General features: G+C 70.5%; 42 protein-coding genes and 7 pseudogenes (1 of these 49 running past the window's edge). 26 read left to right on the top strand and 23 right to left on the bottom strand.

Annotation, left to right across the window (positions count from 1 at the left end; translation table 11 throughout):
• Positions 1-147 (top strand): annotated as a pseudogene (locus tag ACTWQR_RS26155) (CBS domain-containing protein); the annotation flags it as partial.
• A 115-nt stretch (positions 148-262) separates the two neighbouring features.
• Here the strand turns inward: ACTWQR_RS26155 and ACTWQR_RS26160 are convergent.
• Complete coding sequence (locus tag ACTWQR_RS26160) at positions 263-850, bottom strand: Rv1733c family protein (protein WP_443229614.1); 588 nt, start codon at positions 848-850, stop codon at positions 263-265.
• 473 nt (positions 851-1,323) lie between these two features.
• Between ACTWQR_RS26160 and ACTWQR_RS26165 the strand changes: the two genes are divergently transcribed.
• Positions 1,324-2,319: an Acg family FMN-binding oxidoreductase gene (locus tag ACTWQR_RS26165; protein WP_443229615.1), complete on the top strand. Its 996-nt coding sequence runs from the start codon at positions 1,324-1,326 to the stop codon at positions 2,317-2,319.
• 72 nt (positions 2,320-2,391) lie between these two features.
• A pseudogene (locus ACTWQR_RS26170) lies at positions 2,392-2,562 on the top strand (polyphosphate kinase 2); the annotation flags it as partial.
• A gap of 17 nt (positions 2,563-2,579) precedes the next feature.
• Here the strand turns inward: ACTWQR_RS26170 and ACTWQR_RS26175 are convergent.
• From ACTWQR_RS26175 to ACTWQR_RS26185, 3 genes are all read right to left on the bottom strand, one after another.
• On the bottom strand, positions 2,580-3,512 hold the full coding sequence (locus ACTWQR_RS26175; protein ID WP_443229616.1) for a universal stress protein: 933 nt from the start codon (positions 3,510-3,512) through the stop codon (positions 2,580-2,582).
• 26 nt (positions 3,513-3,538) lie between these two features.
• Positions 3,539-4,444: a universal stress protein gene (locus ACTWQR_RS26180; RefSeq protein WP_443229617.1), complete on the bottom strand. Its 906-nt coding sequence runs from the start codon at positions 4,442-4,444 to the stop codon at positions 3,539-3,541.
• Positions 4,445-4,718: 274 nt separating this feature from the next.
• Positions 4,719-5,717 (bottom strand): Acg family FMN-binding oxidoreductase, encoded by a 999-nt coding sequence (locus tag ACTWQR_RS26185; protein ID WP_443229618.1) that lies wholly within the window; start codon positions 5,715-5,717, stop codon positions 4,719-4,721.
• A gap of 292 nt (positions 5,718-6,009) precedes the next feature.
• Between ACTWQR_RS26185 and ACTWQR_RS26190 the strand changes: the two genes are divergently transcribed.
• The 3 genes from ACTWQR_RS26190 to ACTWQR_RS26200 all read left to right on the top strand — a co-directional run bounded on the left by ACTWQR_RS26190 (position 6,010) and on the right by ACTWQR_RS26200 (position 10,570).
• Complete coding sequence (locus ACTWQR_RS26190; RefSeq protein ID WP_443229619.1) at positions 6,010-6,441, top strand: PPOX class F420-dependent oxidoreductase; 432 nt, start codon at positions 6,010-6,012, stop codon at positions 6,439-6,441.
• Positions 6,442-6,916: 475 nt separating this feature from the next.
• Positions 6,917-8,656 (top strand): sensor histidine kinase, encoded by a 1,740-nt coding sequence (locus ACTWQR_RS26195; RefSeq protein WP_443229620.1) that lies wholly within the window; start codon positions 6,917-6,919, stop codon positions 8,654-8,656.
• Positions 8,657-9,166: 510 nt separating this feature from the next.
• Positions 9,167-10,570 carry an anion permease gene (locus tag ACTWQR_RS26200; protein WP_443229621.1) on the top strand — a complete coding sequence of 468 codons (1,404 nt, stop codon included), beginning with the start codon at positions 9,167-9,169 and terminating at the stop codon, positions 10,568-10,570.
• Between the two features lie 262 nt (positions 10,571-10,832).
• On the opposite strand, the gene ACTWQR_RS26205 is transcribed toward ACTWQR_RS26200, so the two are convergent.
• Positions 10,833-11,858: a 2-hydroxyacid dehydrogenase gene (locus ACTWQR_RS26205; protein ID WP_443229622.1), complete on the bottom strand. Its 1,026-nt coding sequence runs from the start codon at positions 11,856-11,858 to the stop codon at positions 10,833-10,835.
• A 579-nt stretch (positions 11,859-12,437) separates the two neighbouring features.
• On the bottom strand, positions 12,438-12,878 hold the full coding sequence (locus ACTWQR_RS26210) for a pyridoxamine 5'-phosphate oxidase family protein (RefSeq protein ID WP_443229623.1): 441 nt from the start codon (positions 12,876-12,878) through the stop codon (positions 12,438-12,440).
• Positions 12,879-13,166: 288 nt separating this feature from the next.
• Between ACTWQR_RS26210 and ACTWQR_RS26215 the strand changes: the two genes are divergently transcribed.
• Together ACTWQR_RS26215 and ACTWQR_RS26220 are read left to right on the top strand one after the other, a co-directional pair.
• Entirely contained in the window at positions 13,167-13,484 is a 318-nt protein-coding gene (locus ACTWQR_RS26215; RefSeq protein ID WP_443229625.1) for an STAS domain-containing protein, read from the top strand.
• A 94-nt stretch (positions 13,485-13,578) separates the two neighbouring features.
• Positions 13,579-15,150 carry an oleate hydratase gene (locus ACTWQR_RS26220; protein WP_443229627.1) on the top strand — a complete coding sequence of 524 codons (1,572 nt, stop codon included), beginning with the start codon at positions 13,579-13,581 and terminating at the stop codon, positions 15,148-15,150.
• Between the two features lie 317 nt (positions 15,151-15,467).
• On the opposite strand, the gene ACTWQR_RS26225 is transcribed toward ACTWQR_RS26220, so the two are convergent.
• Genes ACTWQR_RS26225 through ACTWQR_RS26245 form a run of 5 tightly spaced genes read right to left on the bottom strand, consistent with a single transcriptional unit; the run spans position 15,468 to position 19,764 of the window.
• Positions 15,468-16,646, bottom strand: coding sequence for a PAS domain-containing sensor histidine kinase (locus ACTWQR_RS26225; RefSeq protein ID WP_443229628.1), 1,179 nt, complete (start codon positions 16,644-16,646; stop codon positions 15,468-15,470).
• A gap of 38 nt (positions 16,647-16,684) precedes the next feature.
• Positions 16,685-17,710: a SpoIIE family protein phosphatase gene (locus ACTWQR_RS26230; protein WP_443229629.1), complete on the bottom strand. Its 1,026-nt coding sequence runs from the start codon at positions 17,708-17,710 to the stop codon at positions 16,685-16,687.
• A 22-nt stretch (positions 17,711-17,732) separates the two neighbouring features.
• Positions 17,733-18,146: an anti-sigma regulatory factor gene (locus ACTWQR_RS26235; protein ID WP_443229630.1), complete on the bottom strand. Its 414-nt coding sequence runs from the start codon at positions 18,144-18,146 to the stop codon at positions 17,733-17,735.
• 14 nt (positions 18,147-18,160) lie between these two features.
• Positions 18,161-18,547: an STAS domain-containing protein gene (locus ACTWQR_RS26240; protein ID WP_443229631.1), complete on the bottom strand. Its 387-nt coding sequence runs from the start codon at positions 18,545-18,547 to the stop codon at positions 18,161-18,163.
• Positions 18,544-19,764: a PAS domain S-box protein gene (locus ACTWQR_RS26245; protein WP_443229632.1), complete on the bottom strand. Its 1,221-nt coding sequence runs from the start codon at positions 19,762-19,764 to the stop codon at positions 18,544-18,546. The genes ACTWQR_RS26240 and ACTWQR_RS26245 overlap by 4 nt, the downstream gene beginning before the upstream one ends.
• A gap of 878 nt (positions 19,765-20,642) precedes the next feature.
• On the opposite strand from ACTWQR_RS26245, the gene ACTWQR_RS26250 reads away from it, so the two are divergent.
• The 6 genes and pseudogenes from ACTWQR_RS26250 to ACTWQR_RS26275 all read left to right on the top strand — a co-directional run.
• On the top strand, positions 20,643-22,235 hold the full coding sequence (locus ACTWQR_RS26250) for a TIGR02677 family protein (protein ID WP_443229633.1): 1,593 nt from the start codon (positions 20,643-20,645) through the stop codon (positions 22,233-22,235).
• Entirely contained in the window at positions 22,232-23,461 is a 1,230-nt protein-coding gene (locus tag ACTWQR_RS26255; RefSeq protein ID WP_443229634.1) for a TIGR02678 family protein, read from the top strand. The genes ACTWQR_RS26250 and ACTWQR_RS26255 overlap by 4 nt, the downstream gene beginning before the upstream one ends.
• A gap of 5 nt (positions 23,462-23,466) precedes the next feature.
• A complete protein-coding gene (locus ACTWQR_RS26260) occupies positions 23,467-27,621 on the top strand; it encodes a TIGR02680 family protein (RefSeq protein ID WP_443229635.1) in 4,155 nt (1,384 codons plus the stop codon).
• Positions 27,618-28,871, top strand: a complete 1,254-nt coding sequence (locus tag ACTWQR_RS26265; RefSeq protein WP_443229636.1) for a TIGR02679 family protein — start codon at positions 27,618-27,620, stop codon at positions 28,869-28,871. Before ACTWQR_RS26260 ends, ACTWQR_RS26265 begins: the two co-directional genes overlap by 4 nt.
• Positions 28,872-29,140: 269 nt before the next feature.
• Entirely contained in the window at positions 29,141-30,412 is a 1,272-nt protein-coding gene (locus ACTWQR_RS26270) for an aldehyde dehydrogenase family protein (protein WP_443229637.1), read from the top strand.
• Positions 30,413-30,521: 109 nt separating this feature from the next.
• Positions 30,522-30,864, top strand: a pseudogene (locus ACTWQR_RS26275) (dihydrofolate reductase family protein); the annotation flags it as partial.
• Positions 30,865-30,952: 88 nt separating this feature from the next.
• Here the strand turns inward: ACTWQR_RS26275 and ACTWQR_RS26280 are convergent.
• The 3 genes and pseudogenes from ACTWQR_RS26280 to ACTWQR_RS26290 form a co-directional block, all read right to left on the bottom strand.
• Complete coding sequence (locus ACTWQR_RS26280) at positions 30,953-32,455, bottom strand: carotenoid oxygenase family protein (RefSeq protein WP_443229638.1); 1,503 nt, start codon at positions 32,453-32,455, stop codon at positions 30,953-30,955.
• 67 nt (positions 32,456-32,522) lie between these two features.
• Positions 32,523-32,788 (bottom strand): annotated as a pseudogene (locus tag ACTWQR_RS26285) (LysR family transcriptional regulator); the annotation flags it as partial.
• A 314-nt stretch (positions 32,789-33,102) separates the two neighbouring features.
• Positions 33,103-34,407: an MFS transporter gene (locus ACTWQR_RS26290; protein ID WP_443229639.1), complete on the bottom strand. Its 1,305-nt coding sequence runs from the start codon at positions 34,405-34,407 to the stop codon at positions 33,103-33,105.
• Between the two features lie 211 nt (positions 34,408-34,618).
• Here ACTWQR_RS26290 and ACTWQR_RS26295 point away from each other — a divergent pair, with 211 nt between their 5' ends.
• Positions 34,619-35,617, top strand: a complete 999-nt coding sequence (locus tag ACTWQR_RS26295) for a LacI family DNA-binding transcriptional regulator (RefSeq protein ID WP_443229640.1) — start codon at positions 34,619-34,621, stop codon at positions 35,615-35,617.
• Positions 35,618-36,264: 647 nt separating this feature from the next.
• On the opposite strand, the gene ACTWQR_RS26300 is transcribed toward ACTWQR_RS26295, so the two are convergent.
• The 5 genes from ACTWQR_RS26300 to ACTWQR_RS26320 form a co-directional block, all read right to left on the bottom strand.
• A complete protein-coding gene (locus tag ACTWQR_RS26300; protein ID WP_443229641.1) occupies positions 36,265-37,101 on the bottom strand; it encodes an ABC transporter ATP-binding protein in 837 nt (278 codons plus the stop codon).
• Entirely contained in the window at positions 37,098-38,858 is a 1,761-nt protein-coding gene (locus ACTWQR_RS26305; RefSeq protein WP_443229642.1) for a dipeptide/oligopeptide/nickel ABC transporter permease/ATP-binding protein, read from the bottom strand. Before ACTWQR_RS26305 ends, ACTWQR_RS26300 begins: the two co-directional genes overlap by 4 nt.
• A complete protein-coding gene (locus tag ACTWQR_RS26310; RefSeq protein ID WP_443229643.1) occupies positions 38,855-39,796 on the bottom strand; it encodes an ABC transporter permease in 942 nt (313 codons plus the stop codon). Before ACTWQR_RS26310 ends, ACTWQR_RS26305 begins: the two co-directional genes overlap by 4 nt.
• A gap of 9 nt (positions 39,797-39,805) precedes the next feature.
• Positions 39,806-41,362 (bottom strand): ABC transporter substrate-binding protein, encoded by a 1,557-nt coding sequence (locus ACTWQR_RS26315; protein WP_443229644.1) that lies wholly within the window; start codon positions 41,360-41,362, stop codon positions 39,806-39,808.
• A gap of 347 nt (positions 41,363-41,709) precedes the next feature.
• Positions 41,710-42,717: a LacI family DNA-binding transcriptional regulator gene (locus ACTWQR_RS26320; protein WP_443229645.1), complete on the bottom strand. Its 1,008-nt coding sequence runs from the start codon at positions 42,715-42,717 to the stop codon at positions 41,710-41,712.
• A gap of 239 nt (positions 42,718-42,956) precedes the next feature.
• Here ACTWQR_RS26320 and ACTWQR_RS26325 point away from each other — a divergent pair, with 239 nt between their 5' ends.
• The 3 genes from ACTWQR_RS26325 to ACTWQR_RS26335 all read left to right on the top strand — a co-directional run bounded on the left by ACTWQR_RS26325 (position 42,957) and on the right by ACTWQR_RS26335 (position 47,684).
• Positions 42,957-43,733, top strand: coding sequence for an alpha/beta hydrolase (locus tag ACTWQR_RS26325; protein ID WP_443229646.1), 777 nt, complete (start codon positions 42,957-42,959; stop codon positions 43,731-43,733).
• Positions 43,730-46,366 carry a family 78 glycoside hydrolase catalytic domain gene (locus ACTWQR_RS26330; RefSeq protein WP_443229647.1) on the top strand — a complete coding sequence of 879 codons (2,637 nt, stop codon included), beginning with the start codon at positions 43,730-43,732 and terminating at the stop codon, positions 46,364-46,366. Before ACTWQR_RS26325 ends, ACTWQR_RS26330 begins: the two co-directional genes overlap by 4 nt.
• Before the next feature lie 406 nt (positions 46,367-46,772).
• Positions 46,773-47,684 (top strand): NAD-dependent protein deacetylase, encoded by a 912-nt coding sequence (locus tag ACTWQR_RS26335; protein WP_443229648.1) that lies wholly within the window; start codon positions 46,773-46,775, stop codon positions 47,682-47,684.
• 30 nt (positions 47,685-47,714) lie between these two features.
• Here ACTWQR_RS26335 and ACTWQR_RS26340 read toward each other — a convergent pair whose 3' ends face one another.
• Entirely contained in the window at positions 47,715-48,128 is a 414-nt protein-coding gene (locus ACTWQR_RS26340) for a hypothetical protein (protein ID WP_443229649.1), read from the bottom strand.
• A 73-nt stretch (positions 48,129-48,201) separates the two neighbouring features.
• Between ACTWQR_RS26340 and ACTWQR_RS26345 the strand changes: the two are divergent.
• The 3 genes and pseudogenes from ACTWQR_RS26345 to ACTWQR_RS26355 all read left to right on the top strand — a co-directional run.
• Positions 48,202-48,700 (top strand): annotated as a pseudogene (locus ACTWQR_RS26345) (hypothetical protein); the annotation flags it as partial.
• Between the two features lie 31 nt (positions 48,701-48,731).
• Complete coding sequence (locus ACTWQR_RS26350) at positions 48,732-49,289, top strand: GtrA family protein (RefSeq protein ID WP_443229650.1); 558 nt, start codon at positions 48,732-48,734, stop codon at positions 49,287-49,289.
• 571 nt (positions 49,290-49,860) lie between these two features.
• A pseudogene (locus ACTWQR_RS26355) lies at positions 49,861-50,040 on the top strand (transposase); the annotation flags it as partial.
• Between the two features lie 40 nt (positions 50,041-50,080).
• On the opposite strand, the gene ACTWQR_RS26360 reads toward ACTWQR_RS26355, so the two are convergent.
• From ACTWQR_RS26360 to ACTWQR_RS26370, 3 genes and pseudogenes are all read right to left on the bottom strand, one after another.
• Positions 50,081-51,094, bottom strand: a complete 1,014-nt coding sequence (locus tag ACTWQR_RS26360) for an amidohydrolase family protein (protein ID WP_443229651.1) — start codon at positions 51,092-51,094, stop codon at positions 50,081-50,083.
• A gap of 409 nt (positions 51,095-51,503) precedes the next feature.
• Positions 51,504-51,986: pseudogene (locus ACTWQR_RS26365) on the bottom strand (XdhC family protein); the annotation flags it as partial.
• A 31-nt stretch (positions 51,987-52,017) separates the two neighbouring features.
• Complete coding sequence (locus ACTWQR_RS26370; RefSeq protein WP_443229652.1) at positions 52,018-52,659, bottom strand: TetR/AcrR family transcriptional regulator; 642 nt, start codon at positions 52,657-52,659, stop codon at positions 52,018-52,020.
• A gap of 151 nt (positions 52,660-52,810) precedes the next feature.
• On the opposite strand from ACTWQR_RS26370, the gene ACTWQR_RS26375 reads away from it, so the two are divergent.
• The 5 genes from ACTWQR_RS26375 to ACTWQR_RS26395 form a co-directional block, all read left to right on the top strand.
• Complete coding sequence (locus tag ACTWQR_RS26375; RefSeq protein ID WP_443229653.1) at positions 52,811-53,722, top strand: SDR family oxidoreductase; 912 nt, start codon at positions 52,811-52,813, stop codon at positions 53,720-53,722.
• Between the two features lie 4 nt (positions 53,723-53,726).
• Positions 53,727-54,863, top strand: coding sequence for a hypothetical protein (locus ACTWQR_RS26380; RefSeq protein ID WP_443229654.1), 1,137 nt, complete (start codon positions 53,727-53,729; stop codon positions 54,861-54,863).
• Positions 54,860-55,798, top strand: coding sequence for an alpha/beta fold hydrolase (locus ACTWQR_RS26385; RefSeq protein WP_443229655.1), 939 nt, complete (start codon positions 54,860-54,862; stop codon positions 55,796-55,798). Before ACTWQR_RS26380 ends, ACTWQR_RS26385 begins: the two co-directional genes overlap by 4 nt.
• An 85-nt stretch (positions 55,799-55,883) precedes the next feature.
• On the top strand, positions 55,884-56,795 hold the full coding sequence (locus tag ACTWQR_RS26390; protein ID WP_443229656.1) for a metal-dependent hydrolase: 912 nt from the start codon (positions 55,884-55,886) through the stop codon (positions 56,793-56,795).
• 32 nt (positions 56,796-56,827) lie between these two features.
• Positions 56,828-57,671 carry the 5' portion of a PDR/VanB family oxidoreductase gene (locus tag ACTWQR_RS26395; RefSeq protein ID WP_443229657.1) on the top strand. The gene runs 260 nt beyond the window's last position, so the window shows 844 of its 1,104 coding nt (coding positions 1-844); its start codon is at positions 56,828-56,830; the stop codon falls past the right edge of the window.

The raw sequence follows: 57,671 nt of genomic DNA on the forward strand, positions 1-57,671 counted from the left end.
CGTATCCGGGACACCTCCCTGGTCCCCGTGGCAGCACGGCTGATCCGGGCCGTCGAGGGGGTCGTGGACGTGGAGTTCGACCTCGCCGAACACGCCCGTACCTCCCAGTCGCCCACAACCCCGTCAGGCCACCGCAAGAGCGAGTGAACGAGCCTCAGGAGTCGCCTCCAAGGACAACCAGAGCCACGGCGGGAGAAGGCCGAACCCGAGCCGGCACGTGAGACGGGCCGCAGGAACGCGGGATGCGCACCTGCGGCCGGCCTCAGCCGGTCTTGCGCCCCCACTGCGGCCCGATCCGGTCCCATTCCTCGCCCCACAGGCCGGTGGCCCGGCGCTCGATCCGCAGACGGACCACGCGCCCGCCCGCGAGGATCACCAGACCGCCTGCCAAGGCGCCCCCCGTGCCGGTCAGAACCACGCGCGCCGCTGCCTCCGCGGGGCCGATCGGTGCGGACACCAGCTCCTGGTGTCCGTCCGTCCACACCGACACCGCGGTGCCGACCTTGGCGCCGCCCTTCACGCTCGCGTTGTCGGTGCGGACGGTTCCGTCACCGTCGGTCCAGCGCACCTTCGCCCGCACGTGGTCGTACTTCGTGCCGGTGCTCAGGTCGCGCACACCGGACGGCGCCGTCTCCAGGAGTACGGCGGTGACCTGTCGGCGCTCCGCCTGGTCCTGTGCTGTTCCGGTCTCCATGGCGTGTGCGGAGACGGCCCCGGCAGCAGCACCGCCGACCGTCGCCAGCGCCCAGGCCGCCAGGATGACCCGTGCCTCTACCGCGTCGCTGTGCCGCCGCAGCGGGTTGCGCCGCCACCGCCACCCCAGGACCTTCGTGCGCCTGGCTTTCCGCATCGGTCACACCTCCTCACCGGAACAACGGAGTTGAGTACTGCCAAGGACTGCGAAAAAGGTCTCACCGACGCGATCGCGACGGGAGGTACCACCAGTCCACGAGGGGAGGGCCGGTCAGGGCGCATTCCAGGCGCCCAGTAGGGCCGGTCGGCCCTGGTGCGGCCGGTTGGGACGGGCGGTTCGTCGTCACGGACTGCCTGTCGGTCCGTCACGCAGCGGGGACGAGAAGTCGACGTGACCGAGGCACGCCCCTTCACGGAGCAGAGTCCGAATCCGTAGCGGGTGCGGGCCGCCGTCCTCGCCGCCCACCGCGAACGGCCCGGGTCAGGTGATCCCGCGAAATGAAGTCGGGCCGTTCGGAACCGGATAGGGCCGTACGGCCCCTCCTGCGGCCACTGGCGTGGGCGCCACGCTGGTATCCGCTCACGACAAGCCCCGCCGCCCCGTCGGCGTAGGGCGGGGAGGAGTTCCCGATGCGTACTGCGGTGCTCACTGTCCCGACTCTGGAGGACCTGGTCTCCGCGGCCGTGGCCGCCCCCTCGATCCACAACACACAGCCCTGGCGGTTCCGGCTGGACCCGGACACCGTCACGCTGGAGATCCGTGCCGTGGCGGACCGCGGGCTGCGCCACATCGATCCGACCGGGCGCGCGCTGCACCTCTCCGTGGGCTGCGCGGTGCTCAACCTCCGGGTGGCGGTGGCTCACTTCGGCAGGGAGCCGGTGACCCGGCTGCTGCCCCGGCCCGACGAGCCGGACCTGCTCGCGACCGTGCGGTTCGGCGGCACCACCGCTTCCTCCTCCACACCGCACCTGTACGACGCGCTGTGGCATCGGCACAGCAGCCGCTTCCCGTACTCAGAGCGACCGCTGCCCACTGCCGTCCTGGCCGAGCTCGCCGAGGCCGCACACTCAGAGGGCGCCCTGTTGAGTCGTCCCGGGCCGACCGAGACCGACCGCCTGCTGCAACTCACCCGCGAGGCTGAGCATCGCAACACGGCCGACCCCGACCGGGCCGCGGAGAGCCGCCGCTGGGTGCACGACCCCAACGACGCGGCCCTCGGTATGCCGCCCGGGACGCTGGGCACACAGGACTTCCGGGACCGGATCCCCATGCGGGACTTCGGCGCCCACCGGCACCCGGCCGTACTGGCCGCCCGCCCCTTCGAGACGCGGCCGACCCTCATGGTGCTCTCCACGGGGCACGATCGACGGGCCGACTGGCTGCGCGCCGGCCAGGCGCTCGAACGCGTCCTGCTGGTGGCCACCGCGCACGGCGTACGGGCATCCCTGCTGCATCAGGCATTGGAGTGGCACGACCTGCGCGACCAACTCGCACAGGCCCCTGACGACCGGCGCGCTAACGCCCAGATGGTGCTCCGCCTCGGGTACGGGCCGAAGGGACCGCAGTCCCCACGCAGGACAGCGGAACAGACACTGGCCAAGGCCCCACTGTCAGTCACCCGCTGAGCGCGTCGGCACACACCTCACCCCAGCCATCCCAGCCGACGCGGCAGCCCCGCCCGCGACCATAAGAGATACGACAAGCGCCGGGCCCGGCTGAACATGATCGCCCACCTGCTGGGCTCCGTCCCGTACGACGAGGTGCCGCCGCCGGTCCTGGAGCTGCCGCCCCGGCAGCCGTCGACGGGCTACCAGCGCCGCCGCGCGATCTGCGGACCTACCGTCCCCGATCACGCGGCGAGCCTCTGAGTAACCGGTCGCCGGTCTCACACCGGTTCGGGTACGACAGCGACCGGGCAGGCGGAGTGGTGCAGGACCGTATGGGCGACGCGGCCGAGCTGGAGCCCGAGGTGGCCCTCGCGTCGGCGGGCGCCGACAACGAGCAGGTCGGCCTCGTGCGAGGCGTCCAGGAGCACCTTGGGGGCGTGGCCCTCGACGGTGCGTCGGCGCACTTCCACATCCTCGGGAGCGTCGCGCAGCGCCGTCTCCAGCGTCTCGGCGGCCTGTTCCTCGTGCAGGCGGGCGGGCTCGTCGGCCGGCAGAGGGTGGTCGGTGGTCTCGTCTGCGGGGCACCGCCAGGCACGTACGGCCTCCAGGGGCACCCCGCGCCGCCGCGCCTCCTCGACGGCAAACCGCACGGCCGCCGACGGCTCCGCGTGCTCGCCGACGCCCACAACAACGCGTCCGCGGACCGCGGGCGTCACCTGGTTGTCGTGGCTGGCGCGCAGCACGATCACCGGGCACTGGGCGTGGGCGGCCACGGTGAGGCTCACCGAGCCGAGCAACATTTCGGCGATGCCGCTGCGACCGCGGGTGCCCAGGACCACGGCGCCGGCGTGCCGGCCTTCCCTCGCCAGTGCGTACTCCGGCTCCTCCGGCAGCACGTCGGCGGACACCTTCAGGCCGGGGTGGCGGGCCTGCGCACGGCGGACCGCGCCCCCGGTGATGTCCTCGGCTCGCACCTGCTCGGACGGCCGGCCGAGATCCTTCGCGAGCGCGGCGCCCCCGATGGGGGTCCCCCCGCTCGAGTGCAGCCGAGAGTGGGGGAGCTCCCACAACGAGGCGTACACCACCCGCAGCGGGACCCCGCGCAGCGCTGCCTCGTCGGCCGCCCAGTCGACGGCGCGCAGGCTCGGCTCGGAACCGTCGACGCCCACCACCAGGGCCTCGCCGAAGGCTCGTACAACCGCTGTCTTCATGGTTGTTCCTCCTCGGGAGTGGTGTGTCAGTCGTGCGCGATGACGGCAACGGGGGCGGTGGAATGGTGCAGCACGGCGTGCGTGACGGGGCCGATGTGCGCGCCGAGCGGGCTGCGGCGGATGTGCCGGCCCACGACCACCAGGGAGGCCTCACGGGAAGCATCGACGAGGTGGCCCGCGGGATTGCCCGCGCGGGAGTCCTCGACGACCTTGACGGCCGGGTACTTCTCCTTCCAGCGGTGCAGCACCTCGGCCAGCGTGGCAGCGTCCTGCTTGCCCAGCACGGCGTTGAGCTCGGGGTCGGCGGGCACGCCGTACGCGAAGTACGGCGGCAGGTTCCAGGCGTGGACGACCCGCAGGGGTGTGACACGGCGGGCGGCCGCTTCGAAAGCGAAGTTGAGCAGCGTGTCGTCGGAGCCGTCGGTGTCGAGCCCAAGGACGACGGGCCCCGGCAGGGCCGCAGCGGACGGGATTGCGGACGGATCCATCGCATGTCCGTCCGTGGCCTGTTCCCCCGCCTGTACAAGAACCACCGGCTGCTCGGCGTGCGCCACGACGGCCTGGCCCACGGAGCCGAGGAGGAATCCTCCGATGCCGCTCATCCCCCGGGAGCCGAGGACCAGCGGCTCGGCGTCCTTCGCCGCCTCGGTCAGCACCTCGGCGGGCCGGCCCGGGATCTGCTCCACGGTCACGTTCAGCCCGGGGTGACGCAGACGCAGCTCTTCGGCCGCCTCGCGCGGGATCCGCTCGCTCCAGTGCTGCTGCGTTTCAACACCGACGAGCGGCGCCAGCGCCATGGGCGCGGGGACCGCCTCCCAGACGTGGACCAGTTTCAGCGGAAGGAAGCGCCGCTTCGCCTCTCGGGCCGCCCACTCGGCGGCGGCACGGCTCTCGGCCGAGCCATCGAGACCTACGACAACACTGCGGACCATGGTTTCTGCCTCCTCAACGGGGATTTGGATCCAGCGTGGTGGCGCCGGAGTCGGTGGTGGAGGGGCCGCAGGTCCCCGACCAGGGCCAGTGGGCCCTGTGGGCCAGCAGGCGCGGGGGCGGGTAACTGCTCCCTTCGCGGGCCCCGTTGGACAGCCGGGCCTCGATCAGTAGCCCCGAGGCCAGCCGACGGTGCCCCCTTGCTCCTGCCTCGTCGTTGCGGTGCGGGCCGCTGAGGCGGAGTCAGTCCGCCTCGCTCGGTCCTCACCGTGGAGTTCACCGGCTGCGGCCCGGGGCGGGACGAGGCACGGGATACGCGGACGCACGCGGCGTACGGTGACCGTCCGGGCCGTACCCGAACCGGATCAGCAGCTGCGGGCAGCACCGCCGCCCCGATCCCTCCATCGCCGCCCTCAGGTCCGGCCACTCCATCGCCTGGTGCAGCATCGAGGTGCGCACGCCGTGCACGTTCGCCGTAAGCAGCACGTGCTCCAGGGCCTGGCCGGCCCGCAGCCAGTCCTCTCTCCTGTCGTGCAAGGTCCACAGCAGGGCCACCTGGGCGTGGCGTTCGAAGCGCAGGGCGGGCAGGTGCGGCACGGGCAGCGAGCCGGTGAAGTCCCGCATCGGCATCCGGCCGGACGCATCCCTGGGACCCAGGGCGGTCAGGGGAATGCCGTAGGGGGTATCCGCTCGGGGGAGAGTGATCCAGGTGCGCGCCTCGGCGGTGCGGGCCGGATGGCCGGCGTTGCGGGTCTCGGCCGCCTGGGTCAGGCGCAGCAGTCGCCTCGTCCCAACGATGTCGGGGACATCCAGGTGCGCCCCCTCGGCCCGGGCCGAGCTGATCATCTCCGCCACGACCGGGTCCGGCACCGGGCGGCCGGTGAAGGGCATCCGACTCGTGTGACGCCGCTCGACCGCCTCATACAGGTCGCGGAAGAACGGCTGCCCGTCTACGGCGCGCACAGCCGTCAGTTGCACAGTGGCCAGCAGGTCGGGGTCATTCGGGGCGGGCAGCAGTCGTACGACGGGATTCCAGCCCAGATGCGCCGCGGTCACGCGGAGGTTGAAGACGGCCGCGCCCACCGACAGGTGCTGCGCACGCAGGTCCGGGTCGGCCATCGGCAGTGACCGCCTGCGGTCGGCGCGGACCTCGATCGACCGGCTGTCCGGATCCAGGCCGAACCGCCAGGGCTGCGTGTTGTGGATCGACGGCGCGGCCACCGCCGCGGACATAAGGGCCTGAACGGCCGTAGCGTCGATTTCCCGAGTCTGCATGACGGCTCCTCCGCACGGTTCACCCCCGTGCGGTCAACCCTCGGCCACAGTCCCGCTCCGGAGGAGGGTTGACCGGCCCGTCATCGCGGGCCATGTGGCCTCATACAGCCCGCGGGACGACACCGATCGAACCGACGACGAGAGATACCGAACACCGGTACCCGGGGTCAGCCAGGGCGCGCCCGGACCGGCCGTCGGGGTACTCCAGGCGCGTCGGATCGGTGCCGATCCGGAGGAACGCCTGTCGTATGGGAAGTGGTAATCCCCTTCACTCATAGGCCCGGAGGATGTCATGTCGTTCACCGACGAAGAGATCGCTTACATGCGGTCCCAGCCGCTCGCCCGTGTCGCGACGCTGTCTCCCGACGGCCGGCAGCCCGATGTGGTCCCGCTCGCCTTCGAGTACGACGGCACGTACTTCTGGGTCGGCGGGACCGGCTCGGCGGTCGCCGGGACCCGCAAGTTCCGCAACGTCCGGGCCGGCCACCGCGAGGTGGCCCTCGTCATCGACGATCTGGTGTCCCTAGATCCGTTCATCGCACGAGGCGTACGGATCTACGGCCGCGCCGAAGAGCCGGTCGAGCGCGTGGGAATGGTCGGCCCGGGCCTCTATATGCGCATCACGCCCACGGTCTCCTGGAGCTGGAACATGGAGGGCCACCCGGTCGGCAAGGAATGGTACCCGTCGCGGAAGTCGGTCCACGAGGCCCCGCCTCGCGACTAGGGGTAGTCACATGTCCCGCCGGACAGGCCCCAGGCCGCATGCGCAGCCGTGCGGGCCGGGGTGGCAGGTATCGCCAGGACGAGCGGACGATGAGCGGACAGCGTTTCGTGGCCGGCGTGCGACCGTTGCCGGGCTCGTCGGCTGAGGGCACGGTTGATGTCCCTGCGCCGGGCGACGGCACGGCCCGTACCCCAACCGCACGGGCGGGAACGCCACGCCGACAGATCCGGCCCGCTCGTCCCCGCCCGACCATCCCGATCACCAAGGCCGTACGCCACCAGGCAGCGGGCCACTCGGCCCTGCCGGCACAGCCGCCTCGGCTGACACCGTGTCAACGGGCCGCACAAGGCCCTGACGCTCTGGCGACGTGACGGACCTCCCGGGCCGAAATACCCGGAATGCCGAGGTCCGACCACGGTCTCGGCAACGGCATTCTGGGAACGCGCCAGAGGCACCTAGTCCGGAAGGAACGGGAATGACGGACACCCCGGTAGAACGACCGCGGGACGGATCGGCGACGCCCCAGTCGCGGCTGGACGATCTGCTGGAGGGTTTGCAGGCTCAGGTGTCGCGGGTGGGGGCGACCCGCGACCGGGTGCACACGCTCCTGGATGCGGTGCTGGCGATCGGCTCCGACCTGGATCTCGATGTGGTGCTAAGACGGATCACCGAGTCTGCTGTGGCCTTGGTCGATGCCGAGTACGGGGCGCTGGGGGTGCTGGGCGAGGAAGGGCGGATCCAGCAGTTCATCACGGTCGGTGTGGACGAGGAGACCATCGGCGCGATCGGCCACCATCCCGAGGGCCGGGGCATCCTCGGGCTGCTGATCCGGGAGCCGGAGCCGCTGCGCCTGGCCGACCTGGGCCGGCATCCCGAGGCGGTGGGCTTCCCGGAAGGCCATCCGCCGATGACTACGTTCTTGGGTGCGCCGCTGCGGGTGCGCGAGAAGGTCTTCGGGAACCTGTATCTGACCGAAAAGCGCGGCGGAGGCCAGTTCGACGACGATGACGAGGCGGTGCTGCGCACGCTGGCGGCGGCAGCCGGGGTGGCCATCGAAAACGCCCGGCTGTACGACGACGCACGCCGCCGGGAACGCTGGCTGGCGGCGAGTGGCGAACTGACCCGCGGCCTGCTGTCGGGCACCGACCCGGACCAGGTGCTCCATCGGGTTGCCGCAACCGTCAGGCGGCTGGCCGGGGCCGATCTGGTCACGCTGGCGGTGCCGTTCAACGGCGGCGACGGCCTGGTGCTCGAGGCCGCCGACGGCGAGGGCGCTGAACTGGTGCGCGGACTGGTGCCGACGGCCACCTCGCTGGCCGCGAAGGTCTACCACTCCAGCGAGCGCATCACCAGCAGCAGGCTGTCGGCGGAGCCCGAGGCGAAGGGCGGTTCCGCGGGACGGCTGGACCTGGGGCCCGGATTCCTCCTCCCACTGGGCACCTCCGGGCAGGTGCGCGGGGTGCTGCAGGTCGCCAACCGGCCCGGCGGTCCGGACTTCCCCGACGCCGCCATGGCCATGATCGGCGGTTTCGCCGACCAGGCCGCGCTCGCCCTGGAGGTCGCCGAGCACCGCCGGGACGCGGATCAGCTGCTGATTCTCAACGACCGCGACCGCATCGCCCGCGACCTGCACGACCTGGCCATCCAACGGCTGTTCGCCTCCGGGATGACCCTGAACTCGGTGCTGGGCCGATTGGCCGACCGGCCCGAGGCGGCCGAGCGTATCCAGCGGGTGATCGACGATCTCGACGACACGATCAAGACGGTACGCTCCACGATCTTCGCGCTGCATGAGCACGACCGTTCCGCGGGCCGCGGCGGGCTGCGCGCCCAGTTGGTCGCCGAGACCGACCAGGCCGCCGACACGCTCGGCTTCGCGCCCTCACTGCGCATGACCGGTCTGCTCGACACCGAAGTACCCCCTGGCCATGCCGAGCACCTCCTTGCGGTGCTGCGCGAGGCGCTGTCGAACGCCGCCCGGCACGCTCAGGCCACGCGCGTCGAGGTCACCGCCGAGACGGACGGCACCCGGCTGCGGCTGCGCGTGGCCGACAACGGATCCGGCATCGATCCGGCCGTCACCCGCCGCAGCGGCCTGGCCAACCTCCAGCGGCGCGCCGCCGACCTGGGCGGCAGCCTGGCCATGATGGCCAGCCGGCCCACCGGCACCGTCATGGAATGGACCGTTCCCCTGCCCGCAACGGACGGAGAGTAGTCCCGGACGGGTCGGACCGGTGTCCAGTGCCCGCCCCCAGTCGGGCAGTGCTGCCGACGGAACCAGTCCAGGCGCACGGATTCAAGCGAAGCCTCCGTCACCCGGATGATCGTGAACAGGTGCCCCGTCGTGGCACTTCCCTACGGTGTCGCCGCCCACGGTGTAGCCCACTGTCCCTGCCGCGAGCACCATCACGACGAGGCCGAGGGCTGTCGTGGCACGCTTCCGCACCTGCTCTGACTTCGCGTCCATGCGGCCTGGTGTGCCGCGCCGTACGGGCGTCCCGGGTGGTGCCGTTCGGCCCCGCGACTGGGGCCGGTCGCCCTCGCGCCAGAGCCCTCCTCCGCCCGTCACCGTAATGCGAAAGCTCGAACCTGTTCCGGCTGAGCATTCCGAGGCTCGCCGGGGCCTACGCATGGGATGGCACGCATGAGCCCGTTCCGGGATACCGAAGGATCACTCGCCGGGTCCGCCCCGGGCCCGACCAAATCCGGGCCCAGGGCCACCACTTTGTGGACGACGCTGAAGTGGCTCGTCCCCATCGCGGCCGGGCTGATCGTCTATCTGCTGCCGCAGCCCGACGGGATCAAGTCCGGTGGGTGGGCGGTCCTGGCCATCTTCGCCGCGACGGTCCTCGGCCTGATCCTGCAGCCTCTGCCGCTGGGCGCGGTCGCCCTCGTCGGCCTCACCGCCACCATGATCACGGGCACACTGGAGCCGGACGTCGCCCTCAGCGGCTTCTCCGAGCCAACGATCTGGCTGATCGTGGCCGCGTTCTTCATCTCACTCGGCTTCACCAAGACCGGCCTGGGCCGCCGGATCGCCCTGCTGTTCGTCCGGGCACTGGGCCGCAGCAGTCTGGGCCTGGCATACGGGATCACGCTGACCGACCTGGTGCTGGCTCCGGCCACGCCCAGCAACACCGCCCGCTCCGGCGGCGTCATCCATCCGGTCATCCGATCGCTCAGCACCACCGCCGGCTCGCACCCCGGCGACGAGAGCCGCCGCAAGCTGGGCGCCTACCTGAGCGTGACGGCGATGCAGGTCAACACGGTGACCAGCGCGATGTTCCTGACCTCGATGGCTGCCAACCCGCTGGTTCAGAAGCTTGCCGCCGACCGCGGGGTGCACCTGACGTGGACCTCGTGGGCGATCGCGGCGATCGTGCCCGGCCTGGTCGCCCTGCTGGTGCTCCCCGCGCTGCTCTACCGGATCTTCCCGCCGGAACTGCGCGAAACCCCCGAGGCGCCGGGGCAGGCTCGCGCCCAGCTCGCCGAGCTCGGGCGGATGTCCCGAAACGAGTGGACGATGGCGGCGGTCTTCGTCCTGTTGCTCCTGCTCTGGTCGGTCGGTGGCCAGGTCTGGGACCTGTCGGCCACCGTCTCCGCCTTCACCGGCGTCGCTCTGCTGCTCGTGACCGGCGTACTGACCTGGGGCGACCTGGTCGCCGAGAAGTCGGCCTGGACCACCCTGGTCTGGTTCTCCGTCCTGGTGATGATGGCCGGCCAGCTGCAGGACCTCGGCGTCATCGGCTGGTTCAGCGACTCGATCACCGACGCCGTCTCCGGCGTGGGCTGGCAGGCCGCCTTCGTGGCCCTGACCCTGGTCTACCTGTTCTCCCACTACCTGTTCGCCTCCAACACCGCCCACGTGGCCGCGATGTACGCCGCGTTCCTCACAGCCGCGGTGGCCACCGGCGCCCCGCCGGTGATGGCCGCGCTGGTGCTGGGCTTCATCAGCTCCCTGTACGGAGGGCTGACCCACTACGCCTCGGGCCCGGCACCCGTGCTGTTCGGCGGCGGGTACGTCACCCTCGGCGAGTGGTGGCGCACCGGACTGGCCGCCGCAGCGGCCAACATCGTCATCTGGATGGGCGTGGGCGCCATGTGGCTGAAGGTCCTCGGCCACTGGTGAACCCGCCCCGAACGCACCGACCGTCCGGCCCGGCAGGAGCAGCAGGGCCGGACGGCGTGCCCTGCGGTGATGGTCCTCCCAGCGGTGGGAGACGGCCGGCGGCCTCGTCCCAGGCCTCCGGGCGCGGGACGCCGGGACGAGGCCGCCGTCACCCGCTGGCGTAACTTGGCCAGGGCGCTGACCGTGCGGTGCGGGCGCCTGCCCTCAGCGCCCTTGGGCGAACGGCGGGCCGGCAGGCTCACGTCTTTCCTTAGGTGTCCGGTCACCGCCCGGTTCCGGTCTCGCGCCGGGGCACGAGGGTGTTGCCACTGGGGCGGCCGGCGAAGTAGTCCACGACGTTGCCCGTAGTCGTCTCGGCAATTTGGCCAACGGCGTCCCGGGTGAAGTACGCCTGGTGCGAGGTGACCAGGACGTTGCTGAAGGTCATCAGCCTTGCGAGGCGTTCGTCGGTCATCACCTCCAGCGACTTGTCGAGGAAGAACACCCCGGCCTCCTCCTCGTACACGTCCAGGCCCACCCCGCTCAGCCGCCCCGCCCGCAGCGTCTCCAGCAGCGCGTCGGTGTCCACCAGGCCACCGCGGCTGGAGTTGACCAGGATCGCGTCGTCCTTCATCAGGGCCAGGGCATGGGCGTCGACGAGGTGGTGAGTGTCCGGCAGCAGCGGCACGTGCAGGCTGACCAGGTCCGCCTCGGCGAACAGCCGCTCCCGCTCGACGTACTGCATGCCCAGGGCCAGGCAGTCGGGGTTCTCGGTGATGTCCCAGCCCAGCAGCCGCATCCCGAAGCCGTGCGCGATCCGGGCGAACGCGGCCCCGATCTTGCCGGTGCCCACCACCCCGGCGGTCCGGCCGTGCAGGTCGCGGCCCATCAGCCCGTCGAGCCGGAAGTCGAACTCCCGGGTGCGGTGCGCGGCCCGAACGATCCGCCGGTCGACGGCGAGCGCCAGCGCCCAGGCGAACTCGGCAACCGAGTACGGCGAGTAGAACGACACCCGGGCCACCGCCAGCCCCAGCTCCTCGGCAGCGGCCAGGTCGATGTTGTTGTAGCCGGTGGCCCGCTGGGCGATCATCCTCGTGCCGCCCTTGGCCAGCGCCCGCAGCACGTCCGCGTCCAGGGTGTCGTTGACACTGCTGAGCACGACCTCATGCCCGGCGGCGGTGGGGGCGGTGTCCCGGTTCAAAAACAGCCCCAGACAGCGCAGTTCATGGCTGCCGCCGAAGGCCCGGTCGAACGCGTCGTGCAGCAGCGGCTGTTCGTCGGCGAGGACGCCGTACGCGACGATCTCCATGTGCTCTCCTCCCACAGGGACGCATGATCACCTCTCCACCGTAGGCCGCAGCGATGCGACAGAAGGGCCGACGGGCCTCAAGGGCGGGCCCGAGACCGCCGAGAACACCAGGCGCCCCACCGCGGGAACCGGACGAGCCTGCGTGCCCGGTCGTCCCATGACGGGCAGGCTCCCGGTCCCCGGGCCGGGCCTCTCGGCCCCTGCTCGGTGGCCTGCCGGGCTGCCTACTGTCAACGCGGGAAGGGGGTGTCCGATGGCCGGGACGGATGCGGGCACCTGCTCCATCGGCTTCTTCCCACGCCCCGCATCCGGCAGCGCGCTGTTGAGCATGCTCCCGTTGTCCAAGCGGCCCTGGCGAAGTCCGGTGCAGTACCGTGCCCCGTAAGGGCGACGGGAACTACGCGACCAACCCCACCGGCCCGCAGGATCATCACCGTACCTCCAGCGGAGCGCTGGGCTGCCCGTGGCGTGCAACCCGGCCAGGACGAGGTCGGCGGCTCCTCGGCCCGGCCCATGCGACCGCTGCGGTCGGCCAGGTAGTCGGCGTAGCAGGGACCGAGGAGAGCTGAGGCTGCGGGCTCACAGCGTGATGTCCACCCCGTACAGCGTGCGGCCCCCGGCGAGCTCGCGCCCGGTCACCAGCTCCGGACAGATACGGACGAAGACTTCCTCGGGCGAGGGCACCCAGGAGATCGGGCCGACCCGGGCCAGCCGCTTCTGCTCGCCCGGGTCGGTCACAACTGTGGCCCGGCCGGTGACGACGACGCTCCAGCCGGCGTTCCTCGCCGCGTCGACCTCGTCCGCCTCGAAGGCGACCACCGCCCCGTCTACCGCGCGGGCCAGCTCCGAAGCGGCCGAGGTGCGCAGCAGCACCGTGCCGTCGCCTTCGAGGCAGAAATTGACTGGCAGCACCGCGGGCAGGGCGTGTCGCGTGTGCACGATGCGGCCGACCGGCGCCTTCGCCAGCAAGCGGAGGCATTCCTGCGGGTCGAGTTCACGGAATCCGTCGTTGGGGTACATGGCCAGTCCGTCTTTCGCCGGGTACCGCGGTGTGCGGTTTCAGACCATCCTGGCCGAAGGGCAGCGCGGGGTGAGGGGCCATCGGTCCTGGCCGTGCCGGAAAGCAGCCCCAGTCCCACCCGGATCCGGCGCCGGACGGCAAGCGACCCGATACGCACCCACAGGTCACAGCGGCTGTTCCTTGAGCCCATGTGCGGGTTCAGGGTTGTTGCCCGGCATGTCCAGCCGGTCCAGCCGCAGGGCCGATCGGCCCTTCCCTCGGCTCGCCTCACCCTGTTGTCTCAGACCATGTCCGACATCGACACCAGGTCCGTGCCTCACCACGCAGAACGCACCACCGGTGAAGCAACCCTCGTGGAGCTTGGCGGCGAGATCGACATCTTCACTGCGCCGCCTCTCGCGGACCGGCTGGAGGCCCTGACCGCCGGCCGGCACCCCGATCTGGTGCTGGACCTGCGCTCAATGGTCTTCATCGACTGCACCGGCCCGGGGGTTCTGTGCCGGGCTCGGAACCGAGTCGTGGCCCGGCACGGCCGGTTGCGACTGGTCACCGACAGCGTCCGTTTCCGGCGGGGCGGACCGTGGTCAAGTCCGGTCGGACCGTAAGGCGGTGACCATCGGCCCAGTGACGGCGGTCGCGGCGTAAGGAACCGTGGGTGACGCGGTTCCCGACAGACGGGCGAGAACGAGGAGTTGTGTGATGGCGAAGGCGTATCTGGTGGGCAGCGGCATCGCGGCGCTGTCCGCGGCCACGTTCCTGATCCGCGACGGCGGTTTCCAGGGTTCGGACATCCACCTCTTCGAAGGGCAGCGGAACATCGGCGGCAGCCTGGACGCGGGCGGTACGGCGGACGCGGGCTACACCATGCGCGGCGGGCGGATGTTCGAGGCCGAGTTCCGCTGCACGTACGACCTACTGTCCGGCATCCCCACCCTCGACGACCCTTCGGTGTCCGTGACGCAGGAAATCCTGGCCGGACACGAGGAGTTCGCCTGGGACGACATCGCACGCCTCGTCGACGGCGACGGGAAGATCGTCGACACCCGCTCGATGGGCTTCTCCGAGCACGACCGCCTTGACCTGGTGCGGTGCCTGGCGGCCCCCGAGAGCCACCTGGATGGCAAGCGGATCACAGACTGCTTCAGCGAGCGCTTCTTCACCACGAACTTCTGGTTCATGTGGTGCACTACATTCGCGTTCCAGCCCTGGCACAGCGCGATCGAGTTCCGGCGTTACCTGAGACGCTTCATCCACCTCTTCCCCGAGTTCTCGTCCATGTCGGGCATCCACCGGACCCGTTACAACCAGTACGACTCCATGGTGCGGCCACTGGCCGCTTGGCTCCGCGAGCGCGGCGTCACCGTCCACACCGGCTGCCACGTCACCGACCTCGGTTTCGCGCCCGGGCACCGGAGCACCACAGTCAAAACCATCTACCTCTCCCGGCACGGACGGGACGAGAAGATCGCCGTATCTCCCGAGGACCTGGTCCTGGTCACCAACGGCTCCATGACCGACGCCTCCAGCCTCGGCTCGCACACAGCCGCACCGCCACCGGCTCCCCATCGCTCGGACGCCTGGTTGCTGTGGCACCGGCTGGCCCGGGGACGCGAGGACTTCGGCAACCCGGACGCCTTCGACAAGCATGTCAAGAAGTCCCGCTGGGAGTCGTTCACCGTCACCACCAAGGACCCTGCCTTCCTCGACGCGCTGGAGAAGTTCAACGGCCGTGAGACCGGCCGGGGCGGGCTGATGACGTTCACCGACTCCAACTGGCTGCTCACCATCGTCGCTGACCGCCAGCCGGTCTACCGCGACCAGCCCGATGGCGTCTCGGTCTGGTGGGGCTACGGCCTCTTCCCGGGCCGCGCGGGCAACCACACGCCCAAACCGATGACGATGTGCTCCGGCCGGGAGATCCTCGAAGAGGTCCTCCACCACCTGCCCCTCGACGAGGAGGTCGCGACCCGCGTCCTGGCCACCTCCACCGTCGTGCCCTGCCTGATGCCGTACATCACCAGCCAGTTCCTGGCCCGCCGCCGCGACGACCGGCCCAGGGTCGTACCCGAGGGGTCGGTCAACCTCGCCTTCATCGGCCAGTTCGCCGATGTGCCCGACGACGTCGTCTTCACCGTCGAGTACTCCGTACGCACCGCCTGGACAGCCGTGGCCCAACTCCTCGGCCTCGACAGGCGACCGCCTGCCGTCTACAAGGGCCACCACGACCCCCACGTCCTGACCGCCGCCCTGGAGACCATGCACCGCCGGTAACCTCGTGGGGCGATCGACCGACGCACTCGGGTGGCGCCGGGCCTTGACCCCGTGTGTGTGAGCGCCTCGACCGCCTCCGCCGGACGGTCGGGGTAGCCGAAGCGGCTGCAACTCGTCGCGCGCACGGGCTGTTTGCTCCCCCTGAGTGCCCCGAACCGGCCAGACGACACCGGCCCCCTTGACCAGTAGAAGGGCAGGAACCCGCCCTGCCCCGAGGTGTGCAGCCTCGCCTCGACAACCAGCCCGCTGCGCCAACCCGTCAGGGTTGGCGCAGCGGACATCGTGTGTGTCGGGCCGTCCGCTGCCGCCGGACGGGGTCAGCGGGTGCGGGCCGCGTCCTCAGTGGTGAGAGGGATGCGCCAGCGCAGGCGGGTACCGCCTGCGGGACGGTCGGCGACCTCGAACGTGCCGCCGAGCTTCTCCGCGCGGCGGCGCAGGTTGGTCAGGCCGCTGCTTCGGGTGGGCCGGCCCAGACCGCGACCGTTGTCGGAGACGTCCAGAAGCAGTTCGTCTCCGGCGTGGACGGCGACCCCGGCGGCGGTGGCGTGGGCATGGCGGGCCACGTTGGACAGGGCCTCACGCAGCACGGCGAGCAGGTGCGCGGCGGTTTCGTCGGGCAGGGCGGCGTCGACGGGGCCGTCGAACTCCACCGAGGGGGCGAAGCCGAGCCGGTCCTGTGCGATGGAGATCTCGCCGAGGACCTGGGAGCGGAGGCTGGCCGCCTTCTGGGTGGGCTGGTAGAGGTTGAAGATGGTGCCGCGCAACTCCCGGATGGTGGCGTCGAGTTCGCCGATGACCGTGTGGATGCGCGTCGCGGCGTCGGGGCGGGTGATGCGGGCGGTGATGCTCTGCAACGCGAGGCCGGCGCCGAAGACCCGCTGGATGACCATGTCGTGCAGGTCGCCGGCGATGCGGTCGCGCTCGGCCATCACTTCACGATCGGCGCGGGCGGCGGCCAACTCGGCCTGGGCGACCAGCTGGTGGGTGATGTCCCGCGCCACCGTCGAGAATCCGATCAGGGCCCCTTCCGCGTCACGCATCGGCGAGACGGTGACCGCCACGTCGACGTCTGGGCCGTCGGTACGGCGCCAGCGGCTCTGGTAGGAGTCGGCGTGCCCTTCGGAACGGATCTGCTCCACCACTGCCTGGAAGACGTGGAAGGCCGCGTCGGGCATGAGCGTGTCGATGGTCCGGCCGACGATGTGCTGCTCGGTGTGGCCGAACAGCCGCTGGGCACCGGGGTTCCAGGTCTGGATGAGGTATGTGGGGCCGACCGAGATCATGGCGTCGTCGGAGGACGCCACGATGGCCGCGAGCCGGGCCTCGGCACGCCGGGCGGCCTCCAGCTCGGTGTGCAGGGCTATCAGGCCGCGGTTGGTGTCGTCCAGCTCCTGGCTCAGCTCGTCCACCAGCTGTGCGCGGCGCGCCAGTTCGGCCTGCTGCGCGGCCGCGTCGTCCGTGCCGTCGGCGGTCCCGAGGCCAGATACGTCCCCCATCTCTGACCGCCCTTCGCGTGGTGACGAGAACCGGTTCATCATGCCATGGCGGTGACTTGGCGGACCACGAGCACGGTGGCGTCGTCGGTGGACCGGCCGTACTCGCGGTGAAGCACGGCGGCGATGATCGAAGGATGGTGGTCCGGCAGGCGCGGGTGGTCCTCCAGGCTCCAGGCGGAGCGGATGCCGTCGGAGACCAGGATGAGGGTCGATCCGGGCTCCCACGGGCCGTGCTGCAGGCGGACGGTGGGAAGGGACAGTTGGGTGCCGAGGGTGCCGGGGCGGTCCAGCAGGTGGATGGACCGGCCGCCGGTGAGGACCCGTCCAGTGATGTTGCCGACCGCCGCGTAGGCGAACTCGCCGCGCCCCGGGTCGAGCAGGCACGCGCCCAGGACGCCGCCGCGGGTGGCGCGCATCGCCTCGTGGGCGTGCCGGACGAGGCGATCGAGGTCGGTGACGGCAGTGCCTTCGAACGTGGTGATCGCGGCCCGGGCCGCTGCGGCGGCTCCCGGACCGTGGCCCAGTCCGTCGACGACCAAGGCGGCTGTCCGTGAGCCTGGCTCCGCAACCGCCCAGGCGTCCCCGGACTCGCCGTCGCCGCCAAGGGGCACGTTGACCCCGCCGAAGCGCCACCCTGTGTGCCCAGCCGGCGCAGGAGCGCCAAGCCGGGCGTAGACGACGGTGCCGCGGCGGGTGGCGTACCAGTCGAACTCGGCGGCGTTCCGCCTGACCACGTTCAGTCCCGCCCTCAGACCGCCCCCGCGGGACGAGGGCAGCGCGACGGTTGAGGCCGCACCGGCCGACGGGGCGAATGCGGCGACGGTCATACCCGGGCCATGGTCGACAGACAGCAGCTCGATCCCGTTGCCAACCTTCCGAGCCAGTACGTACCCGCCCGGGTGGGCGTGCCGGAGCAGATTGGTGCCCAGCTCGGTGGCCACCAGCTCGGCCACGCCCGGGCGCACCGCGTGCTGTCCGACGGCCATGCGGGCCACCGCACGGCGCAGAGCGCCGACGTCCTCCTCGGCCGCGACGGCATGGCGGCGGTGTTCGCTCTCACTCACGGCCGCCACACCCTTGCCACGCTCACCGCTGCCATTTCACGATCACCACGGTCGTGCCCGACCCGGCGGCGGAAGTGAGGGTCATGTCGTCCACCAGCCGCCGCGCCCCCGGCAGGCCCAACCCCATGCTGCCCCGGGTGCTGAAGCCATCGGTCAGCGCCGCCTCGATGTCCGCGATGCCCGGACCGTCGTCGGCGAACGTGGCCCGCACACCCCGCCGACTCTGCCGGTGCACCTGCTCGACGGTGACCCGGCCGCGGCGGCCGGTCGCGTAGTTGAGGATGTTGCGGGCCAGCTCGCTGCCGGCCGTGATCAGCTTTGTCGCGTCCACCAGGTTGAGCCCCACCGCCTCGGCCTCGGTGCGCAGCACCTTGCGGACGCGGATCAGGTCGGACTCGTCGAGGATGTCGAAAACGGACGGTTCCCTGTCCGTCACAGCACCAGCGGCGGTCACAGGCGGTCCCTGCCGGTATCGGCGCGTCGCAGCCGCTCCAGCAGGGCCAGGCCCTGTTCGGCGTTGAGCGCGGTGTCCAGATGCCCCATCGGCACTCCGAGTTCCACCAGGGTGATGGCCACCGCCGGCTGGATTCCCACCACGGCCGCCTGCGCACCCAACAGCCGGACCATTGCCACGATCCTGGCCAGTACCCGGGCGATGAACGAGTCGACCACGCTCAGCCGGCTGACGTCGATGAGCATGCCCGACGCACCGGTGCGTGCGACCTCCCGGGTGAGCTGGTCCTCGATCTGTATCACCGTGGTGTCGTCCAAGTCGCCGTGCAACGCGACCAGGAGCGTGTCACCGATCTTCATTACCGGAACCACGTCTTCGGTCACTGCGACTCCCCCGATGTCAGCGCCCGGGCGGCCGCCGCTGCGGTCCCGGCCCGTTCGGCCAGCACCGCCAACGCCAGCTGCAAGGCGTCCTGCAACGTGTTACGGGAGCGCAGGCGCCCCATGTCGATGCCCAGATGCACCATGGACTGGGCCGTCTCCGGCCGCACCCCGCTCATGATGCTCACCGTCCCCATCAGGGCGGCCGCCTGCACCGTCTTCAGCAGATGCTGGGCGACCTGGGTGTCGATGGTGGGCACCCCACTGATGTCCAGGATGGCCACCTCGGCCTGGGTCTGCGCGATCTTCTCCAGCAAGCCCTCGGTCAGCCGCGTGGCTCGCAGCGTGTCCAGTGTGCCGATGATCGGCAGCGCCAGCACCTTGTCCCATACCTGGATCACCGGCGTGGACAGCTCCAGGATCTCGTCGCGCTGCCGCAGCAGCCGCTGCTCGGTCTCCCGGCGCTCGGTGACGTCCCGGATCGCCGCCGCCACGAGCGTCCCCTCGGCGGTCTCCAGCGGACTCAGGCTGATCTCGACGGGGAACTCGGTGCCGTCCCAGCGCATCCCGGACAGTTCCAGCCCCGCCCCCATCGGCCGCAGCCGGGGATCGGCGAGGAAGCCGGAGCGATGGCCGACATGGCGGTCGCGGAACCGCGGCGGCACCAGCACCTCGATCTCCCGGCCCACCAACTCGGCACGCTCGAAGCCGAACAGCGCTTCCGCTTGTCGGTTGACCAGGACGATCCGCGCGTCCGGTCCCACGATCACCATCGCGTCCGGGGCCGACTCCAGCAGCCCATGGAACAACGACTCGGCCCGCGCGCTCTCCGTGACATCCCGGAAGACCTCGACGAAGCCGGTCACCGCCCCGTCCTCGCCGCGCACCGGCGTCAGGGAGATGTGGGCCAGGAATCGCTCGCCGTCCTTGCGGACCCGCCAGCCCTGGAACTCCCGCCGACCGTCCTGGCGGGTGGACTCCAGCTCCTGTTCCATCAGCCCGGCGTCGCGGTCTTCCTCGGTGTGCAGCAACGACACCGACTGACCCACCAGCTCGGGCTCCGTGTAGCCGGTCAGCGCCTGGGCACTGCGACTCCAGCGGACCACCTCACCGCCCGGCCCCAGCTTGACGACGGCATGGTCCGTGACCGCGTCCAGCATCATCTCAAGATCACGCAAGCTCGCCTGCGGATCCAGGCCGCCTCCTGGTGGCGTCGTCATGCCCGGCCCCGCCCTTCCGCATCATCAATCCCCGAGCCGGGCCGCCTGCCTGGCGGCACCCCTGATCCCCGGCGCGGCCGATGTTACCCGCCCCCCACCGCAACCGATCAGGACACCCAGCACACCGAACGGGTCAAAGGCCGCGCACACCGACCACGGCGTCGGCACAAGCGAGGGTGCCGGGCACTGCCCCCGCACCGCGCGTCCGGGACCGGCAGGACCGCATGCTCTACCAGCACTTCGAGTCCAAGGCCGACATGCACCGAGCGGTCCTGCATCGAGCCTGCGTCCGTCTCGCGGAAAACGTGGGCAGCGACAACCTCGACGAGAACTCGGTTCCCGCCCTGGCCCGTGCCGCGCGGCCGACCCCGACGCTTTCCGGCTGCTGTTCCGTCACGCCGCTCGGGAGCCGGAGTTCCGCGACCTCATCGACAGCCTCACCGCGGCTTCCGATGAGCTGGCCATTTGGCCTTCAGCCAACGTTCTGCTCTCTCTTCCAGCGGACCGAGACCCGACGGCAAGGAGACACAACGGCCAGTCGGACTTCGTCTCACGTAGATGCCCACGCCATCGACGTCATTCGGAGTCCCACGGTCGGCACTGCCGTTGCCCACTGGTGCCCGCCGGTGGTGGCGCCGCAGGCCCTTCCCGCCCGCTGACGCCGACGGCTCGTGTATTGCGCCCCGGGCGAGGGACGACAACCCTGGCTCCAGGGCCCGTCCGGGCTGCCGAGTCCGAAGGCCTCGTCGGTGATGGCAGGTCCGCGACGTGCGGTGGGCAGAGCGCATGCGGCGCGTAACCCACACACGGCGGGACCCTGCGTGAAGGTCAGGCCATGATTGCCTCAGCTGGGTGTCCGTCGGGGAGAATGCCTGACGATGATGTCGACGCCTTCCGGACCGGCACGGGCCGAGTATGCGCCCTTCGCCCACCTCACCGTGCCCAACGCCGCCCTGTACCGCCGGGTGATGGGCGCGTTCCTGGCCGCCAAGGAGCGCTTCGCGGTCCAGCTGCGGCCCGAGGACGTGTTCGCGGTGCTGCCGCCGGAGCACCGGCCCGCCGACTTGGACGCAGTGGTCAAGGCGCTGGACAGCCTTGTCGAGTGGGGCAATCTACGGGCGGATCCGGACACTTCCCGGGTCACCGCGGTCGAGGACTTCTACCGCAAGCGCTTCATCTACCAGCTCACCCAGGCCGGCGAGGCCGCCGAACTGGCGCTGTCGGCGTATGACGAGGCGCTGGGACGGCGCGGTGCACTGCAGGCGGTGGCCCTGCACGACATCATCACCCAGCTGCGGGCCCTGCTGGTGATCGCCGCCGAGCAGGAGGGCGAGCCGGACGCGGCCAAGGCGCATCTGGCGCTGTCCGCTCTCACGAGCCGGTTCGAGGCACTGGCGGAGAACGCGCGGGCGTTCATGGGCTCCCTGCAGCGCACCATCGACCTGCACGACGTGGAGGTCGAGGTGTTCCTCGCCTACAAAGACCGCCTGATCCAGTACCTGGAGCGGTTCATCCAGGACCTGATCACCCTGGGCGGGCGGATCGCCCTGCTCATCGGGGAGTTGGAGGAGCAGGGCCGGGTCGGTGGGCTGTTGCGGCTGGCGGCGGCCCGGGAGGCGGCCGACGCCGCACCGGACGAGGCCGAGAGCGCCGAGGCGCGGGCGTATGAGCGGTGGGTCGGCAGGTGGTCGGGGCTGGCCGCCTGGTTCGTGTCGGCGGACGGCCGGGAGTCGCAGGCCCGCCTGCTGCGTGGGCGCGCTCTTGGGGCGATCCCGCAACTGCTGGCGGTCGTACGCCAGTTGAACGAGCGACGGGCCGGGCGCTCGGACCGCTCGGCGGACTTTCGGACCCTGGCCCGCTGGTTCGCCGAGGCCCCCGACGACGCGGCGCGGCACCGGCTGTGGCGCGCCGCGTTCGGGCTGTATCCGGCACGTCACCTCACCGTCGACGCCGACACCCTCGACCGGCGCGCCGCCCACCCGGTGGCCGCCGCCACCCCGTGGGCCGAGGCCGAGCCGCTGCGCATCAGCCCGCAACTGCGCCGTACCGGCAGCTACGAGCGCCGCGGCAAGACCCGCCGAGTACAGGACCGGTCCGAGCAGCGCAGGCGCCTGGCCGATATCGCCGCCAAGCAGGCGGAGGAGATCGCGGCCGCCCGCGCCCGCCTCGCGACGGACGGCACCGCGCGACTGTCCGTGCTCGGTGAGCTCGACCCGCTCGCCTTCGGCCTCTTCCTTCAGTTGCTCGGCGACGCCCTGGCCACCTGGCGGCCCGGCATGACGGCCACCGTCGCGACCAGCAACGACGGCACGATGGAGATCCGGCTCACCGCCCTGGCGGACGGGACGACCGCCGAGGTCCGCACCCCCGGCGGCACCTTCCGCGGACCCGACCACCTGGTCGAGATCACCGATCTCACCCGGACCGGTCAGGTGCGCGTCGACGACACCGCGACGGGAGAAGAACGATGACCACGCCCCTGGGCGAGGTGCTGGACAGCCGACGCGCCGCCGAGTTCCACAAGGCCGCCCGCGCGCTGCTGAAGGAGCCGCTGCTGCTCGCGCACGGCCCCTACGCCGAGGAGTTCCGGCTGGTGCGCCAGCACGTCGGCGACCTGCGCGACTGGTTCGAACGCAACACCGGCTGGCCTCTGCGAATGGACGCGGAGGCGGCGCGGCTGGGCAGGGCACCCGGCACCCTGGCCGACCCCACCCATCCGGCCCGCGAGGCCTCCCGCGCTCGCGCGCCCCTCACCCGCCGCCGCTATGTGCTGCTGTGCCTGGCGCTGGCCGCGCTGGAGCGGGGCGAGGCGCAGATCGCGCTCGGCCGGCTCGCCGAGCAGGTGGTCCTGGATGCCGCCGATCCCCATCTGGCCGCCGCCGGGATCGAGTTCACGCTGGAGCGGCGCGAGGAGCGGCTGGATCTGGCGGCGGTGGTACGGCTGCTCATGCGGTACGGAGTGCTGCGGCGGGTGGCCGGGGACGAGGACGCCTACGTCAGCGGGGCGGGCGATGTGCTCTACGACGTCCAGCGCCGCGTCCTGGCCGGACTGCTCGCCGCCCGCCGCGGCCCGTCGATGATCACCGCCGACGACTTCGAGGACCGCCTGGCCGAGCTGTCCGCCGAGAGCGCCCTGGACAGCGACGAACTACGCTTCCGCGCCATCCGCCAGCGGCTGACCCGGCGCCTGCTGGACGACCCGGTGCTGTACTACGCCGAGCTGACCGACACAGAGCTCGCCTACCTCACCCGCCAGCGCGCCTTCATCACCGCGCGGATCACCGAACTGACCGGCCTGGTCGCGGAGGTGCGGGCCGAGGGCATCGCCATGGTCGACCCCTTGGACGACCTGACCGACGTACGGATGCCCGAGCAGGGCACCCACGGGCATGTCACCTTGCTGCTCGCCGAGCACCTCGCGGCCGCGAACGGCGCGGTCAGCCGCGGTGAGCTGGAGCGCAGGGTGCGGGAACTGGCCGCCGAACACGGCGGCTACTGGTCCAAGAGCGCCAAACAGCCGGGCTCGGAAGCGGAGTTGGTCGACCAGGCCCTGGCCAAGCTCACCGCGCTCGGCCTGGTCACCGCCGCACCCGACGGCGTCGCCCCACTGCCGGCACTGGCCCGGTACGCGGTCGGCGAGAGCGTCGTAAGGGAACCGGGAGCCCCTGCCCCCCGTACCACTCAGCGAAAGGCGTGAAGGCTGTGACCGCCCTGCCCACTCCCGCACCTGGCCGGTGGCGGCCGCTGCGTATCGGCCTCGTCGACCTTTTCTACTACGACACCGAGGAGTTCTGGTTCCGGGACGGACGGCTGCTGCTGCGCGGCAACAACGGCACCGGCAAGTCCAAGGTCCTCGCCCTCACCCTGCCCTTCCTCCTGGACGGCGACCTGTCCGCGCGGCGCGTGGAGCCGGACGCCGACCCGGGCAAGCGCATGGAGTGGAACCTGCTGCTGGGCGGGCAGCACCCGCACCCCGAGCGGCTGGGCTACACCTGGATCGAGTTCGGCCGCCACGACGAGGCCGCCGGACAGGACCGCTTCCTCACCCTGGCCTGCGGGCTGAAGGCGGTGGCGGGGCGGGGCATCGCCCGCCACTGGTACGCCGTCACCGACCAGCGGATCGGGCCGGAGCTCAGCCTGCTCGACGCCACCGGCACCGCGCTGTCGCGGGACCGGCTCGCGGAAGCTCTCGCCGGGCACGGCATGGTCTACGACACCGCCACCGCGTATCGCAGGGGCGTCGACGAGGCGCTGTTCGGGCTGGGTGAGCGGCGGTACGCGGCCTTGGTGGACCTGCTCATCCAGCTGCGCCAGCCGCAGCTGTCGAAACGGCCCAACGAGGCAGCGCTGTCGCGTGCGCTGACCGAGGCACTGCCGCCCATGGACCAGGCGGTGATCGCCGACGTGGCCGAGGCGTTCCGGTCTCTGGATGAGGAGAAGGAGGAGCTGCGGGCGGCCACCGAGGCCGAGCGGGCCGCCGCCGCCTTCCTGGACCACTACCGCCGCTACGCCCGCGTCGCCACCCGCCGCCGCGCCCGGCTCCCCCGCCACGAACACGCCCGCTATGAACAGCTGAACCGCGACCTCGTGCAGGCCGAGAGCGAGCGGTCGCAGGCCGAGGAGGACCGGGAGCGGATCGCCGGACGGATCGCGGAGCTGGAGGAGAGTGCCACACGGCTGAAGGCGCAGGAGGCTGCGCTGCGGGAGGGCCCGGAGATGCGCAGCGCCCGGGAGCTGGAACAGGCGGCGGCCGACGCCCGCCGCACCGCCGCGGAGCTTTCCCGCGCCGAGGCGGACCGGGAGCAGGCCGCCCAGGTCCACACGCGTGCCCTGGACCGCCTCGAGAGTGCCGACAGGCGGCTTACGGCGGCCGAGCAGCAGGTCGTGGACACACTCGTCCGCGAGCGGGAGGCGGCCTCCGCCGCCCGCCTCGACGGTGATCTGCGCACCGAAGGTGCGCCGGAGGCCGAACTGCGCCACGCGGCCGAGGAGTCGGTGGCCCGCAGGCGGCGCACCCTCGACCACGTGGAGGAGCTGGCGACGCGCGCCGAGCAGGCCGCCGCCGAGCGGCGCGCCGCCGCCCGCCGCCTGGATGAGGCGCAGACCGAGGCCGGGCACACCGCCGAGCGGTACGCGCAGGCGGAGGCCGTCGCGGCCGGGGCGGGCCGGGAACTGGTCGCCACCGCACGCGAACACCTCGATACCTGTGAGGAGTTGGTGCCCCAGGATCCGGCGGGCCTGCTGGACGCTCTGCAGGAGTGGGTCACGCACCTCCAAGGCCCCTCACCCGCGCGCGTGCACGCCGCCGACGCCCATCGCGCCAGGGCCGCGCACCTGGCCGACCAGACGGCCGCCCTCGGTCAACGGCTGACCGAACTGCATTCCCGGCGCGCCGACACCGAGCGGGAGCTGGCCGGCCTGGAGGCGGGCGGCCAGCGCGGTCCCACGGCACCCCACACGCGTACTCCCGGCGTCCGCGACCAGGCCCCCGGGGCGCCGCTGTGGCGTCTGGTGGACTTCCACGACCACGTCACCGCCGCTGAACGCGCGGGCGTGGAGGCGGCGTTGGAGGCCTCCGGTCTCCTGGATGCCTGGGTGCGCCCGGACGGTACCGCCGTGTCCGCCGACGAGCACGACATTCTGCTGTCACCGGGCGCAGCGCTCGCCGGGCCGGTGCTTGCCGATGTGCTGCGCCCGGCTGTGGACCACGGTGACGCGCGTGCCATGGCGGTGGGCGAGCAGACCGTGGCCCGCCTTCTGGCCGCCGTGGGTCTCGGCTCCGGCGGCGACACCTGGGTGGCGGCGGACGGCCGCTTCCGCGTCGGAGCACTGACCGGAAGCTGGTCGAAGCCGGCCGCCATGTACGTGGGCGAGGGCGCCCGCGAGGAGGCGCTCCGGGCCCGGATCGCTGTCCTGCATGGCGAACTCGAGGCTCTGGCACACCAGTTGGACCAGCTGCAGGCCGAGCGGGCCACGGTCGCCCGGCGTCGGCGCACCCTGGACGCCGAACTGGCCGCCGTCCCCGACGACGCCGCCCTGCGCCACGCGCACGCGCTGGCCGCGGCCGCCGGGGACGCCGCCCACCGCGCCCGTGCCCGCCAGGACGAACGCGCCGCCGAACTGGCCGCGGCGGCCGGGGAGGAAGCCGAGGCAGCCACCGAACTCACCGACACGGCAGCCGCTGTGAACCTGCCCGCCGACCGGCCGCAACTGACCGCTGTCCGCCAGGCGCTGGCCGACTACACCGCCGTCCTGGCCGCCCTGTGGCCCGCCCTGCGCGAACGCGCCGACGCCGGGCGCACGGTCGCCGACGAGCGCGCGGAAGCCGAGCGAGCCGGCACCCGGGTGGCCGAACTGGCCCTGCGGGCCGAGGACTCGGCCCGCCTCGCGGCCGCCGCGGACGAACGCCACACCACCTTGCGCTCCACCGTCGGCGCCGCCGTCGCGGAGCTGGAGCGGCGCCTGGCCGCCACCGCCGAGGCGTTGACCGCGTGCGACCGCGACCAGCGCGTCTCCCGCGAGGAGCACACCGCCGCCGGCCGGCGGGTCGGCCATGCGGAGGGCCGCATCGAGCAGTTGGAGAAGGACGTACACGAGGCCGCCGCCTCCCGCGCCGAGGCGATCGCCGCGCTCCAGCGGTTCGCGGCCACCGGCCTGCTGACCGTCGCCCTGCCCGAGACGGTCGTGCCCTCGCTGGACGGCGGACCGTGGGCGGCCACCCCGGCGGTCGCGCTCGCCCGGGCCATCGAGGCGCAGCTGTCGGGCCCGTCCGGCACCGACGACTCCGACGGCGCATGGGAGCGCGTACAAAAACGGCTCAGCGAGGAGTACAAGAAACTCCAGGACGCCCTCTCCCGCGGCGGCCACAGCGCCACCGCCCGCATGGTCGAGGACGGCATGGTCGTCGACATCGTCTACCAGGGGCGCCGGCGGACCGTGCCCGAACTGGCCGCGGCCCTCGCCACCGAGGTGACCGAACTGGCGCGCATCCTGTCCGCGCACGAACGCGAGATCCTCGAAACCCACCTGCTCACCGAAGTCGCCGGCACCCTTCAGGAACTGATCGCGGCCGCCGAGCGGCAGGTGCGGGCCATGAACGCCGAACTTCAGGAGCGGCCCACGTCCACCGGCATGAAACTGCGTCTGATGTGGCGCCCCTCGCGCAAAGCACCTGCCGGACTGGCCCAGGCACGCGAACGCCTGCGCCAGTCCGCGGACGCCTGGGCGCTCGAGGACCGGGCGGCGGTCGGCGAGTTCCTGCAGGCCGAGATCGCCCGCCGGCAGTCCGACGATGCGGCAGGCAGCTGGCTGGAGGTGCTCACCGCGGCGCTCGACTACCGCTCCTGGCACGAGTTCGGCATCGAACGCCACCAGCACGGCAACTGGGTTCCGGCCACCGGCCCCGCCTCCGGCGGCGAACGGGTCCTGGCCGTGTCCGTGCCCCTGTTCGCCGCCGCCTCCTCGCACTACGCCACGGCCGCCCCCGACGCTCCGCGTCTGGTCACCCTGGACGAGGCGTTCGCGGGCGTGGACGACGACTCGCGGGCCAAGTGCCTGGGCCTGCTGCACGCCTTCGACCTGGACGTGGTGATGACCAGCGAACGCGAATGGGCCTGCTACCCCCAGGTCCCCGGCATCGCCATCGCCCAACTCTCCCGCGTCGACGAGATCGCCGCGGTCCTGGTGACCCGCTGGGAATGGGACGGGACCGAGCGCGTACGGGGCAACGAACCCGACCACCGCCTGGCGGTACTCCCCGTCCAGGCGGCGACCGCGGCCACTGCGGCCGGCGCGGGGGCACCCGGGCCCGGGCCGGCCGACGGCAGCGACCCCGGCCAGGACGTGCTGTGGGCATGAGCACGCCCGGGCAGCCCGCGTCCCCCGGGGAACCCGGGGCGCGCGTCGATCGCGACCGTCTCGGCCGCCTGCTCGGCGACCCCGGTCTCGCCTGGTTGGTCGAGCGCGTCCGACGCCGCATGGAGCGGGACGAACCACTCACCGGCCCGGTCACGCTGACCGCCCCCACCACCGCCGAACGCGCCGCCGCCGAACGCCTGCTGGGCCGCAGCCCGGGCACCGGACGCTCACTGACCGTGCGCCTCGACGCGGTGGACGCCGTGCTGCGCCGCTCCCGCATCAGCCCCGGCCTCGCCGCAGCCGTGATCGCCCTCACCGGTCCCATCGCCCGGCTTACCGACGTGCGCGAACAGGAGGCGAACGCCTGGCAGGATGCGTACGCCCCACTGGCCACACTGCCGCCCGAACTGTCCGAGTGGGCCGACCGGTTGCGCCAAGACGGCCTCGTTCGCCGCCTCGCCCGCACCCCCCAAGCGGCGAAGCCCCTCCTCATCAACGCCACGACAGCCCTGCGCGCACTACCCGCCGACCCGGCCGTGTCCCTGCCGGCCTTCGCCAACAACACTCTGGGCGACGCGCACGCCCTCGACGACACAACCCCGCTCGCCACCGTTGTCCTGTCCGGCGTACGCGCCCTCACCGGCTTCCCGGACGGCAGCGGAACCGAATGGCGCCGCGAGGCCTGGGCCTCGGCCGGCCTGCTCAGGGACGCTCTGTCCTCCACCGTCCTCACCCTGGGTCTGCGCGGCACGGCTGCTCTGGACTGGATGGCCGACACAGGCGAACCGGCCGTCCTGACGCTGCGCCAGCTCACCCACAGCGCGCCGAGCACGGCACCTGCGGTCGTGTACGTGTGCGAGAACCCGACCGTCCTGGCCACCGCGGCCGACATCCACGGCCCCGCCTGCCCGGCTCTGGTCTGTCTCCAGGGCCAGCCCTCGGCCGCCGCCCTCACCCTGCTGCGTCACCTGTACACCCGCGGTGCCACGCTCCGCTACCACGGCGACTTCGACTGGGGCGGCCTGCGCATCGCCGACGCCCTGCTGCGCCGCGTCCCCTGGCAGCCCTGGCGCTACACCGCCGCCGACTACCGCACCGCGGCCGCCGCCGCACCCCTGGCCCCACCCCTGACCGGCCCACCGGCCAACGCCGCGTGGGATCCCGACCTCTCCCCGGCCCTGACCGAACTCGGGGTGCGCGTCGAGGAAGAGACCGTCCTCGACACCCTCCTCACCGACCTCGCGCCCTGAGGCCGTCGCGCAGGTGGAACGTGGACGTCACGCGGCAACACCGCTGCGGGCCAACGCCCATCGCTCCACCTCCGATTCACGCGGTGTTGCGACGATCAGTTGAGTCCACCGCTTTCCGCTCGATCCGCGCCATTGGGTGAGCGGCGGCCTCCCGGCACCCTTGCCAGAAGAAAACCGAGCGTTTTACAGTGACTCCCATCCGAGGATTGTTGAACAATCCTCCTGGCATCCTCTTGCCACGTCATGCGCTGAACCGTGAAAGGACCGCTGTGAGCAGGAACGAGAAGAGCGTGCCCCGCTCCGTCCAGGAAGCGGTGCACGCCTGCGCCGTCCGGGCCAAGCAGGGCTCGGCCGCCTTGGCTCAGGCGTCGGACGCGGAGATCGACACCGCCTTGCGCGCCATGGCCGAGCGGCTGCACACGGCACGCGACACGCTGACAGCGGCGAACCAGGACGACCTGAGATCGGCCGCGTCCAACGGAATGTCGAAGGCACTGCAGGATCGCCTGCGGCTGACCGGTCCGCGACTGGACGACATGGCTACTCAGCTGCGTACGCTGGCGGATGTGCCGCACGAGCCGCGGGACAGCGTCCTCGAAGAACGCCCCGACGGCCTGGTACTGCTGGAGCGCCGCCGCCCAGTCGGTGTCATCGGCGCGAACTTCGAGGCCCGCCCGAATGTGACTCTCGACGTCGCCTCCCAGCTCCTCAAATCCCGCAACGGCGGCGTGCTGCGCACCGGCTCGGCGGCCCTGCGCTCCTCCCAGGCCCTGATCACCCACGTGATCACGCCGGCACTCACCGACGCCGGACTGCACCCGGACGCCATCCAGCTGGTACCCAGCGAGGACCGAGCGGCGGCCTACGCACTGGTGTCGCTGCCCGAGACCGTTCCCCTGGTCATCCTGCGCGGCAGCGGCGAAAGCACCCGGGAACTCGGCCGCGCGGCCGCCCGCCACGGTGTGCGCACCCTGGCACACGCGGACGGCGGCGCAGTGCTGTACGCAGGCCGGGACGCCGACGAGAAGATGGTGCATGAGCTGGTCAGCAACAGCCTGGACCGGCTGGGCGTCTGCAACCGGCTCAATCTGCTGCTCATCGACCGGGCTGTCTACGAAGAGCTGCTGCCGGGCATCCTGAAGGCTCTCGAAGACCTGGGCATCACGGCGTCGCTGCCGCCGCACACCCACGCGCGCGGTTACGAGTGGTCGCTGGACTCCGAGCATGCCGCAACGGTGACGATCGACGCCGCGGACGGCCCGCTCGAAGCAGCGCGGATCGCGAACGAAGAGACCTCCGGCCTTGCCGCTGCGGTGATCACACAGGACCCGGACGCCGCTGCCCAGTTCATGGACGCCTACGGTGGCTCGGGCGTCTTCTGGAACTCCACCACGCGTCTCCTCGACGGCTTCAAGCTCCTGCACCTGCCGGAAACCGGCATCAACATCGACCGCGTCCCCGGCCCCCGCGGCCCCGTCACCTACCGAGACCTGTACCTGCGCCAATACGTCGTCCGCCCCGCAACGTCCATGCACAGCTGAGCCGATACCGCACCCGAGCCGGCTTCCGCCGGCCCAGGAAGGCCTCGGCGCCAGCCGCTCCTCGCTCGCCCCGCGCCTGGGGCCCAGCATGATCCGCTTCAGCACCGTGTTTGCCGCGCTCTGGAAGCCGCTCCCCAAGGTGGTCTTCTCCACCACGCTGTCGGCGCTGCAGGGGAATGCCCGCGTGGCAACCTGCGACCTGGCGGACGAGATCGAGCGGTTGCGAGCCGCGCCGGGGGACGGCAACATCGCGATCGGCGGCGCGACTCTCGCCGCCGAGGCGGCCCCTGCTGGGTCTGATCGACGAGTACCGGGCCAGGGTCTACCCGGTGCTCCTCGGCGGTGGCATTCCGTTCTTCCCCCAGCGCGAGCGCCAGGTGGATCTCGAACTCGTCGAGACCCGCACCTTCAGCTCGAGAGTCGTCTACCTCCGCTACCGCGTGGCGCGCTAGGTGTACTGATCACAGGCGTTGTTGACAGTGGCCGGGCACGGCGTGCCGTCGCCGTGTTCCGCACCGTGCCCCCCACTCAAATCGAGCGTCATGCGTCCGGAATCCAGCTGCCGTGGAAGCCCAGCGGCACGCGCCCCGGCAGGTGGATCCGGGCGACCGGCTCACCGGTGAAGTCCTGGGCCGCGAGGATCACGAGGTCGGACGCTCCGCGGTCGGGATTGTGGACGTACGCGATCGCGTACCCGTCATCCTCGGCCGCCTTCGGGTCGTTCGGGTCGGACGGCACGAACACCGCCTCGCTCGCCGCCGCGTCCCGTGGCAGCCGGTGGACCTGGCTCGTGCCGCGCAGCAGGTCGTGTTTGATGAGCGCATTGCTGAACGCGCGGTCGGGCGGATTGCCGTCTGCCGTCAGATAGGCCAGCGTCATGTCGGCGGCAGCGGCCGAGTAGCCGTAACGGTGCCGTCGGGACACCAACGTCTCGTTGACGCGCGGGAATTCCTGTGGGCGGTCGTCGAGAGTCTTCGTCCGAACCCGGCCGTGCCGCAGGTCGATCGTCCAGCGGTCGAGCCTGGCGGTGTCCGCCCCGTAGGGTCCGGCCGAGCCGCGTCCGGCGACGTAGAAGGGTGCGTCGAAGTTCGTCATGTCGATGACGATGTCCGAGCCCTCCTCATACGCGTTGAGGGTGTGCGAGTAGTAGACCGGGTCCACCTCGAACCAGCGCCCCGCACCGCCCGCCCGCGGCAGGACGCCGACCCGCGCCGGGTGCTTCCGGTTCCAGATGTACGGCACGATGTCACCGCGCTCGGCGGCAGCCGGGTCGAAGGTGACCGGCATGTCGAGGATCACCACGTGTTTCTCGGTGAGCGCGAAGTCGTGGATCATCGGCGCATCGGCCACCGGGATCTTCGTGGTGCGAGACACCCGCCCCGTCGGATCCACGACGAGGTGGCGGACATGGTCCCAGGTTGGGTAGTAGGCGATGGCGTGCAGCTCACCTGCGTGCACGTCGTACTTCGTGTGCGCGGTGAGCGGGCCCTTGAGGGTGCCCCGGAAGTCGTACGTGCCGACGGTGTTCAGCTCGTCGTCCAGTTCGTACGGCAGCGGTCCGCTTTCCTGCAGCGCGAGGATCCGCCCGCGGTAGGGGATCACATGGGTGTTGTTCGGGAAGTCGTCCGGCGGCACGGGTCCTGGGTAGGGCTCGCCCAGCTTCTTCGCCACCTGGGAGGAGCGCACCCAGCGGTTGCGGTACCACTCGGCGCGGCCCTCGCGCAGCCGGACACCGTGCACCATGCCCTCGCCGAGCATCCAGTGGTGGGCGCGCGGGTCCTCGAGGCCCAGGACGTTGGGTCCGTTGCGCAGGTATCGCCCGTTCAGCTCGCGCGGAATGCGCCCGGTGACCGGCAGGTCGAAGGCCGTCAGTTCCTCGGTGACGGGCTTGAACGCCCCCTCCAGAAACGGAAAGCGCCGCGTTGCCGTCTCCAGGGGTGCCGCAACGGCCGGTTGCGACCCATCTCCGGTGCCGACCAGTCCGCCCGCTGCCGCGATCGCCGCCGCGCCGCGCAGCACGTTCCGTCGTGTATGTTCCGTCATTTCCCTTACCCCTGACCGCAGTTGCCGTGAAGGACAGTTACGAGTCTGCGTTCGGCGGCGGGCCGGGTCAGGAGTGGTGGGCCCCGTCCGGGGGTGTTGCCAAGCCCCCTGTTTCGAGCAGGGTCATCGGGCGCCGGGCCGCCGGACTGGTGGCCTGCGGGGCGGCAGCGGCTCGACTGTCTCGTACATCGCGTCGCCCGTGCCCTTGAGGGCGACGGCGGCGGGCGAGGCGCGCTTGTGCCGGAAGTGCCGAGGTACGACGACAGTGCCGAGGTCCTCGTCCACCAGGTCGAGCAGGTCGTTCACCTCCAGCGCGACCGCGAGCCCGCACCCGCAGCGGCGTCAGCGGGACTGACTGACAGGAAAGACAGTTGGCTCCCACGAGGCGCTGCCCTGGCAGCGTCGCGCAAGGACATGCTTGGCGGGGTGTGGCGCGGCGCACCGTCGGGAGCACGGGCCCGAGGATCGGGTCTACGCCTGCGGGGCGGCCGGGTGCGGTCCTGCCGCAGGCGGCGGATACGGGCCTCGGTGTGCCGGCTACGGTCCGGTGCCCTGTGGGACGGCTGGACATGTCGCCGACGCCTTCGTCCTGGCCCGAGATGTCGAACCGGGCCAAGACGGCGCCACTGGCTTTCAGCAGTATCGGATCACGCGGTTGCCTCCGCGGTCGTATCGGGTGAGGACATGGTCGGCGCGGTCGGCCCTTCGGGCTGGAGGGGTTTCGGCAGGCGGGGCATCCAGAGCAGGCCGATGACCGCCGCGGCCAACGACAGGCCGAACAGGGTGGCGAACATCAGGCGGGGGTGGCCCAGGGCGAAGGCGGGAGTTCCCAGGGCGGCCAGACCCGCGACGGCCCGGGTGAAGGCCATCGTGACACCTTGGGCGGTGGCCCGCAGCAGGGTCGGGAACAGCTCCTGCGACCAGACTTTGTAGACGGACTCCCCGGCGAAGGAGTTGCCGAAGCCGGAGATGAGCATGACGGCGACCAGGGTGGACTTGCTCGGCCCCAGCAGCGCGGGCAGCGCCCAGGCGAGGACGATCAGTCCGGAACCGACCGCGAACCAGATGTGCCGAGCCGGTTTGTCGACCACCCTCATGAAGAGCAGGCCGGCGACGAAGCCGATCGGCAGTCCCATCAAGGTCAGCTGGGAGAACTGTGCGACCTCTCCCTTGGCCAGACCGGTCCACAGGAAGGTGCCGAACTGGCCGAGGGTGTTCGCACCGAGGTTCCAGGTGGCGTAGTACAGGCCTGTGGCGAGGAGGACGTACACGACCGGCGCCCGGAAGAGGTCTCGGATGTGGCCGAACTCGATGGTCTGGGAACCTGCGGTCGCGTGTGTGTCGGCGGCCCGGCGGGCGGCTGCCCATTCGGCCGACTCGCGGAGGGTGAGACGCAACAGCAGCACGACAACCGCCACGACCAGCAGATGGGCGAACAGAATCCGGCCGCCGAGCATGCCCTGAACTCCCATAAAGGAGCTCAGGGCGAGAACGGCCACGATGCCGGCGAGCCAGAGCATGCCGGAGAACACCACCATGGTGCCCTTCTTGCCGTCCGGTGCCTCCTCGTTGGCGAGCGCGAGCGAAACGGGGAGATCCGCGCCGATGGCCAGGCCGGTGACCATGGCACCGGCGTAGAGCAGAGCGGGTCCCGCCGCCGCCAGGAGCAGAAGGATGCCGACCGCGTAGAGGACAAGGGAGAGGGTGAAGATCTTCCGGCGGCCGAACCGGTCGCCCAGCTGGCCGCCGAAGAGCGCCCCGGCCGCGAACGCCAGGGTCTGCATGCCCAGCAGGGACCCGATGGTCCCGGTGCTGAGCTGAAGCGGGGCGGCATAGTAACCGCCGATCGCGATGCCCGACGTCACCAGAGCTCCGGCGTCCAGGTATGAGGCCATGCCGGCCAGGACCGCCGTCTTCCAGGGGCTTCTCGGGGCGTCCTTGATGCCGGACATGGGTCCTCCTTGTCGAGCACCGGGGATGAGGGCGGGAAGCCAGGCGTCCTGGCCGTGCCGAGTTGTCCGGCCCACTGCGAACAGGGGGACGGGCGCGGCGACCAGCGCCTACTCGTTTCACTTACGCGTGCCAGTTAAGTGATCCAGCGGGTAAGCTAACCGCGGCCGTGGGCTTTGACAAGAGGTGCTACTGAGGGCGGCGGTGACCGGGGTGGCCGATGGCAGGCGGGTGACCAGCGCGGATGTGGCGCGGGAGGCCGGGGTCTCCCGCGCGACAGTGAGCTACGTCCTCAACGACTCCCCTCACCAGAAGATCCCCGAGGCCACCCGGCAGCGGGTATGGGATGCGGCCGCCCGGCTCGGCTACGCGCCCTCGGCCGCGGCGCGAGCACTGCGCACGGGGCGCTCCGAGATCGTGCTCGGCCTGCTGCCCGACTGGCCGATCGAGCATGTCCTCGGACGACTCATCCAGCAGCTGACCAACGCCTTCGCCGAAGACGGGCTCACCTTCCTCGTGCACTCCTCGGCCCACCCCGCGCGCCCCCTGCGGGACATCTGGAAAGCCATGACCCCGGCGGCGGTGCTGGCCCTCCAGGAGTTCGACGACCTGGAAGCCGAAGCGATGCGGGCGGCAGGCATCGAGGTGGTCATGGGGATGCACGGGTCGATGCAGGGTGAGCTCCGGCCTTCTCTGGTGTCCGAGCAACCGATCGGCGCACTGCAGGCACGGCACCTCGCCGCACCCCACCGCCGACTCGGCTACGCCTACCCCGACCTGCCGGGACTCGACGTCCTGGCCCAGCCACGACTGGACGGCGTCCACAAGGTCTGCGCCGACCTGGACCTCCCGGAGCCGGATGTCCGGACCGTGCCCCTCGATGCGGCGGGCGCCGCCGAAGTGGTGAAGGCATGGCTCGCCGCCGACCCACCGGTGACGGGAATCTGCGCGTTCAACGACAACGTGGCCCTCGCTGTGCTCGCGGGCTTGAGCCAGCTCGGACTGCGCGCTCCGCAGGACCTGGCCGTGATCGGCGTCGACGACATCCCCAACGCGTCGCTGGCACAGCCACCGCTCACCACGGTCGTCCGCGACACCGACGCCATCGCGCGGGGCCTGGCCCGCCGCGTCGTCGACACGCTCAACGGCAAGCAGATCCCCGCCGAACCCCTCCGGGACGAGCTCATGATCCGTGTCCGGGAATCCGCCTGACGGGTGCGCGGAGGCCTTGGGAAGCCGTTGATCATGTCTCAGTGGTCGAGCATGATCCTCGCCTGCTCGCTCGTCGAGTACATCCCCAAACATGACATGCCGCCATGGCAGCGGCCCAATGACGGCATGATCAAGTTTACGCTCCGCCTCCCTAAGACCTGCACCAACGGCTGACCGACCAGGCAGCCACCGACCAGCGCTCCCCCGGCTCCGAGATGCCGCCCCTGCTTGAGGCCGGCCTCGGCGCCGTCTCTTCCCGAACGCCGAATCGCCCTGGCGGCGACTCGGCTTCTCCTGCACCGCCACGCGGGAGCGGTCATTCACCCCCGCCCCTGAAGGACCAGCCACCCTGCCCGAAAGCAAGGTGGACGGCGGGCAGATCGCCGGATGGCCCGCCGTCCTTCTGGCCGACGGACCGTGACTGCACGGCGAACGACCGGGACCGTCCTGCTGGGCCGAGGTGGCGCGGACTACGCCGCCACAGAATCACGCCGCTGCGGGGCTGCCGGCCGTAGAGCCGTGGGACCCGAGCTGACCCGGCGGGCCGCTGGAGGGCTCGTCGGCTTGTGCTGCGCGCCGGTGCGGATGGGGTGCTCCGGAAAGCCCGTCCCTGTCAGTAGCGCCGACAGCCGGGGCCGGCCGGTTCATCAAGCGGTTGCTTCCGCCTCCATCCGCCGCTGACGGCGCTTGCGTTGCAGGACAGGGTCGGGGACGGGTGCGGCCGCCACGAGTCGCCGGGTGTACTCGTGCTGTGGCCGGTCGCACACGTCGGTGCTGGGCCCCTCTTCGACGATGTGTCCGTGTTGCAGTACCAGCGTGCGGTCCGCGAACTCCTTGACGACGGCGAGGTCGTGGGTGATGAACAGGTACGCACAGCCGAGGGTGTTCTGAAGCTCGGAGAGGAGGTCCAAGGCGGCGGCTTGGGTGGTGACGTCGAGGGCACTGGTCGGCTCGTCGCAGATGATGAGCTTGGGCTTGCGAGCCACCGCCCGGGCGATCGCGATGCGCTGGCGCTGCCCTCCGCTGAACTGGGCCGGGTACCGGTCGGCAGCGTCCTCCGGCAGACCGACGCGACGCAGCAACTCACCTATATGAGCGCGGACTTCGCGACCTGACCGGTTCGAACCGGCGAGCAGGGGCTCGGCCAGCGTGCGGCCCACGGGCAGCGCTGGGTTGAGCGACCCGTAGGGATTCTGGAAGATCGCCTGGAGATCGCAGGACAGCACCCGGCGGGCGCGGCCGGTGAGATGTGTGATGTCCCGCCCGTCGAGCAGTACGCGCCCGCCGCTGACCGGGGTCAGTCCCAGTACCGCTCTGCCGATGGTGGTCTTGCCCGAGCCGGACTCGCCCACGAGGGCGACCGTCTCGCCACGACCGATCTCGAACGACACGTCCTCGATGACCGTGGTCGGCGGCTTGCGGAAGCCGCGGGACGGGTAGCGGACCGCAAGGCCTTCAAGCTGGAGTACGGGCGTACCGGTCACGCGACCCTCCCTTCGGTACGAGCGATGCTGGGTGTGCTTTCGATGAGCTTCTTGGTGTACGGGTGCTGGGGCCGGTAGAAGATGTCCTCGACCGAGCCCTCTTCCACGATCCGGCCCTGCTCCATCACGATCGCGCGGTCGCAGCTGTCGGCCACCACCCCCAGGTCGTGCGTGATCAGGATGATCGCCATGCCGTGCTCGTCGCGCAGCGAGCGCAGCAGGTCCAGGATTCCCGCCTGCACCGTGACGTCCAGTGCCGTGGTGGGTTCGTCGGCGATCAGTACCTTCGGTGACCCGGCCAGGGCCATGGCGATGACGACGCGCTGGAGCATGCCGCCGGACAGTTCGTGCGGGTGTCGGCGCGCGATGTCGTCCGGATCGCGCAGGTGGACGCTGGTCAGCAGCTCGCGGATCCGCTGCTGTACGGCGTCCTTGCCGCCCCGCCCGGCATCGATGCGCCGGATGACTTCGGACAGCTGGGAGCCGATGGTGAAGTACGGGTCGAGCGCCACCATGGGTTCCTGCGATACGAGAGCGATCTCGCCGCCCCGGATACGCTGCAACTCGCGCTCCGGCAGGCCGCTGATGCGGGTGTCGGCCAGCCATGCCGCGCCACTCGTCACAGCCCCGTTGGGCGGGAGGAGCCCGAGCAGGGACAGGCCCGTCACCGTCTTTCCACTGCCGGATTCGCCGACGAGACCGAAGATCTCACCGGGGCGGACCGTGAAGCTGATGGAGTCGACGACGTTGCGTGGCCCATGTGCGGTGGCGAATGCGATCGAGTAGTCGCGCACGGCGAGTACCGCTCCGTCCGGCGGTGTGTCCGACGGCTTGGCGGCGTCCTGAAGGGCCGCTGCGGGCACCGGCCGCGGCAATCGGCCACCGGTGGCCTGCCGCCGGTCCTGTTCGAGGTCGCGCAGCCCATCGCCGACCAGTCCGAAGGACAGCGACATGAGGCCGATCACGCCACCGGAGACGAACAGCAGGTAAGGGTCCTGCTGCATGATCTGCGCGGCCTCACCGACCATGCCGCCCCAGCTCGGGGCGGGCGGCGGAGTGGCCAGTCCGAGGAATCCGAGGCCGGTCTGGATGGCGAGGGCGTTGCCCGAGAAGAGAAAGATCGGGACCAGCAACTGCCCGGTCAGCCGGGGGAGGATGTGCCGTGCCATGATCCGTGCCGGGCCGAGCCCGGACACTCTGGCGGCGTCCACGAACAGTTCCTCGCGCAGCGCGATGCATGAGCTGCGGATGATCCGGGCGAGGCCCGCGGAGGCGAAGAAGCCGAGCGTGAGCATGGCGGCGACGTTGCTCTGGTAGAAGATCGCGAGGACGGCGAGCGTGATGATGACCGCGGGGACCGAGAGCATGACGTCCAGCACGGCGACGATGACCCGGTCGGTCCAGCCGCGCAGGTAGCCGCCCAACACGCCCAGGGACATCCCGAAAACGGCATAGACGAGTACTGCCACCCCCACCCCGATCAGGGTTGGCCGTCCGCCGTAGAGCAGTCGGCTCAGCACGTCGCGGCCGAGGACGTCGGTGCCCAGTGGATGGTCCGCCGTCGGGCCGGACAGCGTGTGGAGCAGGTCCTGCGCCAGCGGCGGATGCGGTGCCAGGAGCGGGGCGAGGATCACGGCGGCGCTGATCCCGGCGACCACGACGAGGGATGCGGCGGCGACGGGACGGCGCCATATCCCGGCGAAGGGGTTGATCCGCGCCCGCGATCGCGCCTTCGGAGGCGCCTCGACAGTGGTCATTCCGTTCGTACCTTCGGGTTGAGGAGGCTGTAGAGGACGTCGACGAGAAGGTTCACCACGATGACCATGACCGTGAAGGTGATGGTGAGGCCCTGCACGACCGGTAGATCGTGCTGGTTGGTCGCGTCCACGACCGTGGTGCCCAGACCGGGCAGGGTGAAGACGTTCTCGATGAGGATCGTGCCGGGGATGAACGTGATCATCATCAGGCCGATCGTGGTCACCACCGGCAGTCCGCAGCCCCGCAGAGCGTGCTTCCAGATGATCGACGAGGACCGGATGCCGGAGGCCCGCAGTGTTCTGATGTGGTCGAGGCTGAGGGTGGACAGCATCGCGTCGCGGGTGACCTTGGAGATGAAGGCGACTCCTCCGATCGAGAGAGAGACCACGGGCAGGACGAGGCCGGCTGCCCATTGCCCCGGCGACTCGGTGAACGGGCTGTACCCGGTGGCAGGGAAGAGCGCGAACTTGACGGCGAACACGGCGACCAGCAGCAGTGCGATCCAGAAGTTGGGCACCGCGCTGCCCAGCAGGGACACGATGTCGAACAGCCGGCGGCTGACCCGGCCGCGTGTCGCGCTGTACACGCCGAGCACGACGCCGGTCAGGCTCGCGAGCGCGGTCCCCCCGATCACCAGCGCCAGGGTGACCGGCAGGCGTTGCCCGATCAGTCCCAGCACGGTTTCACCGGTGAACAGCGAGTCGCCGAGATCACCCTGCAGGACGCCGCGCAGGTAGAGCCAGTACTGCACGACGACCGGCTGGTCGAGATGCATCGCGGCCCGCAGCGCGTCGTACTGTTCCTGTGTCGCGTTGATCCCGAGCACCGTTCGTGCCGGATCTCCCGGCACGAACGACTCAAGAAGGAAGGTGATCGCCGAGACGATCACAAGGAGCGGGATGGACAGCGCCAGCCTGCGGAGAATGATGGAGAGCATCGGTCCTCGCTAGCGAACGGTCCACATGGTGTTCGAGGTCAGCTGGGCGCCGCCCTCCGGGAACTGCACTCCTTGCAGTTTGGTGTTGTACATGGCGACCGTGTCGGTACCGGACACCGGCAGCGCGAGCGCTTTTTGCACGATCACATCGGTGAGAGCCTTCGCCGCGGTCCCGCTGGACTTCGCGTCCGACTTGGCGAGCCGGGCGTACGCGGCATCGACTTCCGGGTCGCTCACGCCGAAGACGTTCATGATGCCCGTCTTGGTGAAGCCCGCCTGCTGTGCGTAGAAGTTGGGCTCGCCGCCCGTGCCGGGTGACAGCACGGTGCCCGCGTACTTCTTCGTGAGCAGGTCGTTGATCCAGGCGCCGAAGTTCGTGGCGGCCCTCAGCTTCAGCTTGACGCCCACCTCGGCGAGCTGGGCCTGCACGGCCTGGACCATCTTCGTCGTCGAGGGGTCGAACGACCCGTAGTTCACCGGGATGGTCAGTCCCTTCCCGTATCCCGCCGCCTTCAGCAGCTTCTTGGCCTTGGCCGGGTCGTAGGGGTACATCTTCTCGGCCGCGGGGCTGTAGCCGTCGTATCCGGGCATCGCCGGCTGGGAGACCGGTGTTCCGAAGTCTCCGTAGACCGCCTTGGTGATCGCGGTGCGATCGATGGCGAAGTTCAGTGCCTGCCGGACACGCTCATCGGCCAGTCCCTTGACGACTGTGCCTTCACGGTCCAGGAGGTGCAGGCCGGCCCAGGTGGTGGGCTTCTTGAGCGTGGTGAGCGACTTGTCGCCCTTGATGGTCGGCGCCACGTCCGGAGTGCCGTACATGAGGTCGATCTGCCCGGACTTCAGGGCCTGCACCTGCGAGTTGACGTTCGGCATCACCCGGACGGTGATCTTCTTGAAGTGGACGGCGGACTTGTCCCAGAAGTTCTTGTTCGGGAGGTAGACGTAGTGGTCGCCGGAGACCGACTGCTGAGGGCTGTACACGTACGGCCCGGCGCCGAAGGTCGCGGAGGCCAGCTTCTTCGGGTTCGTCAGCCCGGCCGGGCTGACGATGGCACCGCCCATGTACGCGGGCGTGAACAGGGTGCCCATGTCGGGGTTCGGTGTCGGGCTGCTGATCGCCACGGTCGAGCTGTCCGGCGTGGAGAAGGTCAGGGGACGGAAGTAGGCGGCGGTGGGTCCGCTGCCCTTCTGGAAGTACTTGAACGAGTCGACGACGTCGGCGGCGGTGATCGGCGTGCCGTCGGCGAACTTCACGCCCTTGCGCAGGTGGAGCTCGAACTTGGTGTTCTTCTGGCCGACATAGCCCCACTTGTCGGCCAGCCCGGCCCCCAGGGTGCCGTCGGCCTTGCGGGTCAGCAGCGTCGCGTAGGCGGGGTCCATGTAGTTCGCGAAAGGTCCGACAGCGATCTGGGCGGGGTCCAGGCTGTTGGGCGCCGAGGACAGGGCGATGGTCAGGTTCGCCGGGCCGGCATTGCCGCCGCTGTTGGTCTCTCCGCCGCCGCAGGCGGCGAGCGCCAGCGACGCCACGACGCCGATCGAGGCCTGGAGGACGGTTCTTCTCTTCATCGAGGGCTCCGTTGGATGGGGAGGGGGAGACGGGGAGGACCGGGGACGCGGCTCGCGACGCAACCACCGAGGTGGATTGCCTGGCGGGCTCTCAATGCACCGGCTGCCGGGAGGATCCGCCGGTGTCGGGACGGCGGCCGGTCGGTGCGTGGGCAAGTAGTTGTCCGCCCCGGTGCCCACATGTACAGGCCGGGAACGCCCTGACTTACACGTTTAAGCCAGTGGGCGGTAAACTAACTGTGTCGCCTGCGTTGCGCAAGAGGTCCGCGAAATGTGGCCGCCGCCCGCACAGCGCGAGGGCGACGAGCGCGGACGCGGGCCGGAAAGCCTTCCGGCAGCGGAGCAGGTCAGGCGGATACCCGAACCTCAACGCTGAGCGGGTCCCGGATGGGATCGGCGGGTGCCTGCTTCCGGTCGAGCGCGTCGACGATGCGTCGGGCCAGGCTCCGCGCGACGGTATCGGTGTCACGGACGATCGTGGTGAGCGGCGGCTGCGCCAGGGCCGCGCCGGGAATGTCGTCGACACCGATCACGGCCAGGTCATGGGGGGCCCGCAGCCCCAGGGACCGCAGGGCGACCAGAACGGCCAGGGCGACTTCGTCGTTGAACGCACAGATGCCCGTCACCGGCGGATCGGCGCCGAGCCACGCCTTCACCGCTTCCACGCCGCCGTCCGGACCAAACGGGATGGTGCGCACATCCGGCTCCCGAAGGCCGAGTTCGGCGCACACCTTGCGCACACCGTCCAGCCGCGGCTGGGCCAGGACGCCGAGTCTGGTCAGGTCCGGGTAGGCGTAGCCGAGCCGGCGGTGCGCCTGGACCATGTATCGGGCCTGCGCCGCTCCGATCGGTTCCTCCGGCACGAGAGGGGGCCGGTGCGGGCCCCGTACCGAGCCGTGCACGGCCATCACGACCTCGACTCCCGCCGCGCGCATGGCGCCGGCCTCAGCCTCGGGGAACTCGTCCAGTGCCAGTACGGCCGCGGGTGTCAGGGCTTTCCAGATCTCCCGCAGGGGCCGGGCGTGGCGGGCCGAGGAGTGGACGAGGAAGGTGAGTTCGTGTTCGGCGAAGGCATTGGTCAGCTGTTGGACGAGTCGTCCGAGGACATGCTCGATGGGCCAGTCCGGCAGCAGCCCGAGCACGATGTGCGAGCGCCCCGTCCGCAGCGAGCGCGCCGCGGCCGACGGCGCGTAACCGAGCCGGGCGGCCGCACCCCACACGCGCTGCCGTGTGACCTCGGGGATCTTCTGTCGCGGGGTGTCATTGAGGACGTAGCTCACTGTCGCACGGGAGACCCCGGCCTCGCGCGCAACATCCGCGCTGGTCACGCGTCTCCGGCCGGATGCCCCGGTCATGGATCCCCTCCCCTGACGGACCTCTTGTCAAAGCCCGCGACTGCGGCTAACTTGCCCGCTCAGAATACCTACACGTTTAAGTGATGCGAGTAAGTGACTCAACGTGGCCCTGGCTCCGGAGCGGGCCCCCGCCCCGTCTGAAACCCAACCGTCGCCGGTGTCCATCGAGGTGCGGCGCAACAGCCGTACGTCGGCCTCCGCACATGCCCCGCACCCGACATGACCCGAAAGGCAGCCGCGTGATCCGCCATCACGACTTTCCACACAACGGCCTGACGCTGCGCTCCACGCTGCACATCCCCGAGGGGCCGACCGGAACCCGCTGGCCGGCCGTGGTGTTCGTCCACGGTTTCACCTCCAACCGGCTCGAACTTCCCAACTTCGTCGCCATGTCCCGGCTGCTGGAGGAGAACGGCATCGCCTCGGTCCGGTTCGACCTCTCGGGCCACGGCGAGAGCGACGGCGACTTCTTCGACGTGACCCTTGCCGGGGAGATGGCCGAAACCCGGGCGGTGCTCCGATCGGCCCGTACCTTCGACTTCGTCGACCCCGAGCGGATCGGACTGGTCGGCATGAGCATGGGAGGTGTGGTCGCCGGCATCGTCGCCGCCGAGGAGCCGGGCATCGGCGCGCTGTGCCTCTGGTCTCCGGCAGCGGTCGCCCCCTTCGAGATCGGCAGGGGCTACCTCAAGGGCCGCAGCCTCGCGGCGGAGATCGAGGAGAAGGGCTACTTCGACGCCGACGGGCACCGGATGGGTCCCGCACTCGTCGAGGACATCGTCGGTCTCGACGTCTACGGGCGGTCCGGCGCGTACGGCGGCCCGGTCCATATCCTGCACGGCGACAAGGACGACATCGCCCCCCTCGACTACGTGCGCCGCTACCTGGAGCACTACGACGGCAACGCGGAACTCGAGATCGTCGAGGGCGCGGACCACGCCTGGGGCACCGTGCCGCACCGCACCATGCTGCACCAGTCCACACTGCGATTCCTCCGGAGGCACCTCAAGTCATGACGACGTCGAGCTTCGAGGCGCTCCGTACGACGGACGCCACCACGACGGTCACCGGGCTGTGCACCGCGGACGACTCCGGTCTCGCGGCCACCCCGTATGCGCAGCCCCGTCTCTCGTGGTCGCTGGTGAGCGACCGGCCGGGGGTCCTGCAGCACGCCTACGAGATCCAGGTCTGCGCCGACCAGTCCTTCGGCGAGGCGGTGTCCAGCGGAGAGGTCGGGTCCCATGTGGTGACGGATCACCCATGGCCTGGCGAGGCACTGCGCAGCCGCGCGGTTCGTCACTGGCGCGTCCGTGTCCGCACCGACCTCGGGTGGACGCCATGGAGCGAACCCGCCCGGGTGGAGGCAGCGCTGCTCGACCCCACGGACTGGACAGCCCGTCCCGTCCATGTCCCCAGTGACCGGGGCCGCACCTCCCCCGGCCCGGTGCCGCTGCTCCGCCGGGAGTTCGACCTCCCGGCGGAGCCGGTATCCGCGCGCCTGTACGTGACCTCGCTGGGCGTCCACCGCACCGCGGTCAACGGCCGGCCCGTCTCCGACGACCTGCTGGAACCGGGCTGGACCAGCTACTCCAACCGGCTGCTCTACGCCACCTACGACGTCACAGGCCTGCTGACCCCCGGCCGCAACGCCGTCTCCGCCGCGGTCGGCGACGGCTGGTACCGAGGCCATCTCACCTGGCACAAGAACCGCAACGTCTACGGCGACACCTCGGCACTGCTCGCCCAGCTCGAAGTCACCCTGGCCGACGGCAGCACGGTCAAGGTGGTGACCGACGACCAGTGGCGGGGCGGTTACGGCGGTCTGCCGGCGGCGGACCTGTACGACGGCTGCGAGCGCGACCTCCGCCACGAGCCGGACGGCTGGCGGATGCCGGGCTTCGACGACCGCGGCTGGGAGCGAGCCGCCACGCTCCCGCTGCCCTCAGGGCTCGCGCAGCGGGCCCACCCCGCCGTACGCGCCCTGCAGACCATCCAGCCGGAGCAACGGACACTGCCCGACGGCACGATCGCCGTCGACGCGGGCGAGAACATCACCGGCTGGCTCCGCCTCCGCGCCAACGGCCCGGCGGGAAGCACCGTCACGATCCGGCATGCGGAAGTCCTCGATGACGACGGCCGCCTGCTGACCAGCATCCTGCGCGGCGCCCGCGCCACCGACCAGTACACCTTGGCCGGTGGCACAGCCGAACTGGAGCCGGAGTTCACCTTCCACGGCTTCCGGTACGCCGAGATCGACACCTCGCCGGGCGTCACGATCGGGCAGACAGAGGTGGTCGTGGTGGCCAGCGATCTGCGCCGCATCGGCGACTTCCACTGCTCCGACGAGCGCGTCAACACCCTGTACGACAACGTCGTCCGCTCCCAGCGCGGCAACTTCCTCGCCGTCCCCACGGACTGCCCGCAGCGCGACGAACGGCTCGGCTGGACCGGCGACATCATGGCCTTCGCCCCGACGGCCTGCGCCACGTTCGACAGCCGCTCCTTCCTCGACAGCTGGCTCACCGACCTCGGCATCGAGCAACGCCCCGACGGCGCGGTCCCACTCGTGATTCCCGACGTGGACCTCGGCGAACTCCCCCCGATGGACCTGCCGTTCGCCGGCACCGCAGCGGGCTGGGGCGACGCCGCCACCGTCGTACCGGCCGCCCTCTTCGACGCCTACGGCTGGCGCAGCCTGCTGGGCCACCACTACGCGGCGATGCGCGCGTGGGTCGACTTCACCGCCGGTCGCCTGGACGAGGACGGGACCTGGAGCGGCAACGCGCAACTCGGTGACTGGCTCGACCCGGCCGCCCCACCGGAGGACCCGGCGCGCGCCACCACCGACTCCGCCTATGTCGCCACCGCCTTCGTCGCGCACAGCGCCCGGCTGCTCGCCGACGCGGCCCGCGAACTGGGCCACACCGACGACGCCGACCGGTACGCGGCCCTGCACCGCCGTACTGCCGAGGCCGCCTGGCGGAAATGGGGCCACCACGCCCGCACCACCCAGACCGGCTGCGCGCTCGCCCTCGAATTCGGCATCACGCCCGCCACCGAACGCCCCGCGGTGGGCGAGGCCCTCGCCGCCCTGGTCCGCGCCAACAGCGGCCGCATTGCCACCGGCTTCCTCGGCACACCCTTCGTGCTGCCAGCCCTCACCAGCACCGGCCACACGGCCGAGGCGTACCAACTCCTGCTCAACACCGAGTGCCCGGGCTGGCTCTACCAGGTCGAGCGCGGCGCCACCACCATGTGGGAGCGGTGGGACGCCATACGTCCCGACGGCACCATCGACACCGAGAAGGCCGGCACGATGCTGTCGTTCAACCACTACGCCTACGGCGCCGTCGCCGCCTGGCTCTACCAGTCCGTCGCCGGACTACGCCCCACCACGCCCGGCTACCACACTCTTGAGGTAGCCCCACGACCAGGGGGCGGGCTCACCTCGGCTGCTGCCTCCGTCACCACCCCGTACGGCACGGCATCCGTTGCCTGGTCCATCAGCGGCACCACTTTGACGGTGGGCGTATCGCTGCCCCCCGGCACGACCGGACGGTTCCGCGCACCCGAGGGCTGGCGTTGTACCACCAATGTCGGCCGACTCGGATCCGGGGACCATCACCTGGTCCTTCACTCCGGCTCATAGCCCCTCAGACCAAGGAACGCGCGCCATGCCGACCAGCCACGACCACAGCGCCGCCCGATCTGAGTCTCGACAACAAGACCGCGCCGCTCTCGGGCCGTGACTTCTGGTCCACCAAGTCCGCTGAACACGCGGGAATCCCCTCGCTCGTACTGAGCGACGGCCCGCATGGTGTCCACCGCCAGCGCCAGGACGCCGACCATCTCGGCCTGTACGACAGCGAGCCGGCGACCAGCTTTCCGCCCGCGGTCGCGCTTACTTCCAGCTGGGACCGAGACCTGGTGTGCCGGGTGGGAGAGGCGCTCGGCCGCGAGGCCCGGGCGCTGGGAGTGGTCCGTATACCGGCCAGAGCAAGGACTGCTCTCTCAGCGCGAAAACGGGTGGTGGCAGCGTTCCGTACCCTGGCGGCATGCGCATGCGCCCCACGCTGAACTGGACCCCTACCGATGACCTGCCGCCGGGCACCACGGACCTGGAACCGGTCGCCGATGCGCTGAGCACCGGCCGTGTGCTCGTGCTCAGCGGGGCGGGCATCTCCACGGAGTCAGGCATCCCCGACTACCGGGGCGAGGGCGGAAGCCTGAGCCGGCACACCCCGATGACCTACCAGGACTTCACGGCCAGCGCCCAGGCCCGGCGCCGGTACTGGGCGCGCAGCCACCTCGGCTGGCGTACCTTCGGCCGCGCCCGCCCCAACGCCGGGCACCGGGCCGTGGTCGCGTTCGCGCGGCACGGCCTGCTCTCGGGTGTGATCACCCAGAACGTCGACGGCCTGCATCAGGCCGCCGGCAGTGAGGGCGTTGTGGAACTCCACGGAAGCCTGGAGCGGGTCGTCTGCCTTTCCTGCGGCGCCTTCAGCCCGCGCCGCGAACTCGCCCGGCGGCTCCAGGAGGCCAACGCGGGCTTCGAGCCGGTGGCCGCCGCAATCAACCCGGACGGCGACGCCGGCCTCACCGACGAACAGGTCGGGGACTTCCGCGTGGTGCCCTGCGCGGTGTGCGGCGGCATCCTCAAACCGGACGTGGTGTTCTTCGGCGAAGCCGTTCCGCCGCCGCGAGTCGAACACTGCCGCCAGTTGGTCCGCGAGGCGGGCTCGCTGCTGGTCCTGGGCTCCTCACTGACGGTGATGTCCGGCCTCCGGTTCGTCCGCCAAGCAGCCCAGACCGGGAAGCCGGTGCTGATCGTCAACCAGGACCCGACCCGGGGCGACCAGCACGCCGTCACCCGGGTCGCACTCCCGCTGGGAACAGCCCTCACCGCCGTGGCCGGCCTGCTGGGCATCCCCGTCGACGACGAGGCGACGGCCCGGGCCAGGGAGTAACGGTGACGGGCGTCACCGGAGTGCATCGCGTCAGCCCTTCTCGCCGTCCCGGCTGATCACGACCTCGCCGGGACGGAAGGCGTCGGTTGGCGCGCGGTCCCTTCTGGCTGATGTCGGCGTAAGGAGCTGAACCTGGCCTGCGCGGCCGTCCGCGGCACCGCCCGCTTCAGAAGAAGCACTCCGAACATCGCACGCCAGCACCTCCCGCATGGCTCCGGCCTGGGCAAGACCCGCTGGGCGGCAGAGCGAGCGCACCTTTACCTGGCTCCACCAATTCAGCCGTCGGTCGACCCCAACACGATCTCCTTCGGGCTCCTTGGTGCCGCCACCATAGCGTTCACCTTCAACCCATTGCAATGAACAGACGGCTGGCATTGCATTAATCGCGAAGACCATTGCAATGATTACATGGCTACCACCTTGAGCTTTGATGATGGCGCGCAATGAACTCGTTGCTAGATCAGTAAATGCAACGTAGCGTTTCCAGCATCAGAAACAACGAATCGAGGAAAGCCCGATGCAGAGCTTGGACACCCCCACCCCGATCTCCGCCATCCTCGACATCCCCGCGGGACGCATCCGGATCATCGCCGCCGACCGGGCCGACACCACAGTCGAGGTCCTGCCCGTAGACACTTCGAACGGCCGCGACGTGAAGGCGGCGGAGCACGCCAAGGTCGAATACAGCGACGGCATCCTGCGGATCCACCCTTCGGGGAAGAACCAGATCCTCGGCACCTCCGGATCCATCGAGGCGACCATCCAGCTGCCCGCCGATTCCCGCACCGAGGCGAAGGTGCAGCGCCGAGTTCCGGGGAGTCGGACGGCTCGGCACAGTCGTGCTGCGCACCGAAGCCGGCGAGATCTCGGTCGGCGCCACCCGCGAAATCTCCCCCTCGCTGGACGCCGGTACCACCTACGGCCGGATCCACAACGCGCTCAAGAACGTGGAAGGCACCGCCGCCGACCTGAACATCCGCGCGACCACCGCCCACGGCGACATCACCGCCCGCAGCTCTGACCCGCAGACCCTGAGGAGCACCCACCATGAAGCCGCCGCTCGCACGGAAGCCCGAGATGGCGACTCCGGCCACCCCTGGCCCTGCCGCCTCCTTCATACGGTTTGTGATCTCCGGAGGCGGCGTCGGAGTCCCCTCCAGCTTCGCGGTACCGCTGTTGGCCATGACCATGCCCTGGGCGGTCTCCAACGCGATCATCACCGTCGCCTCCACCCTGCTGTGCACCGAACTCCACGCCCGCTTCACCTTCACCAAAGGGCGCAGCGCCCGATGGCGAGAGCACTGGCAGTCCGCGGGCTCGGCGACCGCCGCATACCTGGCCACCAGCGTCGCCATCCACCTCCTGCATCTCACACAGCCCTCCCCCGGCACTATGACTGAGCAGGTCGTCTACCTCAGCGCCTCCGGCCTCGCCGGCACAGGCCGCTTCATCATCCTGCGCCTCTACGTCTTCGCCGGCCGCCGCAGCCAGACCACACAACCGCTGATGCAACACGGCACGGTGGCCGTGCCCGACCCGACAGGAATGCGGCAGCCGTCGTGCACGAGTTGGCCCAACGGGTCGCGGCCACAACTGGCGGCGTGAACCCCAACCCCACCAGGCCAACACCCACCCGGTCACCGGTCACCGGTCTCGACAGGCTGGCGTCGTCTGAGGCGGCCGGTGCGGCGCAGAAGCAGATACGGCGCAGGACGTCGAGCCGGCGCTCGTACAGCTTGCCGCGGACTCTGCCCGGCCTGGCGGAGACAGCCGATGGCGTACTCCACGAGCGTGCCGATGCGGCGACTTCAGCTCACCGACCAGGTGTGTCAGCCGCCCCGAGGGCTGTTTGCCCAGCGCACGTCGGGCGTTGCGTTCCACCGTGGTGCGGATGCGTGAAAATCCCCAGGGCTGCTCTTCGCCTCACTTCGTCCGCTTGGCAACTGACTGGGGAGGGGGGGAGCGAGGAGCGCGTGGCCGGGCCGTTTCTGATGGCGTAGCTGCTCGTCGCGGTCATTGCTGGTCGGCGGCTGAGTCGAGGTCGGCAGGGGAAAATCCGGTGCCGATTCCCTGCTCACGTCTCAGTGGACGTTAAGTCCGATCTTCCCTGGTCCATGATCGCTCGATCGTGGTAATGATCGCCGTGCGGGCGTCTGCTGGGCATGTCCATGTCGAGATGCGGGGCGTGGAGAGAGAGCCGTACCTCAGCGACTTATCGGACGCGCAGTGGGCGTTGATCGAGCCGATGATCACTGCCTGGAAGCAGGACCGGGTGAAGCGGTCGGCGACGGGCGATACCGGGTCCTGCGATCTGCGGGAGATCGTGAACGCGATCTTCTACCAGAACCGGACGGGCTCTCTCCAAAGTCCTTGAGAGTGTGAGAGAGCGCGAACGATCAGGCTCCTGACAAGCCAAGGAGCGCGTCGGCGTTGCCATGGGCGATCCGCGCCCGATCGACGGGAGAAACCGGCAAGCTGTTGAGGAACGCCGTGGCCTCGTCATTGGGGCTGTACGGATAATCGACCGAGAAAAGAATGCGATCCGCACCGAAAGCGGTCAGGGCGGCGAGGAACGCGGATTGGTCGAAGAAACCACTGGTCGTGATCCATACCTGATCCAAGATGGTCTGCGATACGTCTCGCTTCAGCCCGATCGCCGTTCCCGGTCCGAACATCGCATCGACGCGCTGGAGCATCATCGGCAGCAGCTCGCCCATATGGCCGATGATCAGCTTCAGATCCGGATTTCGGTCGAGTGCACCCGACACGGCCAGGCGCAGAATGTGAAGCCCCGTTTCCGCATGCCAGCCGAAACCGGCATTGGACAATATGAACGCGGTAAAGTCCGGCAGCCCCTGGAAATAGATGTCGCGCACCACACGTGGCGCGGGTCCGGGATGAATATAGAGGGGGGCGTCGATGGCCTCGGCACGCGACAGGATCGGAGCGAAGCGCGGGTCGTCGAGGAACAGTCCGTCGGTGGTCCCGTTGATCGAGGCGCCGCGGAAGCCCAATCGGGTCACGCACCGTTCCAGTTCGTCCGCGGCCGCCTCGGGATCCTTCATGGGGAGGTGTGCGAACGCCGCGAACCGATCCGGATGCCGTTCGGCGACCTGGGCCAGTCGGTCGTTATAGTCGCGCGCAAGGCTCACACCCTCCTCGCCGGCCAGCATCTCGGCGCCCGGGCCCACGGCCGACAGCACCTGCATGGTAATTCCGGCTTCGTCCATCGAGCCGATGCGTTCCTGCTGTGTATCGTCCAGGGCCCGGTCGAGCGCACTCGCCGCCTCGTCTGCATCAGAGGGCGCCCATCCGGCCGGCACCCATCCGGATGCAGCGACGTCCGCAGCGGAAATCCTCTGCGCCAGATCAGTGAAAAGGACATGTTCCTCTAGAGCAACGATGCGCATGATCTTGTTCTCCGTCCAATTGGAATGTGAGTGCGACACAAGGGGGCGGCGCTCAAGGCGCCAGGCACTGTGTCCGGCTGGCTTCCGCCGCAACGTTCCGCCCCTCCGGGGAGCCGAAGCCAGCCACGGCCGCCGGATCCCGGAAAACCGACATCCGAGCCTTCGGTCCGGAGAAAGTCCGACAGCCGGATCGTCGTCGACGGTGAGGAACACCGGTCCGGGAATGGGGCTCCTCCTGGGCAGCCGTCACAGGGTGGGCTCGTCCATGTAGCACCAGCGCCCGCCCTTGGCAGACGCGAAGGACTGGATCACCGGATGGACGGAGGGACGGTCCCGCTGAAGTGAACCTGGCGTGTTTGCCGTCATGATCAGTCCGAGGGGGCGGTGCCGTCCCGAAGGGTGTGCCGGGTCATGGCGTCAGTAGCGGGCGTTGGGCAGGACACTCGTCGACTGCCTGGTCACCAGGCCGGTGGATCGGGCCCGTACCCAGGGTCAGAGGCAGGCCCGTGCCCTGGTTGGCGTGGGCGATGATCTCCGCGGTGATGGAGATCGCCGTCTCCTCAGGCGTGCGCGCACCGAGGTCGAGACCGATCGGGGAGCGCAGCCGGGCCAGTCGGTCCGGCGCGACGCCCGCCTCGCGCAGGAGACGCAGGCGTTCATCGTGAGTCCGACGGGATCCCATCGCGCCCACGTAGCCGACGGGCAGATCGAGGGCCAGTCGCAGCAGGGGGATGTCGAACTTGGCGTCGTGGGTGAGGACGCAGACGGCGGTACGGCCGTCCACCTCGGCGCGTTCCAGGTAGCGGTGGGGCCAGTCGACCACGACCTCGTCCGCGTGCGGGAAGCGTGCCGCGGTGGCGAAGACGGGGCGGGCGTCGCACACGGTGACCTGGGAATCTCCTGAGGAATCCGGGCCTGCGTGATCAGGGCTGATCGCTGATGGTTCGGTAGGCCGCGACGTACAGGGTGTGGCACAGGTCGATCAGTTCTTCGACGGTGGCGTTCTGGTGGCCGAGCGTCCAGTCCACGAGGAGTTCGTTGACTCCGCCGACCAGGCTCATAGCGGTCATGGTGAGCCGGCTGGAGGAGGCTTCCGGGCCAGGGAGCGGTGCGACGACGGCGGCGACCATTGCGGCGAATTCGTGCAGGACCTCACGGCGGCGCACTTCGAGGCGGGGGCTGGCGCCCACGACCTCGATGAGCACCAGGCGGGCCATGCGGGCGTCGCCGGCCAGTGTGCGGATGAACACCTCGAGGCCGGCGCGCAGTTGGGCGTCGACATCGGGTGCGGCAGCGGCTGCGGCCTGCGCGGTTTCGGCCGTGATCGTAGTGATCAGCTCGTTGTAGACCCCGGCGAGAAGGTCTTCGCGGTCGCGGAACGACTCGTAGAAGTAGCGCTCGGTCAGTCCGGCATGCGAGCACACCTGCTTGACGGAGACCGAGGCGTATCCGGCCGTGCCGAACAGGTCGAGGCCCGCCTGAATGAGGCGGGCGCGGCGCTCCTGCTGTCGTTGCGCCGCATCGCGTCCGCCGTAGCGCCGCCCGGCGGTCTGTGTGCCCGTCATGTTTCCCTCCGCAGAGGTGTTGACACCGGTGTGCTCTGAACTGACACTCTAGCTTGTCAGTTCATCTGACATGGCATCGTGTCAGACGCGCGTGGGGGTCGCTTGCCGCTCAGCGTTCCGCTCATGCCCAGGGCAAGGAAGGGGCTCGACCTTGGCAGCACCGCCCAGGTACCCGTACAGGTTCAGCCGAGGAGACCGTGACAGGCTCCCCCGTACAGAACCGCTGACCGGCCGAGTGGTCGCGGTCACCGGGGCGGGCCGCGGAATCGGGCGTGCCGTCGCAGCCCGGCTCGCCGCGGCCGGAGCCGCCGTGGCGATCGGTGATCTCGACGCGGAGCTTGCCATGGAGACGGCTGGTGCCATCGGCGCGCATCCCGGTGGCCGACTGCTGGGGCTGTCTGTCGACGTCACCGACACACAGTCCTTCGAAGGCTTCCTGCGCACCGTCGAGACCCAGCTCGGGCCGATCGACGTACTGATCAACAACGCCGGAATCATGTGGGTGGGCCCCTTCGAGGAGGAACCGGAGGAAGCCGCCCTGCGCCAGTTCGACGTCAACGTCCACGGCGTACTGCGGGGGATGAAACTCGTGATCCCGGGGATGCGGAAACGCGGTCGCGGCCATGTCGTGAACATCGCCTCCGCCGCCAGCAAGGTCGCCCCGGCCGGCGAGGCTACCTACGCGGCGACGAAGCACGCCGTCCACGGCTACAGCACAGCCGTCCGTGCCGAACTGCGCGGCACCGGCGTGCATGTGTCCCTGGTGATGCCCGGTGTCGTGGACACCGAGCTGGCCGTGGGCACCGCGACCGGCCCCACCCGACGCCTGACGACGGATCAGGTGGCCGACGCGGTGCTCGACGTCGTGCTGCGCCCGCGGTTCGAGGTCTTCGTTCCACGCCAGGTGGCCGCCCTGACCCGGTTGGCCGCGCTGCTGCCGGGCCGGGCCCGCGACGCCCTGCATCACCTCCTTGTCCCCGACCAGCTCGCCGCCCTGTCCGACCGGTCGGTCCGCGCGGCCTACGAGCAGCGCACCCGGACCGCCCGACATCCCGAAGGATGAGCCCGTGACCACCACGCCCAAGCCGGCGCCCAGCGCGAAGAAGGCCCAGGACGCCGCCGCTCCGCGTCCCATCCCCGAATTCGAAGGTGTCCACGGCGTATGGCCCCGCGGTGACCGGCTGCGCGCCGTGCGCAGCGCCGCGGCCGCCTACCGTGAGCGGTTCGTCCAGCAGGGCCGTATCCACGCCGTCCGCAGTTTCGACATCGCCGCCGCCCCGTACCCGACCCGGTTCGGCTTCCACGGCGCCGCGCTCGCCGTCAACCCGTTCGTGAGCATCGTCAACCGGATGCTCGTCGTGCAGTTCGACGGCTTCGACGGTGAGCCCAAAACGCTGGTGTGGGAGCCGACCGTCGCCGCCGGAACGGCTCAAGCACCGTTCTACGCCCAGCTCAAGCGGCTGGCGGGGGACTTTCTCACCGAGCACGTCTTCGCCCGCTACTACCACGACCCGAACACCGTCCTGCCCTCTTGCGGTCTGCGACCCGAGGACGTGGACTTCGTCAGCTTCGACCACCTGCACGTCCAGGACGTGCGCATGATCATGGGAAGTACCGGCGCGATTCCTGGCGAACAGGCGCCCCGCGAAGCGCTGTTCCCGCGCGCCCGGTTGTTGGTGCACCGCAGGGAGCTGGGCACCTTCGAATCGATGCATCCGATGCAGTGGGCCTGGTACGTCGACGGAGGCATGGACGGCGTACCGGACGAGCGCGTCACCGCCTTCGACGGCGATGTCGAACTCGGTGTCGGCGTCAGCCTGTTGTGGACCCCTGGCCATACGGACGGCAATCACTCCCTGGTGCTGAACACCCCCGACGGGGTGTGGGTCTCCTCCGAGAACGGCATCTCGGCCGACAACTGGCAGCCCGAGCTCTCCCGCATCCCCGGGGTGCGTCGCCACGCCGCGTTCTACGGCCATGAGGTGGTGCCCAACGCCAACACCCTGGAGGACTCTCTCGACCAGTACGACTCCATGGTCAAGGAGAAGACCCTCGCCGACCCCAGCCGGCGCGATCCGCGCTGGCTGCAGATCCTGCCCTCCTCGGAGCTGGCCCGCTTCAAGCGGCAGTGGCCGGTGCTGCCCAGCTTCTTCCACGGCGGTCTGAACTACGGCGAGTTGGCCCCTGCCAGTGGTGGCCGATGACGGGCCCGGCCGCCCGCCGGATCGCCATCGCCGTGGACGGCGTGGACGGCGTGGAGTTGGCCGCCTGCCAATGGGGAGCGTCCACGGCTCCTCCGGTGGTGCTGGTCCACGGCTATCCGGACACCAGCGCCGTGTGGCGCCCCGTCGCCGAGCGCCTGGCCGACCGCTTCCACGTCACCGCCTTCGACGTGCGGGGAGCCGGTGCCTCCCAGCGGCCCAGCGGTCTGCGCGCCTACCGGATGTCCCGCCTGGAAGCCGACCTGGAGGCGGTTCTCGACGCCGTGAGCCCCGACCGCCCGGTGCACCTGGTCGGACACGACTGGGGATCTATCCACTCCTGGGAGTCGGTCACCGGCACCCGCCTGGCCGGGCGGATCGCCTCGTTCACCTCCATCTCCGGACCCTGCCTGGACCACGTCGGCCACCTGATCCGTGCCCGCCTTCGACCGGGGCATCCGGATCTGCCGAAGATGCTGCGGCAGGCCGCACGGTCCTGGTACATCGCCTACTTCCATCTCCCGCTCCTGCCCTCCCTGACCTGGCGAGCACTGGGACACCGCTGGCGCGCCTTCCTCATCGGCTCCCAAGGCGTGCCCGCGCACACCCCCTACCCCGCGCCGACGCTGGCCCGCGACGCCGTGTCCGGCACCGCTCTGTACCGCGCCAACATGCTGCCCCGCCTGCTGCGTCCCCGGGACCGGCCGACCACCGTCCCGATCCAACTCATCGTCCCTACCCGCGACTTCTGCGTCACCCCGGTGCTGTCGTACGGAGTGGAGCACTGGACGAGCCGGCTACAACGGCACCCGATCGACGCCGGGCACTGGGTACAGCTCAGCCACCCCGAGGAGATCGCGTCCCGGATCGCGGAATTCGCCAACAGCATCGAGGACGGCTCCCGCCGCGATCCGGACCGCACCCCGCACACGACCTGACAGCCCAACGAATCGGCAGTACTGGACGACGACTGCCTGACCGCCCCTTCGCACACACCGATCGCCGACGGAGGAGGAACCTGTCATGTTCCGAGCCGCACATGCCCACCCGGAGCGTCCGTCCGAGCCCATCGACCACCACGACCTGGTGCTGCAACCCCGGGACGTCACCTTCGACTGGGGCGCCACCCCGCTGCACTGGCTGCCGGGTGAGCCCTTCGCGACCCACACCTTCGACGTGCTCCACCTCATGCTCCCCGAACTCGAACGCTGGTTCGTGCGTACCTTCGAGCAGGCACTGCCACTGATCACCGATGACCGGCTGCGCGAGGACGTACGCGGCTTCATCGGCCAGGAGGCGATGCACGCCGAGGCGCACCAGGAGGTCCTGGAGCACCTGCTCGCCAAGGGTCTTGACCCGGCTCCGTACACCCTGCAGTCCGAATGGATCTTCCGAAGGGTGCTCGGAGACCGGCCGGAGCTGACGCCGGCCGCCACCCACGCGCACCTCCTCCAACGGCTCGCCCTCATAGCGGCCTTCGAGCACTTCACCGCGTACATGGGTGACTGGATTCTCAGCAACGGGCACCTGGACCAGGCCGGCGCGGACCCCGCGATGCTCGATCTGTTCCGCTGGCACGGCGCGGAGGAGGTCGAACACCGTTCGGTCGCGTTCGACCTGCTGGTGCACCTCGATCCCCGGTACCGGCGCCGAGTGGCCGGCATGCTCGTCACGGCTCCGGTGCTGACCCGGCTGTGGATCCGCGGAGTCCGCTTCCTGATGAGCGCCGACCCCGAACTCGACGATCGGGTCAAGGTCCGCTTCCGCGACTACCTGGCCGCGGCCCGCAAGGACCTGTTGCCCCCGCCGGGCGCGTTCGCCCGCTCGGTGCTGCGCTACTTCCGCCCCGGCTACCACCCGACCCAGGAGGGCTCGACTCAGCAGGCGGTCGCATACCTGGCGGCGTCCCCTGCTGCCCGAGCGGCTGCCCGATGACCCGGCAACCAGTGAGGCATGTGAGGCATCCCATGGACATCGGCACACCCGGCACTCGGCCGCCGGACCTGTACGGCAGACCGCGCGGCGACTCCTTCATGCAGAAGCTGGCGGCTATCAGCGACAACGCGGTCACGCGCCTCGCGCGGCGCAGCACTCCTCCCAGGCGCACTCCGGCCACCGGGATGCCCGTGATCCGGGAACTGGTGGTCGCCGCCAAGCACCAAGAGGCCGAGGATGTCGTCTCCCTGCGGCTGGCAGCACCCGACGGGGGAACACTCCCGCCCTGGCAGCCCGGCGCCCATATCGAACTGCACCTGCCCTCCGGCCGCAAGCGGCAGTACTCCTTGTGCGGCGACCCTGCCGACCGGTACCGGTACCGCATCGCGGTGCGCCGCATCGCCAACGGCGCAGGCGGTTCGGCCGAGGTACATGACGCCCTCGGAGACGGTATGCGGGTCGCCATCACCGGGCGGCCCCGGAACGCCTTCCCCTTCGCCGCCGAGGCGTTCATCCTGCTCATCGCGGGCGGCATCGGAATCACCCCGATCCTGCCGATGGCCCGGGAAGCCGCCCGACGCGGGCTGGACTGGAGGCTCGCGCACACCGGCCGCAGCCGCGGCTCGATGCCCTTCGCGGCAGAGCTGGCCGAACTCGCGGCCGCAGCCCCTGGCCGGGTCTCCATCCGTCCTGACGACGAGTCCGGCGTGCCCGAAGCAGCCGACCTGTTGAGCTTGAGCCCGGCGGCGGGTGCGGTGTACTGCTGCGGGCCCGCGCCCATGATCGACGGCGTTCGGCGCGCGTTCGGTGGGAGCCGCGCGTCAGCCCTGCACTTCGAGCGTTTCGCCCCGGCCCCGATCACGGACGGCCGTCCCT

The organism is Streptomyces sp. 2A115, from assembly GCF_052245575.1.
Lineage (GTDB): Bacteria > Actinomycetota > Actinomycetes > Streptomycetales > Streptomycetaceae > Streptomyces.

Coding starts and splice junctions, on each gene's coding strand:
- ACTWQR_RS26160 (WP_443229614.1), bottom strand. CDS start 850: ATGCGGAAAGCCAGGCGCACGAAGGTCCTGGGGTGGCGGTGGCGGCGC.
- ACTWQR_RS26165 (WP_443229615.1), top strand. CDS start 1,324: ATGCGTACTGCGGTGCTCACTGTCCCGACTCTGGAGGACCTGGTCTCC.
- ACTWQR_RS26175 (WP_443229616.1), bottom strand. CDS start 3,512: ATGAAGACAGCGGTTGTACGAGCCTTCGGCGAGGCCCTGGTGGTGGGC.
- ACTWQR_RS26180 (WP_443229617.1), bottom strand. CDS start 4,444: ATGGTCCGCAGTGTTGTCGTAGGTCTCGATGGCTCGGCCGAGAGCCGT.
- ACTWQR_RS26185 (WP_443229618.1), bottom strand. CDS start 5,717: ATGCAGACTCGGGAAATCGACGCTACGGCCGTTCAGGCCCTTATGTCC.
- ACTWQR_RS26190 (WP_443229619.1), top strand. CDS start 6,010: ATGTCGTTCACCGACGAAGAGATCGCTTACATGCGGTCCCAGCCGCTC.
- ACTWQR_RS26195 (WP_443229620.1), top strand. CDS start 6,917: ATGACGGACACCCCGGTAGAACGACCGCGGGACGGATCGGCGACGCCC.
- ACTWQR_RS26205 (WP_443229622.1), bottom strand. CDS start 11,858: ATGGAGATCGTCGCGTACGGCGTCCTCGCCGACGAACAGCCGCTGCTG.
- ACTWQR_RS26210 (WP_443229623.1), bottom strand. CDS start 12,878: ATGTACCCCAACGACGGATTCCGTGAACTCGACCCGCAGGAATGCCTC.
- ACTWQR_RS26215 (WP_443229625.1), top strand. CDS start 13,167: ATGTCCGACATCGACACCAGGTCCGTGCCTCACCACGCAGAACGCACC.
- ACTWQR_RS26220 (WP_443229627.1), top strand. CDS start 13,579: ATGGCGAAGGCGTATCTGGTGGGCAGCGGCATCGCGGCGCTGTCCGCG.
- ACTWQR_RS26225 (WP_443229628.1), bottom strand. CDS start 16,646: ATGGGGGACGTATCTGGCCTCGGGACCGCCGACGGCACGGACGACGCG.
- ACTWQR_RS26245 (WP_443229632.1), bottom strand. CDS start 19,764: ATGACGACGCCACCAGGAGGCGGCCTGGATCCGCAGGCGAGCTTGCGT.
- ACTWQR_RS26250 (WP_443229633.1), top strand. CDS start 20,643: ATGATGTCGACGCCTTCCGGACCGGCACGGGCCGAGTATGCGCCCTTC.
- ACTWQR_RS26255 (WP_443229634.1), top strand. CDS start 22,232: ATGACCACGCCCCTGGGCGAGGTGCTGGACAGCCGACGCGCCGCCGAG.
- ACTWQR_RS26265 (WP_443229636.1), top strand. CDS start 27,618: ATGAGCACGCCCGGGCAGCCCGCGTCCCCCGGGGAACCCGGGGCGCGC.
- ACTWQR_RS26280 (WP_443229638.1), bottom strand. CDS start 32,455: ATGACGGAACATACACGACGGAACGTGCTGCGCGGCGCGGCGGCGATC.
- ACTWQR_RS26290 (WP_443229639.1), bottom strand. CDS start 34,407: ATGTCCGGCATCAAGGACGCCCCGAGAAGCCCCTGGAAGACGGCGGTC.
- ACTWQR_RS26305 (WP_443229642.1), bottom strand. CDS start 38,858: ATGACCACTGTCGAGGCGCCTCCGAAGGCGCGATCGCGGGCGCGGATC.
- ACTWQR_RS26310 (WP_443229643.1), bottom strand. CDS start 39,796: ATGCTCTCCATCATTCTCCGCAGGCTGGCGCTGTCCATCCCGCTCCTT.
- ACTWQR_RS26315 (WP_443229644.1), bottom strand. CDS start 41,362: ATGAAGAGAAGAACCGTCCTCCAGGCCTCGATCGGCGTCGTGGCGTCG.
- ACTWQR_RS26320 (WP_443229645.1), bottom strand. CDS start 42,717: ATGACCGGGGCATCCGGCCGGAGACGCGTGACCAGCGCGGATGTTGCG.
- ACTWQR_RS26330 (WP_443229647.1), top strand. CDS start 43,730: ATGACGACGTCGAGCTTCGAGGCGCTCCGTACGACGGACGCCACCACG.
- ACTWQR_RS26335 (WP_443229648.1), top strand. CDS start 46,773: ATGCGCATGCGCCCCACGCTGAACTGGACCCCTACCGATGACCTGCCG.
- ACTWQR_RS26350 (WP_443229650.1), top strand. CDS start 48,732: ATGAAGCCGCCGCTCGCACGGAAGCCCGAGATGGCGACTCCGGCCACC.
- ACTWQR_RS26360 (WP_443229651.1), bottom strand. CDS start 51,094: ATGCGCATCGTTGCTCTAGAGGAACATGTCCTTTTCACTGATCTGGCG.
- ACTWQR_RS26370 (WP_443229652.1), bottom strand. CDS start 52,659: ATGACGGGCACACAGACCGCCGGGCGGCGCTACGGCGGACGCGATGCG.
- ACTWQR_RS26385 (WP_443229655.1), top strand. CDS start 54,860: ATGACGGGCCCGGCCGCCCGCCGGATCGCCATCGCCGTGGACGGCGTG.
- ACTWQR_RS26390 (WP_443229656.1), top strand. CDS start 55,884: ATGTTCCGAGCCGCACATGCCCACCCGGAGCGTCCGTCCGAGCCCATC.